Here is a 57,671-nt window from a genome sequence, read left to right on the forward strand (position 1 = left end):
ATCTCTATAACCAGATACTTTGCAATATCTATGCCAAGATGAAATAAAGGCGGAATAACCCGTGGGGAGCGGTTCTTTCTATTAGTCTCGTTAAACTTAGTGCCAACTTTTAGGCAGTTCAGGCAGTTAACTGCCTAAAAGTGAGCCTTTTTAATGCTGATTTTTCACCCAAACATTTAGATTTTCATAGGCCCCTTCCATAAAACAATTATTCGTTAGCCTTCCTTGATATTCGTAACCTAATTGATGGAGAGCGGAATTCATTCCAAAAGAGTTTGCCCGTGCAATTGAATAAGTCGATAAGATTCGGTCTGAATATAACTCCCTTTCAATTAATTTAATTAAATGTTTGATTAAACCGTATTGACGATGGGCGGGGTCAGTTGCACAATCGGTCATTTCAGCATTATGAAACACGGCATTAACATCAGCTGAAGCAGCACAAACAATTTCAGCTTCAAAAGTTGCAAGATAAAAAATCGCCCCAGCTGACATCAACTTTTGTAAATAAGCGGGTTCACTAATCGGAACCGGATAACTAGAAAAAATCCGAGCATAAAAGCTAGCTAATGCTTCAATGTCTGCTTGATTCGCCCGACGTAGTTGATAACCAGGTGGCAAATCTTTATTTCCTTTTGAAATCGGTTTATTCAACACACCTTCCATAATTTGATCTTCTGCGATCCAATCGCCACAATTTTTACGTTCATTCGTAAAAAAGCGGCACATTGCATAATTATCAACCCCATTAAAGTACCCTTTAAAAATCGCCTCCAATTCAAACCCTAATGGCAATAAGCGTTGCCATTGTGTTGGCTTCGCATAAATAATTAATTTAGTGAATGGTTTTTCTTGCCTCATTTGTTCAAGTTCAATAAGAAGTTTTTTTGGGTCTCCACGAAATTCATCGACCCGGATACGTTCATTGGCATGATCAATATACAGTTCTGCTTGAAAACATTCATTCCGTACCTTTTCTTTTGTTGCAACACTAATCATTCGGCCTTCCTCCTTTTTTCCGTTCGTCATTAGATTGATATTTTTTTAATTTGTATTGAAGTGTTTGTCGAGGAATACCTAAGTGATTGGCAGCCTGCTTAATATTTCCTCCAGTCGCCTTTAAAGCATCCTTAATATAACTCATTTCCTCCATCACCAATTTATCCTTAAGTGTTTGAGAGCTTTTCTTTTCTACTGATATTGAGCTGATTTTCTTTTGAAGATGATGTGGTAGGTGGTGAAGACTAATTGCATCTTCTTCTGACATCGTTAATGCATATTCAATCACATGGCGAAGTTCTCTTATATTTCCTGGCCAGTCATAAGATTGCAGTAAATGAAGCGTACTCACATCCAGTTTTGCTGTCGGACGATTGGCTTTTTTTAAAAAATAATCGACTAAAATCGGAATATCGTTCGTTCTTTCCTTTAAAGTCGGTAATTCAATTAAAAATAAGGAAAGTCGGTAATATAAATCTTGTCTTAATAATCCTAATTCCACACATTCTAGAGGGTGTTGATTCATAGCCACAATGATTCTTACATCAACCCGATAACTTTCTGTTCCACCAACTCTTCGAATAAAACCATCTTCAATCGTCCTTAAAATCTTCGCTTGAAAGTCTAATGGCATCGATTGGATTTCATCTAAAAAAAGAGTACCCTTATGAGCTAATTCAAATAGGCCTTTTCTATCGACCGCCCCTGTAAAGCTACCTTTGGTTGTACCAAATAATAAACTTTCTAGTAAACTACTCGGTAAGGAAGCACAGTTTTGAACGATAAAACGTTCATTTTTTCGCTTCGATTGCCGGTGTAACGCTTGCACAAAAAGCTCTTTACCTGTTCCAGTTTCACCGTAAACAATAATTGGATGATTGGTTTCAGCCGCTTTTTTCCCTATATGCATCTGAGCTTTCATGGTCGGATCATTGGTCATAATGTCGTTCCATTCTGATAACTTAAGTTCCTTTGTTTGTTTTCTCTTATCTCTTCGGTTATCATCCATTTGTTGCAATTGTAAAATTTTCTCAGAAAGTTGATTGATCTGTTTCATATCTTTTGCTATTTCTATCGCCCCGTATAATTGCTGCTCAATAAATAATGGAATAGTTGTGTTAATCGTATCTATCGTAAATCCTTTATTATTCTTAAAGGTTTGTGATTTTTGATAGATTGCTTTTTTCGTTTTCATTACTTTTAATAAAGTGCTCGAATCTTCCGATAACGAAGGGAAAACGTCTAGTAGATGCTTTCCAAGTACTTCTTCCCTTGTTAGTCCGTCATGACTCGCTGCCACTTGATTATAATAGACCGTCACACCATTTTGGTCAACAACATGAATGGCTTCATCAATCAATTCCAATATAGTCTCAAGCATTTGTCCCCAAACATTCATTTCTTTTTTCAAGGTCAACACCTCACTAACGGTCTAATAATAGTATATGGTCTTAATGCTTTTCCTTATGAATGCTAATTCATGTAGGTTAGAAAAGGTGGCTACCATACAAAATAGACGGAGTAGTCATTTATCGACTTAGGTCATCCGTCTTATTTTCTGTTTTTTTGTTTGTTTTCTATTATTGTTTATCTTAAGTTAATCGACGCTATACTCGATGTGATCGTCCTTAATAGTTCATCCCTTACATTGTCATTGGCAATACTTATAATGACATAGTGTAAATACAGTTGGTCGTTGATGTTTTCTTCTTTTAAGAGCATATACATGTTCTCATGCTCTCGATCAGCCATCGTGAAATAATCAAAATCAGCTATTTCAGGAAAATCACCGAAGTGCAAATCGGTTAATGAAACTCGGTAATTTGGTTCTGATTTTTGAATCGATTCTTCAAACGTTTGAATGATACTAGCCATTTCCATATAGTTAGATTCTATTAATTCATAAGCATAACTATACCCTTGGCCATTAATAATTAGCATATTATTGTCATCATTAGAAGATACAACTGCTTCTTGTGGCACAATAATAGATTCAACATTTTCAGTTAAATCATTACCTGAACCGGGTCCTTCTGTTGTCTCCTGAGAAATGAGCCTAGCCTCAACACGATATTCCATCTCATCATAAACATAAATTAGCTCTGAATCCAATTGATTTAAATAGAGTTGTTCCGAAGAATGTTCGATTGACTCTTGTTCTCCTGCTGGATACATTGGATGTTCCTCGACACTATCAACACAAGCCGTTAGTGTAACAAGAACTAACGCTCCTCCAATGATGTTAGCTCGCTTTTTCATTATTATTTACCCCCAAAAATTCAAACAAAGTTCCATTTATTTCAATCAAACTAAAAGACATCTATTATTCTAACAAATTAATCGCTGACTGTCTTAAAAAGATTCACTTTCCGAAAAGATAGAGAAACTAAATAAATTTAAAAATCACCTTTAGAAGTGGAGTTTTCGCTTCTTAAAGGTGATTGATTTGTTTTTAGAAATTTACTCTACTACAGGTTTTGCATAAATAATATACCGATCTGGTGCACTGCCAACAAAATTAAAAGGGTAGCAGGTTGACAATGTCAGAACTTCATCAGGGGCCATCGAACGAATGACGGTCGTATCGTCTGCGGGAACAATTTCAGATTCATACATTTCATACACAAACGTACCGTATGGCATTTCTACGATAAATTGATCACCAATCTCAAGTTCACCAAAGCCACGAAAAACAGAATCTCGATGTCCTGATAACAAAATTTGATCATTTTGCCCAGGTAACTTCGTCGTTTTATAATGACCAACACCTCGTTCTAACTCTTCCTCTTCTGTTCCAGAAATAATCGGCAAATCCTTTTCTAGTTTTGGAATCGTTAATAATCCAATCACATCACCATCATTGATGTCCATTGATTCTGCACTTGAGATAGGATTTTCAACATCCCGATCCATCGCTAATACTTCGTTCGCTTCAGCAAGGGATTGTTTTTGTTTTTGACTCGATTGAAAGATTTCATACCCACCATAAATAAGAAAAGCCAAACCGACAATCATAATTAGACTAGCAATGAACCTCATCCTAAATCCTCCCATATGTAACTGTAATCTCTTCTCTTTTTATTGTATTAAAACACTCAATAAATTTGGATAACTAGTAAATAAATTGTATCATAATTTTGAACAAAATTCTGAAAAAATATACATTTTAAACGTTTTATAGAAATAACTCAACTTTCGCATCGAGAAAACCCGTTCAACTAGTTGGCAGAGCGAAAGGGAAGCTCTTAAACAAATGCCCTTGACACATTTGAAAAGCGAGAACGTACTATCACACAAAACGGATAAACTGTGCATCAAGAAAAAAAAATAGGCCATGCTCTTCGGCTGTCGCTACCAAAACCATACTCCGCGTCCTGCGGGAACCTTGCGAGCCTCCTCGGCAAGCCTTGCGGGGTCTCGCTCCACGGTTTATTCCCCGCGGGAGTCTCCGTATGGTTTTGTCCGCTAAGTGTCGTGGAGAGGCTTGATGATATGGCCATGCTCAATCAGCTATTTCTAACGCAGAAGAACCTTCTTTTTCACTTTGTTGGTTATGGAACTAAATAGATCATTGCCACCTATTTTTTCCCAAGTCTGCCGTCATGAAAAGACAGGATTCCAATCGAAACAAGCTCGATCATCTAGCTAACGTACAGAGCATCAACACGGATTGGTTTACAACTGTAATGGAATTAGTCATGGAAGGAGAAAAATCATTCTCAAGCTCATGTACGTTGAAGTCATGACTATTTTTTTATTCCATGAGAAAACCGAACCTAGATTCGATTCCATGATCTAGCGGACAAACAGACACGGAGACTCCCGCAGGAATAAACCGTCCAATGAGACCCCGCAAGCGTGCTGAGGAGGCTCATGAGGTTCTCGGCAAGGAGCGGAGTGTCTGTTTGGGAGCGACAGCCGAAGCTCTTCATTTTAGTGAACAGTTTCCTTCAACAGCCTACGAAGAGATGTATTCAGACTGTTAACGATTGAACTGTTCATGTAAAGTCAATTTGAGTATTGTATCGCCCTAAAGTCAATCTCTATCAACAGTTAAGGGTCAATTATACGCTGCGAAAGTTGAGGAAATAATTATGTTTATAAAAAAAACCCTAGATGACCTCTACAATCTTCTAGGGAATTATATTCTATAATTGAGACTTAACTTTAGTCGGTAACACTTCCTCAATGATTGGCCATAAGTCATGATGCTCTTTATCCGTTAACCACATCTGAATCGTGCCTGAATCCGTCCCTGTACGAATTAAACGCCCGACACCTTGACGAAGACGTAAAAGCATATACGGTAAATCAACTTCTGAAAAAGGGTTACTTGTATGGTTTCGTTTCGCATCAAATACAGGATCTTTAGGTGGAAATGGTAAGGAAGACATGAGCACCTGCGAAAGGGACTCACCTGGTATATCAAGTCCCTCCCACAAATGATAGGAACAAAGCACGGTTTCTTTTTCCGTCTGGAATTGCTCGACTGTCACACTAATTTCTTTTTCTCCTTCATATAATAAAGCAAATGGCCAGCTTTCTTTGCTTGCCCAAGCTTTAAAAAGATTCATTTCTTCTTTACTCGCAAATAGAATTAATGACTGTCCTTTATTATCTAATAGAGCTTGTTTCATTTCTTGCCATTTCGTTTCCTCTATACAGGCTTTCTTCACTTCAATCTTCATTTTTTCATCATAATCAAAAGGTGAGTCAACAGCAAACGATTCATAGTTTTCAATTCCTAGACTTTGAGCAATAAAAGAAAAGTCTTTATTCCTTGATAATGTAGCGGATGAAAATACAATTGGAATGTTTGCTTGGAACACTTCTTCTTTTAAAATCGATTCTACTAGTCTTGGCATTATCACAAAAGTTCTTTCATATTCCGATTGCTCTAACCAAAAGATGCCATGATCTTCTTTAAGTAAAATCGATAGCCCATATGAAAGAAATTCTAGATATTCCTCAATCATTTTGACATGGTAGTCATCGATCGTAAACAATTCGGAATCAAAGACGAGCTGATCTAATAACTGTTCCACATAACCATTCATCTTCGCTGCTAATTGCAACATTTCGTTTGAACGTGGTACATAAGCCCGAATCGATCCCTCATGATGAATCGCCGATTGCTGCAATTCATCAAACCATTGATCATGAATCAATAATATTTCTTCAATTAAAAGGAGCGATTCTTCACGAACATTTTGTTGCATATAACCTGTTAGCACTTTCGTTAATGTCTGTGAATGAAAACGATACGTTAGTCCTTTTTGGGCAGCAAATTCAAGAAGATGACCTTCATCAAAAATTAAGCAACTCGCTTCAGGTAACAACGGCAATTGACCTTCACGCTTTCTCGATTCCTTCGTCCAAACATGTTCCATATAAAAATCTTGAGAGCAAATAATCAAGTCAGCCGATTTCTTATAAAAGTCGCGATTTAATGTTTGACCACAGCGATGGCGCAGATCACAGGTCGAACATTGTTGCAACGGATCCCAAGCAATTTCTGCCCACTTTTCATTTGATAACCATGGATATTCCTTCCGATCACCGAAACGTGTAAAGCGCTCAAGCGATTGGGTATGCTGGTAAACAAAAGAGGGAATTTGTTCGTGCACTCGATTAATATCCTCGTCATCTGTTGTCGTCACAATACTTTCCAACTTGCTCACACAAACATATTGATCACGTGCTTTGGCAAGCCTTGCATCAATTTTTAAACCAAGGGCCTTTTCTAATTTCTCAATATCTCCGTTTGGTTTGACGAGTTGCTCAATTAATGTTTCATCCGCACAGGCAATAATAGCTGGTTTCCTCATATAACGTGCATAACAGATCGCATATAAAAGATAGACGAGTGTTTTCCCCGTACCGACACCAGCTTCCGCAAAAATCGTTTTTTTATTTTTAAATGCTTGTTCTAATTGGAAGGCCATAAAAATTTGTTCATCTCGTAATTCAAAGCCTTTCTCTGGCAATAAATCATAAAAGACATCGCCTATATAATCAGATAATTTATCAAAAAACTGCTCATTTTTAGCTACTTGAAATGGTAATGTTGTTTTCATGTATAACTCCTTCAACCTTAATTAATCGATAACCACGTTATTATACATGAAATAAAGAAAGCTCGATAGCCTTTATTCTTTTTTATGCCTTGTTGCTTCTTCTGCACTCTGATTAAATTTCAATAAACCTGAATGTATGACCTCAACTTCCACGTTAATCTCTCCTAATAATTGCTCTTGCAACGGAAAATCCTCTTTTAAAGGTTCCCATTCGCGATAGTGGTTTACATACGTTTCAAATTCTAAACCATACAAATCAATTTCTTTTTCTACACCGGTCAGAAAAGTCTCTCTCACCTGCTTTTTCACAATTTTTTCGGCTATTTTTTGCACCTCATGATCTTCCATTTCCTTTAATAGTTCTAACAACTGTGCTTCAAGTTTAATATCCAAATGATAGATAGGCTGACCTGCCACAAACTCTGCCTTTTTCTTAACCTTGATTCCTTCAACTGTTAACACACCGACTCCTTCCCCATTTTCTTCTAAATAAATCGGATAACGTTCCGTTCTTTCATCTACCCAATGCATTCCTTGATAAGCTTTTAAAGGTAAAAAGCCTTTATAATCGTTATCCTTCACAAAGTAGATTCCATCGTATTCCATTTTATTAACGCTTTCTTCATTTTTTTTCCATTGAGTTGTATTAATCTTTAAAGATGGAAGTTGAACGGTTTTAGCTGGTTCTGTTAATTCAATGACCACATCCTTTAACCGCGTTGCTAACGAAAAGGTTCGCTGTTCTAAGATTTCATTTGGTTTGTGTAGCAATGTTAACAAAGTGGACAAATTAAAAAAGGCAGGGGTTGCAAATAATTGCTCGATTGGCTCATTCGTCGCAAAAGCCCATTGAGAAAGTCGTGTTTCTGAAAATCTTGTATAACCATCGATGACTTCTTCAACTCCAGACTCTAATAATCGCTCTGTAAAAACAACCGTCGTCACATGGCTCCATAATGTCTTCATTTGGGCTGTTTTATACAAATTAGTTAACGACATATTCACCGATTTCCCCTCCCCTCTACCGATATAAACGACAGGGTCTTGACCAGGGGGTTGCTCCTGTTTAGCAACAAAAGAAAAGTCAAGCATTTGAGCATAAGAAATATAAATTTCTCTTTCCGGATCATAATCAAGCCCGACAGCTACAACATAATTTATATCTTGAATGTCGACTAAATCCCAACACCCTGTAAGCAAAAGCATAATAAGTAAAACAAAAATAGATTTGCTTCTCATAATTCGTTTCATCGTTATCAATCCTTTTGTTCTGTTAACATCCTAGAAGGTTTTATATCAGAACTTTTTGGCCTATCCAATACCGCCGCCACCCATTCTTTTATAGTAATAGGAGCAAGTGGCTCTAAATAACCGACTCCAAATGAAGTTAAACCGGCTATATAAGTCAAAACAAAATAAAGGCTTATAAAAAACCAAACATTCCTAAAAAAGAAGAGCCTATTAAAACTAAAAGTCGAAAGATCGTAACTGTTCCTAATAATGATTGATTAATGAGAGTAAACTGTGCAACAGCTGAAACCGCCATAACAACAAGCAACGTAGGAGAGGTCAAACCAGCTCGAATCGCTGCGTCCCCAACTATCAGCCCACCGATAACGGCAATCGTTTGACCGACTGATTTTGGTAAGCGCACCCCTGCCTCACGAAAAATTTCAAACATCCAAATCATTAGAAAAGCTTCCATTGGTGCCGAAAAAGGAATACCAAAACGAGAGTTCGTAATCGTTGCCAACAAATAGAGAGGAATTTGTTCCACATTATAAGCTGATAAAGCGATATAGAATCCTGGTAAAAAAATCGACACAAAAAATCCAAAAATACGTAGTAATCGTTCAAGCGCCACAAAATAATAAGGATGGTAAAAATCTTCTGGAGATTTAATTTGCTCGGTTAAATTAGTTGGAGCAATTAACGCCATCGGAGAACCGTCAATAATAATCCCAAACCGTCCTCTTCTTAAACTTTGAGCTAGAAAATCCGCTCTCCCTCCATAATTGACTAATGGAAAAAAAGACAATCGATTATTTCCAAAATATTCTTCAAGCTGCTGACTACTTTCTAAATACTCCACTTGACATGATTGTAAACTCTCAATGACGGTATCTAATAACTTTGGACTAATTGTTTGATCTAAATACACTAAAGAGACATCCGTTTGACTTTTTGTCCCAAGAACAAATGTCCGGTTTTTTAACAAAGGCGTTTTTAAGCGTTTTCTTAACAAAGATATATTTGTATTCAGATCTTCTGTAAATCCATCACGTGGACCTTTAATGGAAATTTCTGTTGCTGATTCTTCCGTTTCACGTTTGGCGATATCTGACATCCGCCGATAAAATAACCATTGTTCATGCTCAATCAATATAATTAAATCACCATTTAATAAACGTTCAAACAACAAAAGATCGGTATCGATTTTAGTAAACACGAGCTCATTCATAAGGGACATTTGAGAAAAACGTTTCTCATATATCATTTCAGCTAGACTAGGAAAAACAAATTCATTTAATTGTTTTCTATCGATCATCGCTTCAGAGTAGATAAAACAAATTTCTATGTTTTCGTATTGATGTGACTCAACGATAAAGTCTTCTGCGTCCTTCAATTCTTTTTTAAATTTTTCAATCGACCAATCCGATAACGATTGCTCATTAAACATTTCCGCACTAACATCTAAAACCGACTCATCCTGACTACGAGAAGATTTGATTTTGTTTAGTTTTCTCACATCGACTCCCTTCCCTTCGATTTTGTTACAAAAGTTAATAAAGTAAACAAGATAATCATAACGATATAAATAATAAAAAGAGTCGGCATATAGACTTCATAAAAGGAAATAACATCCATCACAATAATGACTGGAAATGCCGTAAATCCAATCAAAATGAGCGTCATAACGAGATAAAAATAGATTAATTTCTTTACCTTAAACACATAAGCAAATATTTCTCCCATCAAATAAAGCTCAAAGGCTAGCCGGACAAATGCACCTGATAACCACTGATAAATCGATAAAAAATCAACATTAGATATATAATCACCTAATTGAACGAGTAACCATTGTTCAAACGCAGGATAGCGCATCGTTTGCGAAAAGAGTCCAAAAGCGGCAACTGATCCCATCAGTGGTCCGATCGTTAATGAGATGAGAAAAAAACTTAATAAGATTAAATGCTTTGTTTTTATACGATGGTTAGCTCTATGTTGAATAAATAGTACGGAAATTAACTCGATCGTGGAACTCAAAACATAAAGCGTTGTCCAACTAATCTCCGTAATAGATGTAGTCAAAAAGGGTCTTAAAAGTTGATAATCTTTAAATTGAAAGTTGGCCGTCATAACAAAGTAACCAGCTAATACAACAAATGGAAGCAAAACCCCAGCAACAATTCCTATCGTTCGTAACCCTTTTTGTACTAAATAAACAACTAAACCAAGTAATACGAGTGTCGTCACAAAAATCGGCGTTTTTTTGAGGTATGTCACTTGAGTCCATTCAATGACCCCTCTTGAAGTTAAATAGCTATTCAACAAAAAGATACACCAAAAGATGATCCCAACAACGCAAGCTACAAAACGGTTGGATTTCCGTTCTATCCAAACAAGGAAATGTAATTTATTCACCTTTTTCAAAAGAAAGCCGACAACACAGACAATTAATATACAAATAGGCAATGCTATCAGAACGGCCATCCATGAATCTTTTCTAGATGTATTCAATAATAAAGGAATCATCTGAACATGATTTACTAAACCGATGGAAAGAAGGAAAATGAAGATAATTTGATTAATCGTAATTTCATTTTTACTAATCATTTTCTTCCTCCAGATGTTTGTTTTTATTAAGTTCCCCCAAATACGACCATTTTTATGCATTTACTTTCCACAGAAGGTTAATCGTTCCACTAGGAAAAAATTTATATGTTTATAGATGAATTCGTCCCTTAAAGTTATCAAATTACGGTACGAATCCCAGAAAACTAAAAAGCTCCTAAAAGTTCAAAAGAGAACTTTTAGGAGCTTTTTAACATCATCCATCATTAAATTTTAACAATCGTTCTTCCTCTATGATTATTTGCTGTAATGGCGGTTAAGGTCTCGATCACTTCATCCAATCGAACCTCTGTGACGATTTTTTCTATTCTTTCATTTTCATGTAATTCCTCCGCTATAAACTGCCAAACCTCTCGCCGTTTTTCCATTGGGTATTGGGCTGAGTCAATGCCAACAAGGTTTACACCTCGAATGATAAATGGCATCACTGTTGTCGGAATCTTAACACCACCTGTTAGACCACTAACAGCAACCGTTCCACCATAGCGCAATTGAGCTAATACATTCGCTAATGATTGTCCACCAACCGGATCAATAGCCGCTTGCCATTTACCCGATTGAAGCGGTTTCATTCCCTGCTGTGAGAATTCACTTCTCTTCACAACCGAGCTTGCCCCTAAACTTTGTAAATAATTTGCTTCAGTAACTTTCCCCGTACTAGCGACAACTTCAAATCCTAAAGTATAAAGCATCATCACGGCCATACTGCCAACTCCACCAGTTGCCCCAGTTACTAAAATAGGGCCAGCTTCTTTGGTAACACCTTCTTCAAGCAATCGTTTTATCGACAAAGCTGCTGTAAAGCCTGCTGTGCCATATATCATAGCCGTTCTTAAAGAAAGCTGCTCTGGCAATGGAACGATCCAATCAGCTGGGACTCGTGCATATTCAGAATAACCACCAAAATGTCCGGTCCCAAGTTCATAACTTGTCACAATAACCTCTTGTCCTTTTGTGAACCTTGAGTCTTCTGATGCCGTGACCGTACCTGCTAAATCAATCCCTGGTATCATTGGATAACTTGTGACTACTTTATTGTTGTTTAAAAGTGCCATGCCATCCTTATAATTGACACTGGAATAATGAACTTTGATAAGCACTTCTCCTCTAGGTAAATCGTCTATCGTTAATTCGGTAAGCTTTTTATTCAATTCTTTTGTCTCTTCATCTACATCAATTAATAAAGCACGAAATCGTTCCATTTAACATTCCCCCTTTTTCAAATCTCTCCTCAAGTATAACGAATTCCTATCCTTTCGTACAAAAAAACACCTTCATTCATCTTGGAATAAAGGCGTCTGCTTATTATTTTACATTTGAAAGCTCTTTTATAAAATCGTTGTATTCTGAAACTGGTAACTTCACGGCTTCTTGCTCGATCGTTTCAATTAATAATTCCTTATTTTTATAAAAAGGCTCTTTGCCCACTGTGTAATAATACTTAATAACCTCTTGTTCTTTAAAGAACGCCTTGCCAAGCTTTAATAATTTAGTTACAGGTAACCCTGATACTGATACCGATTCGTTGCTTGCTTTTGGCGTAAACTCCTCTTCTTTTGGTAGGCTTTCTCCTTGATTCATTCCAAGTTGTCCATTTAAACGCTTGGCCACTTTGTTACGGATTCGCTTTTTTTTCGAGCGGACCAGCCTCGAAATTTCAATATTTTCGTTTTTATTTCCTAAAACTTTTTCCATAAAAATAATGACTCCTTATTCAAATATAAATTGATGATACACACGTACCCTATACAATCGTTTAGTGTAACAATGATAGACCGTTTTGACCATGTCATTAATTTCCATTTTCTATTTTCTCGAACTGATAAGGCTTTGTCGTTGTACCAATCCGCTTAATCGTTACATCTAACTGATATTCTACAGACAATTTCGATAATTGCTCTTGCCAATTTTGTTTATTTTCTTCCCAATAAGAAGGCTGCTGTCTTTTTAACAGATTACCTAATCCTAAAAAATCGGTTTGATAATGTTCAACGGCTGCAAAAGTTTGTCCTAGAGTATGACGGAGTTCTTTGATCATTAACTGCTCATATTTTTTTAACGATTCCTTATTAGTAGGATCAATTTGACAGGAAGTTTCTTTTAATTCAGCTGCCAGTGTGATATTAACTAAGAATACAGGCTTTCCGCTGACGATTTTACTTATTACATCTGCCTTTGCACTTGTCACTTCTGTTGTGAAATTCCGATTCTCTTCTTGACAATCAATCGGTCCAACAGTAGAAATAACATCGGCATTCAAATAATTTACTCCTTTACTTTCCTGTTCAGTTAACCAACCAATTAAACGATCTTGCCGAAACACACTAAACGGTGTCAGCTGTAAATCTTCATATTGATTCACATTTTTAACATTGGATTCAGAATCCCCCTCAGACTCGCCACTCTTATATAAGGTTATCCCTGTTAAAACAGGTTCCATTCCCTCCGATAAAATCGTGTTAATTAATTCATCAATTTGTACACCACGTGTCGGAGCCCAAATTCTTTCTGAAAGAATCATGGAAGTATACATTTTATTCGCTGGAATTTTTTCAAGCGGTGTTAAAACACTCATAATCTCCTCAGCTCGATAATCTTTAGCAATAACAAGATAAAAGTCAGGACGTAATTCATTATAACGAGTAAAAAAATCAAGAATATGGCTAATACCATTTACGGCTAATCCCTCTCCAATAATGACCATTCTTGTATGAGCAATATATATTTCTCGTGAAACGATCGTACTCATTTTTTTAATGGCCTCTAAAATGGAATTGGCTTTTATCGAATAAACATAAACCGGGATTTGATTAGAAGAAGCGATTTGGGCAATTTCAGACGGATTCAAAATTTGGACAGAAATGATGTACTCATCGTCTATTAAGTCTATTCCTATCGCAGTTACAATTCCAATTTCATTTAATTCTGTTTTGCTCCAACAACCCGACAGCAGACAAAGCAAACATAAATAAACAAGTGTACCTCTTGCGACCCTCATTCCAAATTGGCTCCTTTTGGTGGTGCAGGCTTTTTTGTATTGGCACGTTTTTGATTTTTTTCTGTTATATATAATGAGCGTTCCCGAAGAGACCATAATGGAAAACGAAATAACGCATCTTTTTGGTTTTTCCATATAAATGGAGCAAATGGTGTCATATATGGAACACCAAAAGAACGTAAACTTGTTAAATGAAGAACTAAAGCAATTAAACCTAAAATTATCCCATATAACCCTAAAACCCCAGCTAAAATAATAAATAGGAAACGTAAAAGTCGAACAGAGATTGCCATATTAAAAGAAGGCGAAACAAAGTTGCTTATAGCTGTAAGGGATACGACAATGACCATTGCCGATGAAACAATGCCGGCTTCAACAGCCGTTTGCCCAAGAACTAGTCCGCCGACAATTGATATCGCCGAGCCGACAGCACGAGGCAGACGCACACCCGCTTCCCTTAATATTTCAAATGTGATTTCCATCATAAACACTTCAATAATCGCCGGAAAAGGGACGCCTTCACGCTGAGCCGCCAAACTGATTAATAACGGTGTTGGCAACATTTCTTGATGATAAGTGGTAACGGCAATAAATGTTGCTGGGACAAGCAAAGAGAGAAAAAAAGAAAAATAACGTAAAAAGCGTAATGCAATGCTAATGTCGACCCGTTGGTAATAATCTTCATTCGTTTCAAAGAAATTAACAAATACTGCCGGTAATATAAGAACAAAAGGCGAGCCATCCACAATGACGACAATTTTACCATCTAAAATAGCAGAAGCCGCCGCATCAGGTCTTTCAGTATTTAATAGTGTTGGAAAAGGAGAATAAGTAGCATCTTGAATATATTCTTCTAACTGCCCTCCCTCAAGTAAACCATCAATATCAACTTTTTTTATCCGACTTCGTAATTCATCAACCATTGAATCTTTAACAACAGATTTTAAATAAATAACAGCAAGCTCTGTTTTCGTTTTTCTGCCCACATTTAGTGTTTCAACCCACAAGTCTGGTGATTTAATCCGTCTTCTAATCAGTGACTTATTGACATTAATACCTTCCGTAAAACCATCCTTAGGACCTCTTACTAATGTTTGCGATGTGGGCTCTTCTACCCCTCTGCCTTCTTTTTGTTCAGCACTAATAACTAAACAATGAGCAATTCCATCTACAAAAATAATTAAATCACCTGTTAGTAAAAAATCAAACATATCTTCTATATAATCAAGTTGTGTCAAATCATGTATCGGCAGAGCATAATGACGTAAATATTGAAAAAGTTTGTAATGAGAAGGATATTCCTCCTTTTCTAAATAGCTTTTAACATCCTTCATAATGACATTGCTAATAAATTGTTCAATAAACGTTTGATCACTTAGATCTGAAACATAACTAACTGCAACAACAAACTGATCTTTCTCTTGAATAGTAAAGGTTCGAAACAAGATATCTTCACTAAACCCTGTTTTTTCCTTAATATAACATTGGTTTTTATGGATATCTTTAAAAATAGAAAGTGAGGTTTGCTTCTCGTTAATAGACTTTTCCTTTTTTGAAATTGGATAGGAACGATGTTTTTTCAAAATTGATGTTAATTTTTTCATCCTTTTCCCTCTTTCCTGCTATGAAGAGACCGTCTCATTTTCTTGCTGTTTTTGCCTTGAACCATTCATTTTTGATTTAATCCAGTGAATCATTAACAGGAGCAAAGGAATGCCTACCATGTTAACGGGGAGAGCATATCGTATCCAATAAGTGGTTCGATACAAATACTCATCTGTGAGATAATTATTCGGAATGAGTGATAAAACCGTCACGACTAGCACAAAAACGAAAGCGATAAGCGAACGATTTTTCAAACGAAAAGCATCCTTCATTACATGACTAAAGCAGTAAGTATATAAAGTCATTTTAAAATAAACACTCATCAACCAAACAACGATCGCCAAGGCGTCTAACCGTTGTAAAATATTAAAGAGAGAAATTTTTCGAACCATCGTAAAGTAAGGGAAAATTTGATTCACCGCAAATGGAACCCCTAAAACAGAAATAACCAAAAAAGTAACAAGTGTTAATCCAAAAGCCGTTATGATAATGGCCCCCATAAATGCACCTTGGCTCATTTTAATGTCTTTTATAAAAGCGGTTAAGGCAATAATAATCACAGACTCCCCTAATAAAGAAACAGGGGTTAAAGCCCCTTCTAATAAAGGCTTTATTTGAATGTTTACAAAGACGGGCTGAATATGAGCCAATTCCACATTTTGAATATTAAAAATGATCGTGACGATGATACTCAACAAAACAAGTGGACCAAATATCGTCGCACTACGAGAAAGAACTTCAATCCCAAGATGCACCCCATAAAAAATTAACACACTTAAACAAGAAATAATGACAATGAGTGGTGTTCTATACAAAATAAATTCATAAATTAATTCACTTGCCATTCGCAAAATAATCGCCGTTACGCTTGTCCACATGATTAAGTAATTTAGAATGACGAGTTTGGCTAGCCATTTTCCAAGCAGCGATTCACAAAGTTGAACAAATGTTTTTCCTTGATAAGCTCTTGCTAATAATGTTGCTTGATATGTAATTAGGGTAGCAGCAACACCCGCAATTAAGACAGAAAGCCATGCATAATTTCCTGCAGACTGAATGGCAGGTTGAATCGTGATTAAGACAGTCATGCCGATTGACATAAGTGTTAACACCCAAAATAATTCATAGCTTGAAATTTTGTACAACCTATCCCCTCCAAAACCTCCATCCATTTTAACGGTAGTGTAACCAACCAAATTTATCCTATTCAATTTCAACTAGTATGGAAAATAAACCACACTCTCGATATTAATTGGCATACAAAAAAGCTGTCCTCATAAGATCTTTCAATCTCATGGGACAGCCCTTTCGTTTTTTATATTATGATTTAATTAGAAGTTGTCTCATCTAATGAATTCACTTGAATCGTCCAATTAAATGAATCTGCTTTTTTACCAGTTTGAATGCCTGTTAACGTATCATACAATCGTTTTGATACATTCCCAGTTTCTCCACCATTTATTTTCATTTTCTGATCACGCCAAATAAGTTCCCCGATTGGCGAAATAACAGCCGCTGTTCCAGTACCAAATGCTTCTTCCAATAAACCTTGATTGTATGCTTCTAACAGTTCATCCATAGAAAGTCTCTTTTCAACGACTGGCATATCCCATGATTTTAATAATTCAATCATTGATTTACGGGTAATTCCTTCTAAAATGCTGCCGTTTAAAGCTGGGGTGACAATCTCTCCGTTTATTTTAAAGAAAACATTCATACTGCCAACTTCTTCAATATATTTTTTCTCTACCCCATCTAACCATAGCACTTGAGAAAACCCTTGTTTTGTCGCCTCATTTTGGGCATTATAAGCTGCTGAATAATTGCCAGCTGTTTTCGCTGTTCCTGTTCCACCTTTTACAGCACGTGTAAAGTTTTCTTCCACATAAATCCGGACAGGATTAATACCTTCAGGATAATAAGCTGCTACAGGTGATAAAATGATCATAAATGTATAACAGGCTGAAGGATGCACACTTAAATTGTTTTCAGTCGCAATAATAAATGGACGAATATAAAGAGATGTGCCTTCCCCTTTTGGAACCCATTCTTTTTCTAAAGCAATGAGCTGTTTTAAATAATATAATACTTCCTCTTCATCAACATGCGGAATACTAAGCCGCTCACTTGAGCGATTTAAACGCTGGAAGTTTTGGTCAGGTCTAAAAAGTAAGATCTGATCATCCTCGGTGCGATATGCTTTTAACCCTTCAAAAACGGTTTGTCCATAATGAAAAATCATCGCCGCTGGATCTAATGTGACAGGCTGATACGGAATGATTTTAGGATCATGCCAACCTTTATTAACTGTATAGTTCATTTTGAACATATGATCAGTAAAAACAGAACCGAATTTCACTTTATTCACATCTGGCTTTTCTTTTGGATGCATTGTACGGATGATTTGTAATTTCTTTCCACTCAACTTCTTCATCTCCTTTTGACCACTAATCACATTTTAAAAGCTCATTCTGAAGATTTCAAGAATAAAAATGATTCACGTTATGCTCGAAACGGAAGACATATTTCTAAAAAATTGTCAAAGAAAACAGTAAGAATATTGCTACTATAAGAAAGAAAGCGTTTCATTTTTTTCGGTTTTTTCTGAAATTTATTCTAAAAAATTTTTTAGATTTTCTTTGTTCTAGTTTATTCAGCTCCACATAAAGAAAGACTGCTCGATTTAACTCAAGCAGCCGCTAATATTAATTACTGAGAAAATCCGTTCAACTAGTTGGCAGAGCGAAAGGGAAGCTCTTAAACAAATGCCCTTGACACGTTTGAAAAGCGAGAACGCACTATCACACCAAACGGATAAGCTGTGAAGTAAGAAAAAGATAATAGGCCCTCCGGCAGTCGCTCCCAAAACCATACTCCGCGTCCTGCGGGAACCTTGCGAGCCTCCTCGGCAAGCCTTGCGGGGTCTCGCTCCACGGTTTATTCCCGCGGGAGTCTCCGTATGGTTTTGTCCGCTAAGTGTGGTGGAGAGGTTTGATGATATCGCCATTCTCAATCAGCTATTTCTAACGCAGAAGGACCTTCTTCTTCACTTTGTTAGTTATGAAAAGACAGGATTCCAATCGAAATAAGCTCGCTAGTCTAGCTAACAGAGCATCAACACGGATTTATTTACAACTGTAACGGAATGAGTCATGGAAGGAGAAAAATCATTCTCAAGCTACTGTATTTTGAAGTATTGTCTGTTTTTTTATTCCATGAGAAAACCGAACCTAGATTCGATTCCATTATCTAGCGGACAAACAGACACGGAGACTCCCGCAGGAATAAACCGTCCAATGAGACCCCGCAAGCGTGCTGAGGAGGCTCATGAGGTTCTCGGCAAGGACGCGGAGTGTCTGTTTGGGAGCGACCGCCGGAGGGCCTATTATTTATTTCTTGATGCACAGATAACGTGAGATTGGTTTGTTCGTTTATGAACTTGACGTATTAAAGCAAAGGGTTGACTGTTTACATTTTTTTCAATAGGAAGGAAGAGTTAATCACATTGTTCGCGACAGCCGAAGTGCTTCATTTTAGTGAACCGTTTCCTTCAACAGCCTGCGAAGAGATGGGTTCAGACTGTCAGCGATTGAACCGTTCATGTAAAGTCAATTTGAGTCTTGTATCGCCCTTAAGTCAATCTCTATCAACGGTTAAGGGTCAATTATACGCTGCGAAAGTTGAGTTAATTATAATCGATATTGTATTGTTCTCTTAATAAGTTAACCCATGGTCCATACTCTACTTGAAACTTTTCATTAAATAGGATATCTTCAATCTCTTCTCTATGCTCTTCGAATTCTGCTTCTTTTGCTTCATTTTTCCCAGTCACTTTTATAATATGAAAACCAAATTCTGACTCGACCGGTTCACTAATTTGGTCCAATTCTAATTCAAAAGCAACTTCTTCAAATGGTTCGACCATATCCCCTTTTGAAAAATAACCTAATTGACCTCCTTCTTCTTTACTAGCTTCATCTGTTGAAAATTCGACGGCTAACGTAGAAAAATCTTCACCTGCCGCTAATTTTTCTTTCACCTCATTAGCGGTATCTTCATCTTCTACTAAAATATGACTTGCTTCAACTTGTTCTTCTTGATTAAATTGTTCTTGATTTTCTTCAAAATACGCCACAGTCTCTTCTTCTGTCACTTCTATAATGGAAGACATTAACTTTTTTGTTAATAAGTAATAGTGTATATCATTTTCTAACTCTTCAATGCTCATTCCATTTTGACTAAGCATTTCCTGAAATGCTTCTTCTCCGTTATACATTTCATAATAATTTTCCATTTCAGCTGCCATTTCATCCTCAGTCACAGTAATTCCTTGCTCTTTTGCCTCTAATTCAATCATTTTGTCGGTAATTAGCGTTTCTAGTGCCGTTGCCCCATGTTGCGCCATCACTAATTGTTCAACTTGATCTTGTTTTATTTTTTCACCGTTTACTGTTGCTAGCACATTCGTTGAATTGGATACGTACACTCCTAATGCAATAGCCCCAACTAAGACCATAGCACTACTGATTATTACTATCGTTTTTCTCATTTATGATTCCAACTTTCTTATAAGGATGTATTGGCTGTTAATGTTAAATTTACTTGGATTAGCTCACCATTTCGATATAAACTGATTTCCACATTTTGACCAAGCTCAAGCTCTCGATATAAAACTTTGCGTAATTCAGTTGCATCTTTTATTTCATTCTTATCAATAGATGTGACAATGTCACCAGCACGGAGACCTGCTCGATCAGCTGCAGACTGCGGCTCAACCGTTGTAATGACGACACCCTCTGTCACTTCATCTGGTAGCTCGCCTAAGTACCCCTGAGGAATCTCATGTAAATTCGCTAACCCTACACCTAAATAAGGTCGGCTAATTTCTCCTTTTTCAATAATTTCTTCCACCAAAGGTAGCAAATCATTACTCGGAATCGCAAAACCAATACCTTCAATTCCATTTTGAGCGATTTTTAAACTATTAATCCCAATGACTTCTCCATTGGTATTAATTAAAGCTCCACCACTATTTCCCGGATTAATAGCCGCATCTGTTTGAATAACATCTAAATCCCATTCACCGGCCGAAGTCGTAACAGGAATGGTACGATTAATCGCTGAAATAATGCCTTGAGTGACGGTTCTCGATAAATCAAGCCCAAGCGGATTTCCAATCGCCAATACTTGTTCCCCAGGGCGCAGTGCGTCCGAATCACCAAAGGTTATGACGGAATGAACGGATTGTGAATCGATCGCTAATACAGCTATATCTGTCAGTGCATCAGAGCCGACTAGTTGAGCTTGAACTGAATCACCTGATGGCAATGATACTTCTATTCCGTCAGCGCCTTCAATGACATGATGATTCGTAATCACAAAAGCTTTATCTCCTTCTTTTTTGAAGATGACACCTGAACCTGTCCCGGCTTCAACGGCTTCTTGTTCATTTCCTTGTTGATTTTGAAAAAAACCTCCGTAGCCTTGCTGACTTTGTAAATTAACTACCCCCACTATTGACTCTGATGCCTCTTCAATCATATCCATTAAATCCGTCGTTCCTGTCGATATATTTTGCACAGGAAGGGGATTTCCTTCATTATTTGACTGTTCATTCACTAGGGCCTCTTCATCAAGAGCAAGTGACAGTTGATTAGCGACGAGATTTTCATAATAGCCTGTTTGAGGGATAACCATTAATGTAATCGCCGAACCAAGCACACCAGCACTTACCGTTTTAATAAACGAACGTCCTTTCTTTTTAGTGTTTGCTCTACTTTCCTTTTTAGAAATTTGTTCTTGCTCAATTTCCACTCTACCCACCACCTATCACTTTATTGCTTAAGCTTTGATCCTACTTTAAAACAGAAATAAGTCAGTCAGATGTCAAAAGTAGCGACAGTTATCAAAAATTGTGAGAAATGGATGCAGACGAGACAGTTCAACTCTATTGGGCGGGGATTTTTTACAGATTAGGCGCTTCTCCCTTTTAATCAACGCCAAAAAAACCTCATTTTGTCGTCATAACAAAATGAGGTTCTTCTATTTACTTTTTTACGTTATCATTTCATTTTCGGTTGTTTTTTGATTCGACCAAGACCGAGTTCTTTTGCTTCTTTATGAAGAGCTTTTAATAAACTAATCATCATCAATAACATAATCAATGAGAATGGAAGGGCAGCAGAAATCATCGTATTTTGTAAAGCCGGCAAACCGCCAGAATAAAGCAAAACCAACGCAATCGCCGCAACCATAATTCCCCATATTAGCTTAATTTTTGTACTAGGCGTTTGTGAGCCATCAGTTGTCATCATACCTAATACATATGTACCAGAATCAGCTGATGTGATTAAAAAGATCGCAATCAAAACAAGGGCTAATAAGGACATAATTAAAGAAAGTGGAAAATTCGCTAAGACACCGAATAAACTTTCTTCTATTGCTAAATTGGAAAGCATCGCCACTCCCGTATGCTCGTACATCATCGCCGTACCACCAAATGTGGCAAACCAGAAAAAGCCAACTAAGGAAGGTAAAAATAAAACACCAAAAACAAATTCTCTAATGGAGCGCCCTCGAGAAACACGGGCAATAAATATCCCCACAAATGGAGCCCATGAAATCCACCATGCCCAATAAAAGATTGTCCAGCCATCAATCCATTCTCTTGCCTCTGTATTAAACGGAGCAATTCGAAAACTCATTTGGAAAAAGTTTTGAATATAACCGCCTAATGTATCCGTATATAGATTAAGAATCGCAACAGTAGGACCAAAGATAAAGACAAATAATAATAAAATTAACGCTAAAATCATATTCAGATTACTTAAAATCCGTATCCCTTTTTCAATCCCTGTTAATGCGGAAATCATAAATAATACTGTAACTACGACTAAAATAGCTAATTGAATCCAAAAATTTAAAGGCAATCCAAATAAATAACTCATTCCACCATTGACTTGAGAAACCCCAAATCCTAGAGTTGTGGCCACACCGATAACCGTAGCGAATACAGCAATTACATCAATTGCGACTCCCAAGCCACCGTCCACTCTATTGCCCAATAACGGCCTCAAACTCGCACTTATTAATGCTTTCTCACCACGCCTAAATGTAAAATAGGCAATAACTAATGCGACTAAACCATAAATAGCCCAAGCATGAATGCCCCAATGAAAGAACGTAAATCGCAAGGCATCTCGCATTCCTTGTGTTGCTCCTTCTTGACCAGTCGGCGAGCTAACCGCATAATGACTTAGTGGTTCTGCCGTTCCCCAGAACACAAGCCCAATTCCCATACCGGCACTAAATAAAAGAGCAAACCATGTCGGACGGTTAAATTGCGGTTTATCATCCTGCTTCCCTAATTTTATCATTCCAACCGGACTTATTAAAAAATAGAGACATACAAGAGCAATAACTGTCACTAAAATTAAATAATACCACCCAAAGGATGACGATATAAAAGCCGTTAATTGACCGGTCCATTCTTCTAAAAGTTTTGGAGCAAAAATTCCAAACAAAACAATGATCATTAATAAAGAAACAGATAAATAAAATACAAGTGACTTATTTTTCATGTAAAGTTCCTTTCCCTTCAATAACTTTGAAAATCTCCCTATATAGGAGACGTACCTCCCCAGAAACAGGAAAAAACACGCCGATTCAAACGACGTGTTTTTATAACATAACATAACATCCATGTTATTTCTAGCCCGCAATAAACGAAAAACCATTCGTTTGGGACCGACACGCTCATTTTATTTCGCGTGTTTATTTTGTCCGTAACCTCAGCTCTTCATTCAATGGCAATGAACTCTTAAACCTGATTACTGCAAGATATTTTAACCTTATAATCACTTGATAAACTCAGTTAGTGTTCGGTCAATTCTCTCTTTCGCTTGTTTGGTTAGGACTAATTCCTTACTATCATCCCAATTTACATCGCTTTCAACGGTATATAAACCTTTAGCAATCCATTTAGCCCCTAAAGCAGATAAGACAGGTTTTAAACTATAATCCACCATTAATAAATGAGCTAAACTTCCCCCAATAACAAAGGGCAATACAGATTTGTCTTTTAAGCCATCTTGCGGCAATAAATCTAAATACGTCTTTAGTACTCCAGTAAATGAGGCTTTATATACTTGCGAGGCGACAATGACTAAATCCGCTTTATCGACTTTTTTATTAAATTCTTTTACTTTTTCATGATTGAATTGAGCTTGAATAAGAGCCTCTGCTGGGATATCTGTCACATGCAAAACTTCCGCTTTAACGCCTTGACGAGCATAAAACTGTTGAGCATATGTGATTAATCCATTTAAACGAGACGATTTATATGGACTGCCCGAAATGATCACGATATGGAGCATTTAATTTTCCTCCTTCTCCTCTTGAAAAAGAGGCAAAGCTGTTTATTAACAACGATGCCTCTGGTCATCCAGTCGGTCGAATTATTTAATTTATTTTATGCCTTTAAATATAATAAGTGATTGGGATATGTTTTTTTAAAATCGAAAATAAATATTCTTTTATTTCATGCTCTGACTCTTTTCGTTCACATGGATAAGGTGATTTTTTCGTTTCGTCCATGACATAAATCGTTGGTATTAATTCTGTAGTCGCTAAACTAATAAGAACAGGTTTAAGACTAAATTCAATGACTGAAGCATGGACTCTCGTTCCACCAATAATGGCAGGTAAAATCATTTTCCCTTTAAAAATACTTTTATCAAGATCATTTAAAAAATCCTTCATTTCTTTATAAGGTCTTTCTTTAGCCTCAAATAAAAGAACAACTAAATTAGCTTTGTCGATAGCTTGTAATGCCTTCGTTTCTTTTCTAATATTCGAAAAATCTTTAACAGATACGGAAGAAATAATATCTCCAAATTTATCTAATTGGCTTTTTAAGGCGGTATGAATACAACCTAATGAAGGCTCCTTAGTGGGTACTTCAATAATCGTTATTTGATATGACATAGTCTCATCCCCACACTTCTTATTAATTCTTAATATTCCTACTTGTTTAATAAGAATTATAACAATAAAAGTGGTGAATAGCAATCCCTATACATTTATTTTTAGTCTATTTTCCAAGGTGTTAATCGCTTTTCTAAACGTAAGAGCGAATAATTGACAAGCATACCAATAACCGAAATCGTAATAATTCCCGCATACATATAAGGGATTTGGAAACTGTGCTGCGAATTAATAATTAAATAACCTAGACCAGCTTTTGCCCCAATCATTTCAGCAGCCATTAAGACGAGAATCGAACCTGCTGCTGCCAATCTTATTCCAACAAAAATAGTCGGAATAGCAGCTGGTAAAATCACTTTTATAAACAGCCGAAAGGGGCTTAATGCCATAGAACGTGCCGACTTAATAAATAAAGGATCAACATTTCGGACTGAACTTATCGTACTTAACAAAATCGGAAAAAAGCAAGCATATAAGACAACTGCTACTTTCGATGCTTCACCGATTCCAAGTAATAAAATAAAAACAGGGAGAATCGCAAGTGCTGCTGTGTTTCGAAACGCTTCTAAAATCGGATTAAATAAATCAGAAATCGGTTTAAACCAGCCTATCAATAAGCCAATTGGAATAGCAATGATTAGAGCAAGTGTAAATCCGACGACTGACCGTGTTAAACTGGCAACCAAATGTGTCGTTAACTGACCCGTTGCAATTAACTCCCATAATCCACTCAATACTACTGAAATGGGAGGAAAAAACGCTACTTCTACTAGCCCTAATCTCGGAATTACTTCCCACAAGGCAAGAAAGAGTATGATCACAATTGATTTTGAAACTATCGCTTTCCCTGTTTGATATAAACCGTTGAACGGTTTCATTCGGAGCGTTTGGTTTTTACGTAATCGAATAACCGTATCCGTGCGAGCCATTTTATTCTTCCTTTCTTATTATGAAATATTTATCTTTTCTTGTCTTTGTGCTTTACTCACTTCATCTTGCAACAATGTCCATAACCGGTGGCGATAAGCACCGAATTCAGGCAACGAACGAATATCCTCTTCGGATTGTAAAGCATGTAAATCAATTTCTACTATTTCTTTGATTTGTCCAGGACGTGAGGTCATCACCGCCACTCTTTCTCCTAAATAGACAGCTTCATCAATACCATGTGTAATAAAAACGATCGTCTTTTTAGTCTTTTTCCAAATTTTTAATAATTCTTCTTGTAACGTTTCGCGCGTTTGAGCATCGAGTGCCGCAAATGGTTCATCCATCATTAACACGTCTGGTTCATAAGCAAGGCTTCTCGCAATCGCCACTCTTTGTTTCATACCACCGGACAATTCATGTGGGTAACGATTTTCAAAACCTTCTAATCCAACAAGCTTTATATATTCTTTCGCTTTTTTAATCCGTTCTGGCTTTGAATAGCCTTTTTCTTCCAGTCCGAATGTGACATTTCCTAAAGTTGTTAACCACGGAAAGAGGGCATATTGTTGAAAGACAATGCCTCGATTTAATGATGGTCCAGTTATTTCTTTACCGTCTAGTGTAATGGTGCCACTAGTTGGTAAAGTTAAGCCTGCTAGTAAATCTAATAAGGTTGATTTGCCACAACCACTTGGACCAACAATTACAAGAAATTCTCCCTCTTTAATATCTAAAGATACATCGGTTATCGCCTGAAACGGCTCATCATGAACATGTTTTTTTTGCTTTGTTGAAAATTGCTTATTAATATTCAAAACTTGAATCTTGCTCATTTTTTATCCCCTCTTTTCCATCGCTATTCCCCGTATGGATTAAACTCATTTGTATAAATCCCTTTCGCTTCAATATCTCCTTTATTTAAAAAGCCATCATGCTCTAGCCATTCAATCCAAACTTGAAATTCAGATTCCAAAATCTGCCCTCCTGCTCCTTCGATCCCAACACTTTTCCAATATTGAACTAAATTAGTATCTTCATTTCGGTCTCGTTTTTCAATGATGGAAACCATTCTTTCCCTTACTTCTTCAACAGGAGTTTCACGAGCCCACTCAATCGCTTTTGCCATGCCTTCCACAAATTTTTTCACCGTATTCGGATTATCTTGAATAAAGTCATCTCGGAAAACGAGGCTGCCCGCTGTAAAGTTGCCGAATAAATCTCGGTCTGTAAATAAAGGTCTAACCCCGCCACGTTCTAAAGCAACATCTTGTAAAATCCCCGAAAGGGTTGCAACATCTAATTGTCCTGAGCGCAAGGATTGCTCTCCATTAACAGGTGGGATCACAACTAACGAAACTTGCTCAATCTCCTCTTCTGTTAACCCTTCTTGACGTAAATATTCAACAATCGCAAATTCATGATGAGCTCCTAGTGTATTTACTCCAATCTTTTTCCCGATTAAATCCTTCGCTTCTTGGATTGGGCTATCTTCTAACACGAAGTATCCCGTCCACGTTTCATCATCGACTCCGTAATAACCGATCACAGAAGTAATTGGAGCACCGGCTTCGACTAATTTAACAATCGCCCCGTTAAAAGCTCCACCAAAATCAATACTCCCTGTTACAGTTGCTTGAATGTTCTCAGGTCCACTTGTTGTATTCCCGACCCATTCTAATTGAAGTGGTTCTAAATAGCCTAAATCCTCGGCAAGCTCCCAATAGCTCACCGTTCCTGCTCCCCCTAAATATTTTAGCGTTTCTACTTCTAACTCTCCGTCATCACTTGTTGCACTAGTTGATGTTTCTTGGCATGCAACCAAAAACAAACTAAAAACAGTAAGTGCAAGAACCCATTTAAATCGAACAAACTCCATTTACATCTCCCCCTTGAATCGACAAATTACTGGACATTTTTCTTTTGCACTTTTGGCTTTGCATATTGGGAAATCGGTCGCTCTAACTCTAAATGCTCCCGTAATGTCGAGCCTGTATATTCCGTTCTAAAAAGACCTCTTTCTTGAAGTTCTGGAATGACTTGATCAACAAAATCTTCTAATCCATCTGGTAAAAAAGGTGGCATCACATTAAAGCCATCTGCTGCTCCGTTTTCAAACCATTCTTGCATTTGATCAGCAATTTGTGAGGCTGTACCAAATATTTCACGATGTCCTCTCGCCCCAGCGATCCGACCATATAATTGTTTAATCGTTAAATGCTCACGCTCCGCTAAATCTTTTATGAGCTGGAATCTGCTTTTCGCCCCGTTTATTTCCGTTACTTCAGGCAAGGAAGGTAGAGGACCATCAACCGAATATGGAGATAAATCGACATTAATTAAAGCGGATAATAAACCGACTCCTACTTTCTCTGGAATCAACTCACGTAAATATTGTTGTTTCTCCCGAGCTTCTTTTTCTGTCTTGCCAATAATCGGGAAGACACCTGGCATAATTTTTAATTGATTGGCCGAACGTCCGTACTTTGTCAGACGTTGTTTGATATCTCGATAAAAGCTTTGAGCCTCCTCAAGTGTTTGCCAAGCTGTAAAAATAACTTCAGCTGTTTTGGCTGCTAATTCTTTCCCTGATTCAGAAGAACCGGCTTGCACAACAACAGGATGACCTTGAACTGGCCTAGACACATTTAAAGGTCCTTGAACAGAGAAATGAGTCCCCTTATGATATATCGCATGCACTTTGGACGGGGCTGCAAATTCAGCACGTTCTTTATTTAAAATCAAGGCATCATCTTCCCAGCTATCCCATAATTTTTTGGCCACTTCAACAAATTCTTCCGCTCGTTCATACCGAAGAGTGTGTTGTAAATGTTCCTCTTGATTAAAGTTACGTGCCTCAGCAAGACGTGATGAAGTCACAACATTCCAAGCTGCTCTCCCTCCACTTATATGGTCCAGTGAAGCGAATTTCCTCGCAACATGAAAAGGTTCATTAAAAGTGGTCGAAACTGTGGCGGTTAAACCGATTTTTTCTGTTACAGCCGCTAAAGCCGATAGTAAAACTAGAGGATCTGGCCTGACCGCTACCGATTGAGATACGGCCGTATCAAGCTGCTCATTTAATGCGTATCCATCGGCAAAAAAGATCATATCGAACAGTCCTCGTTCAGCCGTTGTTGCTAATTTTTTATATAAAGAAAGCTGTTGTAAGCTATTTATCTCACTATTCGGGTGACGCCATGCCGCTACATGGTGTCCCGGCACCATAAAGAAGGCCCCTAATTTCATTTCACGTTGGTTCGTCATTTGAAAACACTCCTCCAAATTTTTTATTTTAAATTGACTAACCGGACTTTTCTAGCGATCATCTTGCCTTGTTTTAACCTGGTGAAGAACTCCCCCTTCACCAGGACAAAATATAACTATTCGTATTAATTTAGTCGGATTTATTCGTTTAAGAATATGGTTTACTCTCTTCTCCAACGATGTTATAAGGGATCGAGCCTTTCAGAGTGACACGACTCATAACCCGATGAGCACCCTCATAATCATTAATCGCATAATGTTGTGTTGCTCGGTTATCCCAAATCACAACATCTCCTTCTTGCCACTGCCAACGAACCGTATTTTCAAGTTTTGTAATGTATTCTTGAAATAAAGCAATTAAATGGGCAGATGCAGAACTTGATAACCCCGATATTCGTTTAACAAAACTCCCTAATAATAATGTTTGTTCTCCCGTTTCAGGATGTGTTCGAACGACCGGATGTTCTGTTTCAATGACTTTTGAGGCGAATACATTCTTATAGCGCTCAACCGCCTCTTTTTTCGCTGTTGGTCTCCTAGCTGCATAATCAAAATCATTCGAATGAACAGCCCATAGTTGTTGTGCTAATGTTTTTAATGATTCTGGTAAGTGCTCATACGCTTCAACCGTATTAGCCCAAACGGTATCGCCACCAAACTCTGGGACTTTCACTGAGCGCAAGATCGTAATTTTAGGGTAATCAATCGTGAAAGTCACATCCGTATGCCATGCATCTGCACGCCCACCTTTGTCTGAATCTAATTCTAAAATATGCTTTGTTCCTTCTTTAACTGGGACGGTAGGGTGTGAAATTGGCTCTCCAAGTAGTCTAGCAAAGGCTTCTTGTTCTGAATCTGTTAAATGCGTTTGATTACGGAAGAACAAAACTTTATGCTTCAGTAAAGCATTTTCGACAATTTTAGTCGTTTCCTCATCCAATGAACCTGTAAGTTTAATCCCTGTCACCACAGCACCAATTCGACCTGAAACTTGTTTTACCTCAACCTTTGTTTTGTTTTCTTTTTCATTTAAAATGCTCATTTCACACTCTCCCTTTCATTTTTTTAGGAAATCTCTTTAAAAAAAAGATAAGGTCCTAATGTCCATATTTGATAATTCAAATAAAGAAATTAAGACCTCTAGTAAACTAGTCGGTTATGCAGTTGTTTATCTCCATTCAGCTTAATAAAAGGGCCCATAAGGATAATGACTTAAATAAAACTGTTCCGCTTTTTCTCGCATATCTGTCCACGATTGAAAAGCAGTTTGATTCAGAACAAATTGTTCCCACGCTTTTGATTCTACTTGCAGGACGAGTGGCCAAATAATTGAAATTTCCTCTTGATAGTTCCTATTCATTTCTTTCCAACTCGTATATTTTGTATATTTCCTCATAAACTCTTCATTAAATAACAAAGCAGGTGGTGCGATAAAGTATGGGATAAACAAGAAAAACCTCAACCATAACCTTCCCCACTTCATATAAATCCCTCCTCCAAAATATTATCTACGAAAAAAAGCCTCTATTCATTATGAATAAAAGCTTTCGGTGAACCGATCAGTCTTTTTGTTTTATTAAATTAAATCGAAAATTCCTCAGGTGTGAACACTTTTATTTGTTTTGGTTTAACAAAAACAACTTGACCTTGTGTAATACCTAAATCAATAAACTTGCTCTTTTCTAATTCAATTTCAATTAAATCTCCTTGCTCTCGCTTTGCTTCAATAAAGACGATTGGACCTACTGCATGAATATATTGAATCGAAACAGGTAAATAACCTTCCCCTTGCTCAGTCGTTTGAATATCAAATTGATGAGGTCTTGTATAAGCAAATGTGTCCTTTTTTGTATTTTGCACCGTTGCCGCGATATCACGATGATAAATTTCATCCCCAGATGATTGAAAAATACCGTTGTGTACTCTCCCTTTAAAAATATTGACATTTCCTAAAAAATCAAAGACAAACGGGCTATTAGGGTTTTCATACACTTCGTCAGGTGTACCAATTTGTTTAATTTGACCATCATTCATCACAACGACTCGGTCTGAAACATCTAAAGCCTCTTCTTGGTCGTGAGTGACAAAAACACTTGTTATATGAAACTCATCATGAAGTTTTCTTAACCATCTTCTTAAATCTTTTCGTACTTTCGCATCTAATGCCCCAAATGGTTCATCAAGCAACAGCACTTTTGGTTGAACAGCTAGCGCTCTTGCTAAAGCGACCCTTTGCCTTTGACCTCCAGATAATTGACTTGGATAGCGATTTTCTAAGCCATCAAGCTTGACTAATTCAAGTAATTCTTTAACTTTATCTTTGATTTCCTTTTTTGAAGGTCTTTCTTTTCTCGGTTTGACTCGTAACCCATAAGAAATATTTTCAGCGACACTCATATGAGAAAAGAGAGCATAATGCTGAAAAACAAAACCGACTTGTCTTTTAATTGCTTCAACATCCGTCATATTCTGTTCACCAAAATAAATATTTCCTTGATCCGGCTGCTCAAGCCCCGCAATAATTCGTAAGAGCGATGTTTTCCCTGAACCTGAAGGACCTAATAGGGCAACTAATTCTCCTGATTCAATGTTTAAATCGACATCTGTTAATGCAGCAAATGAGCCAAAGTTTTTTGAGATATTCTCTATTTTAATTGACATAACTACGATGACACCGCCTTTTGTTGATTCGCTTTCCATTCAATTGTATTTTTAATAATAATCGTGACAATCGCCAATAATGACATAAGTGATGCAACGGCAAAAGCAGCTGTAAATTGATATTCGTTATAAAGAATTTCTACATGAAGTGGCATCGTATTCGTCATTCCACGAATTTTTCCTGATACGACCGAAACAGCTCCGAATTCGCCAATCGCTCTCGCATTACATAAAATCATTCCATACAGAAGCCCCCACTTAATATTCGGTAAAGTAACGTGTAAGAAGGTTCTCCATCCATTTGCCCCTAATGATACCGACGCTTCCTCTTCTGAAGTCCCTTGCGCTTGCATGAGTGGAATTAATTCTCGTGCAACAAATGGAACTGTCACAAACAACGTCGCTAAAATAATACCTGGTACAGAGAATATAATTCTCCAGCCTTGCTCCATTAAAAAGGGACCAAAAAGACCATGGGCACTAAATAATAAAATAAAAACTAAACCAGCAATGACAGGCGACACAGAAAATGGCAAATCAATTAAAGTAACTAAAAAGCTTTTACCCCGAAAGCGGTATTTCGAAATAAGCCAAGCGGCTGCCACTCCAAAAATCGTATTTAAGGGGACGACAATGACCGCTACTAATAACGTCAATTTGATGGCCGACATCGCATCTGGTTCCGTAATCGCCGCCATATAAGTCGCAATTCCTTGTTCAAATGCTTTAAAGAAGATTGCAATTAACGGTAATAATAAAAAGAGAATAAGAAAGACGAGAGCGATAGAAATGAGCAGCCATTTTACCCAATTTGGCTCTTTTAATGCCTTTGCTTGAATTGTTTGTTGATTTGTTTGAGTTTGTAAACCAGCCATCATTTTAACTCCTTTTTACGCATATCTTCTTTGACTCCACCATTGAATTGCATTAATGACTAACAGCATAATAAACGAGAAGACAAGCATCACTGCGGCGATCGCTGTTGCTCCGATGTAGTCAAATTGTTCAAGTTTTGTCATAATTAACAATGGCGTAATTTCCGTTCGCATTGGCATATTCCCTGATATAAAGACAACGGAACCATATTCCCCTAATGCTCTAGCAAATGCTAAGGCAAAACCTGATAATAATGCCGGAAAGATCACAGGTAATATTACTTTAAAAAACGTATGAAAACGAGTGGCTCCAAGGCTTGCTGAAGCTTCCTCGACTTCTTTTTCAATGCCTTCTAACACAGGTTGAACCATTCGTACGACAAATGGCAAACCGATAAATGTTAAAGCGACGATAACGCCAAGTGGTGTGAAAGCAACTCGAATCCCAAAAATATCTAAATATTGACCAACCCAGCCTGTTGTGGCGTATAAAGAAGTCAGTGCGATACCAGCAACCGCCGTTGGTAACGCAAAGGGTAAATCAATTAGTCCGTCAATAAACCTTTTGCCTGGGAAGTTATAACGAACGAGTACCCATGCGATTAATAAACCAAATACGGCATTAATGGATGCTGCCGCAAAAGCCGCTCCAATACTTAATTTATAAGAAGCGACAACTCTTGGTTCCGTCACAACTGCCCAGAAGTTCCCCCAGCCCATTGTTGCTGTATTAAGAAAAATCATCGTAAGGGGAATAAAAATAAGCAAAGTCACATACATCATCGTAAAACCCATTGATAGTCCAAATCCTGGTAGAACACTATACTGTTTCCATTTTCTTTTTCTTGCCAAAATCGTTACACCTCTCCGTCTAGCTAGAATTCTTTAATTAATAAGAGGATGGGACAAAAACCTCCTCTGATACGAATAACAGGTAACATTTATTGGAATCGTAGTGGATGGCGTTCTATTCACCGTTTCCGAAAATCATGCTCCGCGTCCTGTAGGCTACTGATTAAGTCCAGTTAGTTAGATTAGGCTGAATCATTTAGCTTACTCCATTCGCTGCATGACTCGCCCACTAGGAGAGAGGATGAATCTTCTCATTCCTTTTGTAATAAAAAACAAGAAATTTCCAATAAAAAAGTTAGATGGCCATCATTTAGTCATTCAACTCTTTTTTAAATGGTTTTGTCCCTACCTCGTTTCTATGGTTGGTAAATTCGGTCAAAAACGCCACCATCATTAAAATGTATTTCTTGAGCTTCTTGCCAGCCACCAAACACATCATCAATCGTAAATAATTGAATATTTGGGAAGATATCATATTGTGCTAAAATTTCTTCATTTCTTGGACGATAATAATGCTCTGCTGCTAGTTCCTGGCCAATGTCCGTATATAAAAACTCTAAATACGCTTCTGCCACTTCTCTTGTTCCTTTTTTATCAACATTTGCATCAACAACAGATACTGGCGGTTCTGCTAAAATACTAATAGATGGATTAACAATTTCAAATTCATCTTCGCCAAGCTCATTAATTGCTAAGTACGCTTCATTTTCCCATGAAAGGAAAACATCACCGATTTTTCGTTCCACAAAAGTCGTTGTTGATCCCCTTGCTCCTGAATCTAGCACTTCCACATTTTGATACAGCTTTGAGACAAATTCTTCGGCCGCTTCCTCTGTTCCATATTCTTCAAGTGCATAGCCCCATGCCGCTAAATAATTCCATCTTGCCCCTCCTGATGTTTTCGGATTTGGCGTAATAACAGAAACATCCTCTTGAACGAGGTCATCCCAATCTTGGATATTCAATGGATTTCCTTTCCTTACTAAAAAGACAATCGTTGACGTATATGGCGTTGAATTATCATCGAGTCTCGTTTGCCAATCAGCAGGAATTAATTCTCGATTTTCATGTAAAACATCAATATCATAAGCTAGCGCAAGTGTTACAACATCAGCTTCTAATCCATCAATGACCGCTCTTGCTTGGCTTCCTGAACCACCATGTGAAGAGTTGATTCTGACTGTTTGACCTGTTTCTTCTTTCCAATAGTCCGCAAACTCCTTATCAAAATCTTGGTATAGCTCCCTTGTTGGATCATAAGAAACATTTAAGATTTCTACTCTGTCTCCATCACCCGAATTAGCTCCATCTGAAGAACATGCCGCTAAAATCCCTGTCAAAACAAATGCCGTCAATAAAACTAGCCGTTTCGTTCTTTTCATCTGCCATTCCGCCTCCTAATTGAACCTGTTAGGACGACCAACTATATCTTGCAAGCTGGTAGTCCTAGATGTTCTTTCCATTTATTGTTTGAATTTATTTTTCTTTTGTTGGGTAAACCTTACTTTTTCAGTAGCATCAATTTGCGTAATTTGATTATCATGAATCGTTATTAGTACCGTTCCAAATTCAATTTTTTCGATTGCTTTTTTAATCTCCTCTTCCTTTTGTTTATCGTAAAAACCCATCTGTCTTTTCCCCTTTCATTTGGATATTTTGATCAAGTAAATCTTGCAATGTTGTCGCATCAAGAACATCCGCAACCGTATCTCGTACTAGCCCCCACAACGGTTGTAATAAACAAGTAGGTTCAAGTGAACAAGCTTCATAAGAAGTGACACTGACACACCCCATCGGTGCTAGTGGACCTTCAAGCTTTCGAATCACCTCTCCGATAAAAATCTCAGAACTTTCTTTTTTTAATTGAAAACCACCATCCATGCCTCTTTTGCTCGTTATATAATCCAACGTTTTTAATTGTGCTAAAAGTTTTTCAAGGTATGGTGTCGGAACTAATATTTCTTCACTAATCTCCTTCACTTTCAATCTCTTTTCAGAATACTTAGCTAGAACAATTAAGGCTCTTAACGAATATTCCCCTTTACTAGATACTCTCATTTGAGTCACCTCTTTAATTATAAGTAATATGACAGGTTAAGTCGGGTTTATTCTAAAAAAAAAGCCTTAACTAGACATAATTAGTTCTAGCTAAGGCCTTCGGTTGTCCGATCAGCTTTAAATATTGAATTTGTATTTATATTATTATTCAGATTAATCATATGTGTCAAGTATGTTTTGAAAAATAATAAAAATTCTAATTTTTTATCGCAAGCCATGGTCGTCCCTTTTGCCATTGAATGTTTACAGGTAATTGAAAACAATCGCTTAAGTAAGGCTCTGTTAAGATACCCTTTTTTGGGCCTTGGGCGATGATTTTACCAGAGCGTAAGAGTAGGGCATTCGTTACGCTTGGCAACACTTCTTCCAAATGATGAGTTACATATAAAATAGTCGGACCATCCTCTAATTTCATAATTCCTTCAATTGTCTCTAATAATTGCTCTCTTATGTAGACATCTAATCCATTGCACGGTTCATCTAAAATTAAAATCTTTGGCTCAGACATTAAGGCTCTGGCAATCATCGTCCTTCTTTTTTCCCCTTGTGAAAGCGTATGGAATGCAGAGTCTTTGTAATTCTCCATCTTAAGTAAACGTAAAAATTGAAGTGCAGCTTCCTTATCTTCGTCTGTCATGTCTTCATAGAGACCAACAGAGGCGTGTCTGCCACTTAAAACGACTTCTAATGTCGTATCACTCGCCCTCGCCGCAAAACGCTCGTCTAACGAAGAACTAACCCAGCCAATAGTCTTTCGTAATTCGTGAATATTCGTTTGTCCAAACCGTTCATTTAAGACCGTTATTTCCCCTCCAGAAGCCCATTCATAACCTGTAATCAATTTTAATAAGGACGTTTTGCCAGAACCATTTAAACCTAACAAGACCCAATGCTCACCTTTTTGAACATGCCAATTAATTTTATTAAGAATAAGTCTATTCCATCTTCTGAAACTGACATCTTTAAGTTGCACAACTTTCATCAGATTCTCCTCCAAAATATTCGAAATATTCATATAATACCTCCATTATAGCAAAAATAGCCAAAAACGAAAATAATAAATAAAAGCTTATAAAAAAGCAGAAGAAAGGGATAACCCTCTCTTCTGCTTTTAATTAATTAATCATTTTGTGAAAGAACTTCTTCTTGTTCATGATCTTTATATCTTAATAAATCTCCATATAAGATTTTATCAGAGTAACCTAAATCCAGATTTACACTTTCAAAAAACGGCTCACAAAATTCAATTTCTATTTCTTCTTCTGTCTCTTTATCGTAGCAAACGCCTCTAGTGAAAAGGTAATCATCACTTATAAAGCTTCCATCACGTAAAATCGTAAATGATTCACGGTCTGGTGCTGTTAAATCTGTACCAAAGTGGAACATACCCTTTGTCTCGATTCCTAACAGATGAAGAATCGTTGGTTTTAAATCAATCTGACCTGAGACAGTATCCATTACTTTATTACCATCATAACCAGGTATATGAATAAACTTTGGCACCCGCTGTAATTGTACTGTATCAAACGGTGTAATCTCTTCTTTATCTAAATACATCGCCATTGAACGGTTATGATTTTCAGAAATACCATAATGATCCCCATACATAATAAAGATGGAATCCTCATACATTCCTTCTTCTTTTAGACGATCAAAAAAGTATTCCAAAGCATAGTCCATATAACGTACAGTTGGGAAATATCGACTTAACGTTCGGCTAGGATAGTCCCCTTCTTCTATAAACTTGTCTTCCTCATCTAACTCAAAAGGAAAATGATTCGTTAACGTAATAAACTTCGTATAATAAGGCTCTGGCTGTGATTTTAATAGGTCAATAGATTGCTCAAAGAAATCAACATCCTTTAAGCCCCAACCTACTGAATTTTCTTCATGAACATCATAGCTCATTATATCAAAATAACGGTCATAACCGAGAGATTGATACATCATATCACGATTCCAAAAGCTTTTATTATTCGCATGCATAACAGAAGCATAATAGCCATTTTCACTTACATTACTCGGTAGAGCATCAAAGGCATTACCCGCATGTGTAAAGAAGACAGAACCACTGTCACGGCCATACATCGAATTCGCTAGTAAATACTCTGAGTCAGAAGTTTTCCCTTGACCCGTTTGATGATAGAAATTTTCAAAGTAAATACTTTCATCAATTAAAGAGTTCAAAAATGGCGTAATCACTTCTCCACCTTCACCATTTTCATCCTCATTTACTGTTTCATTAATCACAAATGTTTGTAGAGACTCCATTGAAATGACAATAACATTTTTGCCTTCTGCAATCCCAAATAATTCAGGATCTGGCTCTTCATGTTTCGCTTTTACATGTCGCTGGACTTCGATAATATCAGAACTATCGGCAAAGACACGCTGCGCTCGCGTTTGCGACTGAAGAAACCCATCATAAACATGATAATTAAAGATCCCAATATTTTTAACAATCAAATCACGGTCAAACGAACGTGTTAATAATTGTGGGCGCTCTGCTTGGGCAAGTGTTAAATTTGTTACAAATAAAACGACAGCCACTAACATAATGAGTAATGGCTCTCTTTTTAACGGACGTAATGCAGGGCTGTTACGCTTTTGAGCTAAGTAAATCAGAATTGCGATGTCAATAAAAATAAAGGCATCATACCAATGAATTAGTTCAAATACACTTGAACCTAAATCGCCCATATTACTCGTTTGAAATAAAACAGGTATCGTAATATAGTCCGTAAAAAAGCGGTAATACAGTAAATTAAAATATAAAACGAATGATGCAATCGTTGCTAATATAATAACAGCTTTCTTTCGCCATTTAGCTGCAAAAAAGAAACTAATTCCTAATATAAATATGGCTGAACTTAATGGATTAATAAATAGCAAAAACTCCTGTAATGGATTATCAGAAGGAATTCCGAAGCCAACTTTATAAATGATATACGTTTTTATCCATAAGAAAAATACAGCTAACGCAAAAAACCTTACTCGATATAATAGATTCTTTATCCTTTCCATAATCTTTCCCCTTCCTAATTCCCTTCTTGCAGACAAACCATTCCTTTTATCTCTATCTTTTTTTGAATGATTGCCCTTGGTAAACTTTTCTCTTTTAATTCATTTCATTTTTTGTGAACATTTACTATCTTAGCTGAATGGAATTATAAGTCAATAGATATAATGTGTAAGATCATGAGATATTAACACAACAAAAATCGACAATAACTCAACTGAGCCCAGTATTTATATGACGATTTGAAACCATTATTGGTTTCATCTTTTTCGACATTTCCCAGAAAAAAACAAAAAATCATTCAAAAGACCTTACACCACTCTATTACCTTCATTTTTTTCCAACTATTGAAACAAGACAAAAAACCTACCACTTTTATTAAAAAGGATAGGTTTTTTGTCGCCTTCTTACAAATCCTTTAATGCCCACCATTTAAATCCATCATTTGATAACAATTGTTCAGACGATTTCGGTCCCATCGTACCTGATACATATTGTTCAATTTCTTCATTCGACTCTGCCCATGCTTTTGAAATTGGGTCAATTAATGCCCAAGATAAATTCACTTCATCCCAGTGAGCAAAATTTGTCGCATCTCCTAACATACAATCATAAATCAAGCGTTCGTACGCCTCTGGTGTATTAACACCATCAATACTGTTATTTTTAAATTCTAAATCAACCGGTATCGTTTCACCTAATAACCCAACTTTTTTTCCATTTAAAATAAGGGTAATTCCTTCATCCGGTTGAATATGAATAACGAGTAAATTCGGATGAATCGTCATATCTTCACTTTTTTGTGTATAAACATTTAGTGGCAAGTCCTTAAACTGTACGACGATTTTAGTTGACTTTACTGCCATACGCTTTCCTGTTCGGACGTAAAAAGGTACCCCCGCCCAGCGATGATTGTCGATTAATAGCTTTCCAGCGACAAATGTTTCTGTTGTCGAATCTTCTTTAACATTTTTCTCTTGACGATATCCTGGTACTTCTGAACCGGAAATTTCACCAGCTGCATACTGTCCGCGAATAAAATAATCAGACGCCTCATCGGTCGAAATCGGACGGATCGCACGAAGCACTTTAATTTTTTCACTTCTTACTTCATTAGTTGCCAGACGAATTGGTGGGTCCATCGATAATAAAAGAACCATTTGTAATAAATGATTTTGCACCATATCCCTCAATGCTCCAGATGTCTCATAATAACCACCACGATCTTCTACACCAAGCACTTCACTTGAGGTAATTTGGATATTCGAAATATGTCGATTATTCCACAAAGGTTCAAATATCGCATTAGCAAACCGGATCACTTCGATATTTTGAACCATTTCTTTTCCTAAATAATGATCAATACGATAAATTTGATCTTCAGAAAAAGCTTCACGAATTTCATTATTTAATTTCTGAGCAGAAGGAAGGTCATGGCCAAATGGCTTCTCAATGACTAAACGGTTCCAACCTTCTGATTGAGTAACGCCTTCTTTTTTCAATTGAATCGCAATCGTTCCAAAAAACTGTGGAGCCATTGCCATATAATAGATACGATTACCAGGAATTTCGAATTTAGCTTCTAACTCTTCAAGTTTATGTTTTAATTTTAAGTAAGACTCCGTATTAGTTACATCAAATGGTAAATAGAAAAAATGTTGACAAAATTCATCAATTCTTTCATTCGATAAATGGGTTTCTTCAATCGCCTTTTTGACATTCTCACGTAGCTCAGCATCAGACCATGGTCTTCTCGCCGCACCAATGACCACAAAATTGTCTGATAGTTTTCCTGATAAAAATAAGCTGTATATTGAAGGATATAATTTCCTTTTAGCTAAATCACCTGTTGCCCCAAATAAAATGATACTTGTTTTTGGCTGTACAATTTTGTTCGTCATTTATTCAATTCCTCTCTATCCCGGTCAGTCTACCTGCCATTATATGTATATCTAATCTCCCTATCCAAAATACTCCTAATTCTCTCTATCACATTAAAGCAACATTGTGTTTAGTATATCGTAATTTAAAAAGAAGTAAATATAAAAAGCGGTAAAAAAACAATGATTTCTCCAATATTTGATAGAAAAACGCTTGCATTTATTATCTATCACTTTTTTACTTTTCCCTGTTAGAAAAAAAACGACAAAGTTCTTTACTAGGCTTTGTCGACACCCTCACTTTAATTCTTTTTATCATCCTCTATTATAAGGAATTTTATCCGAAAATGATACTTAACTATTTTATTTAAATAGAAACAATCAAATACAGATTATAATCGAACAGAGTAAGAAAAACAAGCGTGAAATGCCATCATAAATAGGATAAGTAACATACAATTCACCTTGAACCGAAACATCCTTAATTGAAATTATTCCCATTTCATAAAAATACTTCTGAGGTTTTGTTCCTCAGAAGCATTTTAACTACAGTGTTAAGCCAATTAGAGATTCTAGCTAGCTTGTTTTAAATTTATTCTTCTTCATTTAATGTGTACTGTCTAAAAAATTGCTCATATTCTTCCGTTGAGGCAGCCCCTCGAATGCCTTGATAAAATTCTCCGTCTTTATATTGAATTAACGTTGGCGTTGCTTCGATTCTATATTTGTTCCAGCCTTCATTAAATTCAAGTAAATTAAACTGTACCATATCAACATTTAAATCTTCTGCAAGTGGAGCGAGTCTTGGTGTTACTTCTTTACAATACCCACAGTCAGGACTGTAAAAGTAGACAGTAACATCCTCGCCATTTTCAAGCTTTTCGTCTAACTCATCTGGAAGAATCAAATTTTGATAGTTTGGATCATCTAACTGAGCTATCGTTGAAGGATTTAAGTTTGCTTTCCCATAAGGATTCCCTTCTGCTTTTTGTTTGTTTTGGCTCGTAGTGACGAAAGCCAATGCTGCAAAAATAAGGACAATCACACCACCAAAAATAAGGATCTTTTTCATTTTTAATACCCCTTTCGACTTCTTAACACAATGACATTACAAATAATAATGATAATAAAGGCAGTTCCAGCTAAAAATGGTATCGTTACAAACCCAAACCAATTAATGTATTGACCCGTACATGGTACTTGACCACACGATGGAGCTACACCTTGAAGAAAACTGATTTTTTGAAGCGAATAATGGTAAACGGACATACATAAGCCGATACCTGCAAATACAAGTGAATAAATCGCTGCATTTTTATCTTTACGAATAATGCCAATTAACAAAATGAGAACAATTGGATACATCATAATCCGTTGATACCAACATAAAGTACAAGGAACAAATTGTTTAATTTGCGAGAAATACAAGGAACCTAACATTGCAATTAAGGAGGTAACCCAACTTAAAAGCATGATATTCTCAGTTTTCTTATTCATTTACCTACCCCACATTTCCATAGACTAGATTTTTATAATCAATTTCACATCCCCCATTATACGTTAAAATGATCATTGGCGCTTGTCAATCTCGTGAACATTTTAAATAAAAGTTAATATATTTTAGTAAGTGATTTTTCAGAGGCCGTTTCACGTCTTCTCCATGAAAAAACAAAAGACTCCCCTCATAAGCTCATTATTATGACCTTATCGGGCAATCTTTTTAAAACTATTTTATTGGAGTTATTTTTTGGGCTAAATGCGGAATTCGCTCGATTAAACGTCGGATTGATTTATCTGCTTCTATTAATACATTGCCTTTATCAATTGTTTTCATGACTCGATTTTTCATAACGATTTCCCCATTAATAATCGTCGTTTCAACATCGGCCCGTGTAGACGAATAAACAAGCCTTGATATCGGATCAACATCATAACGCGGGAACGTATGAAATTGGTTTAAATCAAGTATCACAAGATCGGCTTTTTTGCCGACTTCAATACTTCCAATTTGCGAGTCCATCCCTAACGCCTTCGCCCCCCCAATTGTCGCCATTTTAAATACTTCATGAGCATTCATACTCGTTGGACCATGAGCGGGTTTATGGATTAAAGCAGCGAGTCTCATTTCGTTAAACATATCGAGATTATTATTACAAGGGGCTCCGTCTGCACCAAGTGAAACGGACATCTCACGCTCCAACATTTCGGGAACGTCGGCATAGCCAGAAGCTAACTTTAAATTAGAGCCAGGGCAATGACTGACATGAATCCCTTTATTTTTAATAATTCGTTTTTCTTCCTCATTTAACCAAACACAATGGGCCAGCAATAATCTTTCATTGGCTAAGCCTAAATGGTCGAGATACACGATGTTTCTCATACCTGTTTCTTCTTCAACAATCCGAATCTCCTCTTGATTTTCAGAGGCATGCGTGTGGACTCTCACCCCATATTGTTTCGATAGTTGACTTACTTCTTTTAACAAATGTTCTGTACAAGAAATGACAAAACGAGGGGCAAAGGAATACTGAATTCGACCTTCATCATACATATGCCATTTTTCTAATAAATCAACACTTTCTTGAAGCGATTGCTCCGTTTTTTCTTGCAAAGCTTTTGGAACGTCCTTCCCTTTATCCATCATTACTTTCCCAGATAAAGCACGGATTCCACTTTGGGCAATCGCTTGAAAAGCATACTCACTATGATGAACAGTTTCCATATCAGCTATCGTTGTTGTCCCACTTTGAATTAATTCACCTATTCCTAATAAAGCAGAATAATAAAGCGATTCCTTGTCATGAGCCGCCTCCAGTGGCCAGATGCGTTTACGTAACCAATCCATCAATTCTAAGTCATCGCCTTTTCCGCGGAAAACGGTTTGGCAAAGATGGATATGAGTTTGAACAAATCCGGGGATAACCGTTTTATTCGTCCCATTAATGAATTCATCTACTTGTTCCACTTCTATATGTTGAGCGATTTTTTTTATACGGTTCCCTTCTATTAAAATATCTCCTCTTAAAATCTCATTCTTTTGGTTCATCGTAATGATTTCAATATTTTGAATCAGAATTCGCTTCATTCTCATGCTCCATTCTCTCGTATTTTAGACACAACAAATAGCCACAATTAAAGACATCTTTTGCCTTTAACGTAGCTAGGAATTATCGGTTCCTTGTAGAGACCCTCAACCCATATTATTGAGGTTATACGTTACGATCGTTGCGATTATTTACTTTTCATTTGAGCAGCCTTTTCAACGGCACGAATTATCCCAGCATACCCCGTACATCGACACAAGTTTCCTGACAAACCTTGTTTAATTTCCTCTTTTGTTGGGTTCGGCTTTTCATTTAACAAAGCTTTTGTCGCCATCACCATTCCTGGAGTGCAATACCCACATTGAAATCCACCTTCTTCCATAAAAGCTTGTTGGATCGGATCAAGCCTCTCTTTTGAGAGACTAACGATCGTTTCTACCTTTGCTCCCTCTAAATGATAAGCCAGTGTTAAACATGCATTGACTAACCTTCCATTAACTAAAACGGAACAAGCTCCACATCGACCAATTTCACAGGATATTTTTGTACTCACTAATTGTAAATCTTCTCTTAATATATCAATTAATCGTCTGGTTGCTTCGACTTCTAAACGATAGGGCATCTGATCAATTTCTAGCTCTAAAGCTATATATGGAGCAATTACATCGTTTTTATCCAAGTTAATTCCTCCTCCACACCCATTGATGAAATTAACCGCTCACGCGAGATTGGCAATTGATTTAACCAAACTCCTGTTGCTTGCTCAACCGCTTTTATGATAGCTGGTGCGACTGCGACTGTTCCAATTTCTCCAACACCTCTTGGACCAAACTGATCGTCCTTGTCTAATTTCTCAATAGCTTCAACAGTTAATTCGTCTGGAATATCACAAATCGTCGGAATTAAATACGTATCAAAATTATCGGTTAAATAATGACCATCGACAATCGCCGCCTCCTCCATTAATGAATAACCGAGGGCCATCATCCCTCCCCCTTCAATTTGACCTAAATACCCTAATTCATTAACGACAGGACCAGCTGAAATCGTTTGGTGAAGTTGCAAAACTTTTACTTTTCCTGTCCGTGTATCTACTTCGACCTCTGCTTTTACGCCCGCAAAAGTAAAGAGGAAATGACCAGAATCAATCGGGTCTGGTGTCGTTGGAAAATCAAATTTAGTTGTTGCCGACATTTCTCGATTTATTTTTGTTAATTGTAAAAAAGACAATTGCCTTTGTTTCGGACTATCTAATCGATATACCCCGCCCGCACCAATTGTAAGCATTTCTTTTTGAACCTTCAGTTGTTTGGCCGCCGTTTCCAAAAGCGCCTGCACAAATGGTCGTTTTAATCGTTGCACAGTATGCCAGACCATACTTGTCGCTCTAGATGCAGTCGATGAACCAGATGAAGGAACCTTTGACGTATCACCAATCGTAATCGTTAAATCCTCAACATGACAGCCAATTTCTTCTGTTACAATCGTCTCAATCACTGCTAATACCCCTTGACCAAATTCCTCAAAACCAAACGAAATTTCAATTTTCCCTTGCTTATTTAATGCGATTCGTCCTCCGGCTGGATCAAGGCGGCCATATCCTAAACCACCACCATGCATAGTAATCGCATACCCAGCTCCATACTTTAACCATGGTTTATCTTTCCTTTGCTGCTTCCTCTCTTTCCTCAGGTTGGCCTCATTTATGAGCACGGCTAACACGTCCTCTGCCCCGGTTGTTTTCGCAATCCGTTGCCCTAAGGAACCGCGATCTTCCGCTTGGCGAATATTAAGTCTGCGCAACTCAAGAGGACATAGGTTTAATTGTTCAGCTAAGCGCTCGATTTGTCCTTCCAAGGCAAAAGTGACTTGGTTCCCACCAAAACCGCGAAATTCACCCGATACACCGTTGTTCGTAAACACCGACTTTCCCTTCACTTGAACGTTCTGAATCACATAAGGGCCTGTCGCATGTTCAACGGCAAAGTCTAAAACAGCAGGTCCTAATGAAGAATAAGCACCTGTGTCAGCCATTATTTCAACTTGGTGGGCAATAATCCGTCCGCTATCATCGGCTCCTGTTTTCATTTTTATTTTCATTGGATGCCTTTTTAAGCCAGCTTTTACGGACTCTGTTCGTTTATTATGCATTTTAACCGGCAAATTTGTTTTCAAAGCAAGAAGGGCTGCATATGGTTGAACATTTAACTCATCCTTGCCTCCAAATGAACCACCCATTGGACTTGAAACAATGCGAATTTTTGTTTCTTCCATATTTAATATTCTCGATAATTGAAACCGATCTTTGTAACCATGTTGTGTCCCTATATAAACCGTAAGCGAACCGTCTTCCTCTGGTACGACCATCCCTCCCTCAGTCTCCATATAAGCATGCATTTGTCTAGGGAGTTGATACATTTCCTCCACAATATAACGGCATTTTTGAAAACCTTTATCTAACTGTCCATAAGAAAAGCCTGTTTCATGAAGCAGATTGCCATTCTTATGAAGGGAAGGAGCTCCTTCTTTTAAAGCTTCTTCAGGTGAGGTAATCACAGGTAAAACTACATATTCGACTTGAATTAAGTCTAGTGCCTTTTCCGCTACCTCAAGTGAAGTCGCAGCAACTGCTGCAATCGCATCTCCAACATAACGAACTACTTGATCACAAAAGACAGGCTGGTCGGGTGTGACAATTCCAAACCCATTTAACCCTGGAACATCTTTTGCTGTTAAAATCGCTTTAACACCGGGTAATTCTTCAGCTTCACTTACATCAACCGAAATAATTTTAGCATGTGGATAAGTACTTCTTAGAACTTTCCCATATAACATTTCTGCTGAATATAAATCGGTTAAATAAGTCAACTTTCCTGTCACTTTCTCTCGCCCATCAGGTCTTAGACGTTTTCTCGATTCAGAAATCTCAGAGCGAAGACGCATCTCTTTCCCCTTCTTTCTCCATAGTGATTCGGCGAACGATTTCCGAACAAAACAAATTCGCTACCACCCTCGTTTTGTAAGTGCTATCTACAAACGGGTCATCAATTGGTCGGTACTCTTGTAAAATCGATTGATACACTTTTTGTAATAGCTCTGGTGTCACTTCATTGCCTAAAAGAACTTGTTCTGTTTGAAAAAGCCTTTTAGGATGATGGTTACTTCCCGATAGTGCAAGCCGGACGGAATCAACGACCTGGTTCGAATCTAGCTCAAGCATTGCTGCCACACTAACGATTGCCGGAACAAAACTTTCGCGTCGCCCTAATTTTTCAAAATAGTAATTCTCATCCTCATAAACCGAATATTCAGGTAATAAAATTTCCATAATGAGAATGTTTTCAAAAGCTGCTGGTGCAACCTGTTTGCTCTGAATAAAATCTACTAATGGTTTTGTTTGTTTATCCATTCCATTAAACCAAGTTAACTGGGCATCGATCGTCAATAAGCTCGGAAATAAATCACCAAATCCATGTGCCAAATTACCACCAATCGTGGCTAAATTTCGAATCGCTGGAGCCGCAATCTGAAGGAGTGTTTTGATAATACTAGATTGATAAGGTAAAAGCAGTGATGAATTAAGGAGATTACTTAATGGAACATTCGCACCGATCACAACTGATTTTTCTTCAGTCTGACAAAAATCAAGCAAATGTAATTCAGGAATTTTTTTCAAACTAATTAAATGAGGAGGGAGAACCATCCCTTTTTCCCGTTGAAGTTGTAAAAACGTTCCCCCTGCGATATAAGACGCTTCTTTATTATACTTTTGTTTAATCGCCCAAGCTTCTTCTACGGTTGTTGGAAACCACATTTTCGGTGGTTTTTGAATGAAGTTTGCTGCTCCCATTACTTTTTACCACTCCTATTTATAAACCATTCAAATTGTTCTTTTGTGTCTATATCGAAAAATAATTCTTCCTGATCATATTTGAGTTTAGCAACTTTATGATCATCCGTTTGTTCAATTAACTTTTTGGCTCCTTGATCTCCTGATAATAAAAGCAGTTGCTCAAATGTTGATTTTAGACATAAAATCGGTGGTTGAATGATATTCTGACATTCTGAGATGATGTAATCGACTGACTGACCATTTTGAAGGACTGATGTATATTTGTTTATTAATAAATCGATCATTTGTTTTGTCAGCATAGGCTGATCGGCAAGTACTATCATAACTCCGTCAATATCATCCTCAATTGCCCTTTTTAAACCACACTTTAAAGACTGTGATTGACCTAAATTAGGATTTTTATTAAAAACAAAGCTTATTTTGTCCCTTTCCCTTTTTGTTAACGCTAACTCTACTTCTTCTTTTTGTTGAAACTCTGAAATCACAACAAAAATTTGATCGAGTGAACATTTTAATACTTTCTTTAAAGCAATAACTCCTAATGGCTCATCATTAACACGTAAAAGGAATTTAGACGTGCCCATTCTCGTTGATAGGCCCGCCGCTAAATAAAGGCCAGCAATTCGATGTGTCTTCATTGATAAAACGTCACCTTTTTTAGTTCAGTATTTTTAAACTTAATCAGCTGTGCCACGATACTAATCGCGATCTCATCTGGTCCTTCTGCTTTTATCATTTCCCCAATTGGACTATAGACAAAACCTGGAACAGATGCTCCTTCTAATAAACGAGCAGTCCGATTTTTTGACCCTAATACCCCAATATAGCCAAGTTGTTTCTTTAATAGTCCTTTTAAAATCAATTGATCTTGCTGAAATTGATGGGTCATAATGATCACAAAATCGTCATCTTGGACATCTAAGTTAGCAAAAAGGTCATCTTTCTTGATGAGCATTTTTTCATTCGCTTCACTAAATCGAGTATCCGTAAGCAATGCTTCCCGCCAATCAACGACTAGAATATAAAAATCCAATTTCGCTACCAATTGTACAAGGGGAATCACGTCATCTCCTGCACCAAAAATCACTAATCTTTTTAATGGTCTAAACGTTTGAACATAAAGTGTTTCATTTAATTCAACATTTATAAAGCGTCCATTTTTTAAGGGAGGCTCACTGTTGTATGCTGTCACAAACGACGGAATCTCGCCTTGCCAATTGTTCAAGATTAAACGATCACCTGAGTGTAAAATGTGTTTCAATGGTGCTTTACCTGCTGTTATCCTTTTAAAAAGAGTGACTTCCTTCCCTAATTTGAGCTCACTTAAGATTTGTTCATACCCTTTTCGTACTTGTTTACAACAGCGTTCAATTAACACATAAATAATTCCATTACACCCTGAATTCATGCCCCAACCTAAATCATCCTCTGCTCTCATATCAAAGGGGAGCACTTCGGCATCCTCTAGTTGCTCGCTTTCAATCCGTGTAGAAATATCTTCTTCTAAACAGCCGACACTCAAAATACCATGTCTATTTCCATTTGATTGAAAAAGCATCATCGCTCCTTCTTTTCGATAACTCGAACCTTCCACATGAACAATTGTAGCTACATAGTCTTCAGAATTAGCTTGAACAATTTTAGCTAAGAGGGAGTTCATTAGTTTAGCCAATCTTACCTCCTCCTATCTGGAAAAACAGTCGGGTTACTTAAAATGAATATTCGTTTAGTTTTGAAAATAATATCGAAAATGAACGATATATTCCATAACTTTGTAAGATATCGTCACAAAGTCTTTTAGCTACCATGCTCAAAAAAACAACTTATATTTGTTTATCTAAAAATAAGGATAAAAGGGAAAAAAGGGAGAGGGCTATCCCCTTAAAGGTCATTTTCATAACCGTTTGAGCCAGCCCCCTAAAATGAATGGAATGAGAAGATGCATTTAGTTGATTTTTTAGTGTATCGTGGGATTATTCTGTTTTTTTATATAGCGAGCCAGCTCAATAATCATCGCTCCCATCCGTTCTAATGTTGGCACAACAATGCGCTCAACTCCTGAGACTGTCAGCTCTTCTTTTGTTACTTTACCGACCGCTACGGCAACAACATGCTTTTCAAACGCTTCTAATAAAAGACGATGTTTATCATGACGTTTTGCATAATCAAATAAACTTCTCACTTGTAAAAAGGTCGTAAAACAGACAGCATCCACTTGTGAAGTTAAAATCTCATTTAGTAATAGCTCAACAGTTTCCGCTTCTGGTGCGATATGTTGATAAGGCAATACTTGAGCAACCGTTGCTCCTTTATTTTCAAGGAACTCAATTAAAGTCGGCGAACTTAAACCATGTAATTGAACCCACGCATTTTGATTTAAAAATGACGTGTCCCTTAAAGCTGAAATAAGTCCTGAGGTTGTCCCATCATCATCAACAACCTCCGCTTTTATACCTAACTTATGAAGGGCCGCAATCGTTTTATACCCTCTTGCCGCTATTTTTACCTTTTTCATCTTTTGTAAAAACAATTCCTTTTGTCCAAGCTTTTCTGCGACCTCAACAAGAGCATTTGTCCCAATTCCAGTCGTCAAAATAAGCCAATCAACGTCTTGTTGAATAAAAGCGGACAAATCTTTCTCTAATTGATCAACCGCAAAAAAGACCGTACCTTGTAGGGAACGTACCGAAGCTTCTCCCCCTTGTTTCTTTACTAATGCCTTCATTTCTTCTGTTTTTCGTGAAGCTGTTAGTATAACCTTTTTCCCCGCTAATGGTTTGCTCATAAAATACTCCTCCACCTATTTTATTTATAAATCGGTAATGTTAATAAAAAGCTTGTCCCTTTTTCCGATGATTCTTTTAAAATTAAATCGCCATCCATAGCTTGAGCAATTAATTTACTAAAGGGCAAACCTAATCCCAGACCACGTACTTTATATTTCTTTTCCTCGCCCCGGAAAAAACGTTCAAAGATGTTTTTTTGTTCGTCTTCTCGTATTCCTGCCCCGTTATCTTTAACTTCGATTTCGAGCTGATTTCCTTTATGCCTTAACAAGATCTCGATTCGAGCCTCCACCTTATCAAATGAATGCTTAGCATTATTTAATAGATTTACGATAATTTGCTGTAATCTTGCTGAATCTATTTGAATAAATAAATCATTATCTAAAGGTTTCATTACACAATCAACCGGTTCTTCTTGTGTGATTTGCCATTGTTTTACTTGTTCGTTAATGAGTTGGTTGATCTCCATTTTAGCATTGCGGATCGGAAATTGTTTCGCATGAAGCGAATTAAACTCAACCAAATCACCAATCATATGTTGGAGACGATTTGTTTCTTTTAGGGAAATTTCAAGGAATTCCTTTGCTTCTTCACCTGTCACCACTTCATCTTTCACTGCTTGTAGCAAGCCACTTATTGACGTAACGGGCGTTTTTAATTCATGAGTGACACCTGCTAGTAATTCTTTTCTTAAAGATTCTAGTTGTTCAAGTCGGTCCGTCATATTTTTAAAGGAATCCACTAATTCATAGAGTTCCTGTTCGCCTAGTTCATCAGGTAATCGGACATCATATTGTCCTTGCTCGACCTGTTTGGCTGCAAAAGCAACTTGCTCAATCGGTTTTACAAACTTTTTCGAAAGGAAATAAATTGCAGCCCATCCTAATAACCCTAAACTAATGACAATTATTAAAAGCAATTGATACTCTTGATTGACTTTCGTTAACACCTCTTTTGATTCGATTAAGACAACCCAGCCGACAAGTTGTTCATAAAAAAGAATCGGTGTTTTGACCATATAATAACTACCTACAGTTGATTCATCAAAATTCAATTGTTGAACTGTGTTTTCTGAATGAATCAGCTTAGATGGGATGTAAAATCTAAATAATCGCTTTTGATTATCACTGACTGAGACAATCGTTCCATCAGGTGCCGTTATATAAATCGTCGGATCACTTTCTAAATTTAACAATTCATTACGCTCTGTTACATAACCAGGAACATCCCCATATTGCTCGGGCTCTCCACCATTCACCTCAACAAAACGGGAAGCAATTTCCTCTCCAAGCAGCACGGTCATATTTAAACGATGTTCTAAAGTGGTGTGACGAATCCACATAACAGATATAATCGAGATAACGATCAACCCAATCACAAGCGTTATCACATAATTTCTCGTCCATAAGTGAAGCAATGTTTTACGTTTTTTCATTTGATTATTCAACACGGAATTGATATCCCAAACCTCTTAATGTTCGGATTTCCCCTTGTTCAATTGGCCAGCTTTTTAATTCTTTACGGATTCGTTTAATCGCCAGATCAACGGCCCGATCACTGCCATCATAATCTAAACCCCAAACACGATTTAATAATTGCTCACGTGTAAACGTCTGATTTGGATGTTTTGTTAAAAATAAAAATAAAGAACGATCTCGTGGCGTTAAATCAACTTCCTCATCAAATAGATAAATACGATGTGCTTTATAATCAATCGCCAAATCACCAAAATCGATTTCTTCATTTTCCCGAAAAGATGGCGACCTTCTTAACACAGCTTGAATTCTCGCAATCACTTCATCCCCGATAAATGGTTTCGTAATGTAATCATCAGCCCCTTCATGTAAGCCTAACAATTTATCTTGAACATCATCTAATGCCGTCAGCATAATAACTGGGCACATAGAACACTCTCTAATTTCCTTTAACAATTCCCAACCATTTTTATAAGGCAGCATGACATCAAGGAGCACTAAATCAGGTCTAAACGATAAAAAAACGTCTAACGCTTCCTTCCCATCATAAACTTGTTCGACTTGATAGCCCGCTTTTTTTGTATAAGCTTTTAACACTTGGCTTATCGCTTTTTCGTCTTCTATAATTAAAATCCGTTCCATCCTTACGCCACTTCCTTGGTTTATTCTCATTGCATTTATTTCAGTATAAACCTTGTATAAGTCAATGAAATGTCAACTTGTTGATTGGATTGCTTCCTTCGCTAATAATTGAATCGTCATATCATCCATTGGTGGGTTATGCAATCCCGCTCGGACATCACGATAATAGCGTTGTAAGGGCGAATCCATTTTTAAACTTTGGGCACCAACAACACGCATTGCTAAATCAACCACTTGAATCGCTTGATTGACGACGACATGTTTTACTGCTCCTAAATCAGCTTGTAAATGCTCCCGACTTTCTTTGACTGTTTGATCCCATTTATTCGATACTGAGAAAAGAAAAGCTTCTGACTGACGAATGAGTAATTCGGCTTCCCCAATTTTTGCTTGTACATTCGGCAATTCACTGATCGTTTGCTGAATACTATTGGGGGAATAGTTTTTCGCAAACTCAATCGCATATCGATGAGCGGCTTTCGCAATTCCTAAATAACAAGCCGGAATATGTAAAAGCCACCCCGCTGCTTTTTTTCGTTCAATATATTCAACCATCCTATGTAAATCAAGTTTTACGTCCGTTAAATGTAAATCATGACTTGCTGTCGCTCTCATCGCTAGCATATTCCACGTTTCCTCAATTTTTAGTCCAGCAGTATCTTTTGAAATGAGAAAATTCGCGACTTTATCTTCGTCTTCAATCGTTGCCGAAACAAGGAAATAATCCAATGCAGGAGCCATCGTTGTAAATGTTTTTTGTCCATTAATCAACCATTTACCAGCTTCTTTTCGTGCGGTTGTTGTTGGTTTTCCACCCCTAGTTGGACTGCCTGTAGCCGCTTCTGTTGCTGCCGCATTAATTAAAGCTCCCTTTTCCACCACGTCTTTGATTAACGAGTGGTAAGTATTTGAATCCCATCTCCGATAATCTCGTAATTGCAACATGAGCCCCATATGCCATCCAATTGCAAGTGACGTGGCCCCATCCTTTTCAGCTATTAACATTTGATACTGAAGCCACTCGCTTAAAGAAACCCCATAACCTCCATCTTCCTTGGCAACATTATACTTCGGATAACCAATCTCTTTAAGCTTTTTAATATTTTCAAAAGGGAATCGAGCTTGTTCGTCATTTTTTTTAGAATAAAGAGGGAAATCAGCTATCGCCTTACTTAAAAGCTCATGACGTTCTTCTTTTGTCGGGATTAATGCTTCTGTATTCATCTGTCCACTCCCTTTTAAAATCAACTTTCTTATTTTGATATTTGTTCTAATTGTTCGATTCGATTAAAGATGGCTTCCATTGGCACTGCTAACCCGACTGATTCACTATTATTGTCGAAAGTCGGAATCGTTCTCGCATAAACAACACCAACGACCTCTCCACCTTCGTTAATAACCGGACTCCCGCTGTGACCAGGATAAATAGGATTCGAAATTCTTAATACATCATAGCCATCTCTTTCCTCCATCATTGTCCCTTTATTCGCAATTTGGGCTTGCAACAATGGATTCCCAATCACATAAATCACATCTTCCTGTTCACTTTTCTCCGTACTTAACGTTAAATATGGCAATTCTTCGCCTTCTATTTTAAGTAGTGCAACGTCTAAATCTTGATCACGCGTTACCCTTTCTGCCATATAGGATTGTCCATCTGGTAAATGAACCGCAACTCCACCTCTATTATCAACGACATGATCATTTGTTAAGATATAACCATCTGCTGAAATAACAAAACCTGTTCCTCTGCTAGCTCCATTTTGAATAAGCACCACCGCATCCTGACTTTGGTTCACAATTTCATCCTCTGATAATTGTTCAGAAGCTTGCCTTAACCTCAAACTATCGATATTAAATAAATCAAACCAAACCGCAAAAACTTGAAAAAGTAGCCCAAAACTAAGTAGCACAGCAACACTAGTATATATAAACCTCTTTTTTTTCCTTCGTTTTTCTTTGTCTTTTGGGTCTTCCTCTTCCTCCAAAAAAGCTTCTAACGGCGGCTCTTCATATTCAACCTGTTCTACTTCCTTTTTATTTATATTTGATCCATCATCTTTTGTCACAAAAACGCTCCTTTTATTCGGTATTATATACTTATTCTCTCAACTTTCGCATCTAGAAAACCCGTTCAACTAGTTGGCAGAGCGAATAGAAGTTCTTAAACAAATACCCTTAACACGTTTGAAAAGCGAGAACGTACTATCACACCAAACGGATAAACTGTGCAGTAAGAAAAAATTATAGACCCTCCGGCTGTCGCTCCCAAAACCATACTCCGCGTCCTGCGGGAACCTTGCGAGCCTCCTCGGCAAGCCTTGCGGGGTCTCACTCCACGGTTTATTCCCGCGGGAGTCTCCGTATGGTTTTGTCCGCTAAGTGTGGTGGAGAGGTTTGATGATATCGCCATTCTCAATTAGCTATTTCTAACGCAGAAGGACCTTCTTCTTCACTTTGTTAGTTATGAAAAGACAGGATTCCAATCGAAATAAGCTCGCTAGTCTAGCTAACGTACAGAGCATCAACACGGATTTATTTACAACTGTAACGGAATGAGTCATGGAAGGAGAAAAATCATTCTCAAGCTACTGTATTTTGAAGTATTGTCTGTTTTTTATTCCATGAGAAAACGAACCTAGATTCGATTCCATTATCTAGCGGACAAATAGACACGGAGACTCCCGCAGGAATAAACCGTCCAATGAGACCCCGCAAGCGTGCTGAGGAGGCTCATGAGGTTCTCGGCAAGGACGCGGAGTGTCTGTTTGGGAGCGACCGCCGAAGCGCTTCATTTTAGTGAACAGTTTCCTTCAACAGCCTACGAAGAGATGTGTTCAGACTGTCAACGATTGAACCAAATCAATCTCTATCAACGGTTAAGGGTCAATCATACGCTGCGAAAGTTGAGTTATTCTTATATTACCACTTCTAAAAAGCAGACGAATAGCGAATCGCTTGAAAAGTTCTGAAAGTTGAAATGATTGCTCTAAAGAATCGAGAGCGATACAATAATTAATAAATGATTGATGATTTTTTTTAGGAGGTTAAACGATGGAACCGATCGTCCATAAAACAGAAGTTCAAAGCTTACTTAATTCATTTGCTAACAGACCCCAATACCTTCATTTAGAAACAACAAACGGAGCTTATGCCACCCATAATGATCAAAACTTCTTCTCTGCCAGTGCTTATATTCGTAATGCTCAGATTACATATGAACATGGAAAAATAGCCGGTGATGGTCCCTATCGCGTTGGCTTAAAATTAGCAGGAATTGGTTGGGTATATGCAGAAGGCTTAACTCACTTTGAAAAAGATGAAAACGGGCGCTTATTAATGGCTGGCCACGGCTCTGATGGAAAACTAGCCGTTTCCTTACAAATTAGCGAAACCCCTTTTGAGTGAAAGGAGAAGAAATAAAATGGAAAATGAAAGACATGTGCTCGTAGTTTTCCCCCATCCTGATGATGAGGCGTTCGGTGTTTCTGGTACCATTTCTGCTTATCGTGCCAAACAAATCCCCGTAACCTATGCTTGCCTTACCCTTGGTGAAATGGGGAGAAATTTAGGAAATCCACCATTTGCTACAAGAGAATCATTACCAGCGATTCGAAAAAAAGAACTGGAACAAGCAGCTGCTGCGATGAAGATTGATGATTTACGAATGCTTGGTTTCCGTGATAAAACAATCGAATTTGAAGATGATGAAAAAATGGTACAGGTTGTCACTGACTTAATTGCAGAGTTAAATCCATCTTTAGTGATTACTTTCTATCCAGAGTATGCTGTCCACCCCGACCACGATGCGACAGGTCGAGCAGTTATCGAAGCAATAAGACGTCTAGACAAATCAGCACGACCAAAAGTATATTGTCTCGCTTTTTCAAACGGACATGAAGAAGAAATCGGCCCACCTAATCTTTTAAACGATGTCTCGGCGTTTGCCGAACAAAAACTAAATACGATGCGCGCTCATATTTCACAAACCGCTTGGATGTTAGCAGAGCTTGAGCCGAAAATTATCGCCAAGGAAGCAGCAGCGTTAGAGTGGTTACATTATGAACGGTTTTGGGTTTATCCTTTTAACGATTAATAAAAAAAGCTCCTCAAAAGTCATTTTAAACTTTGAGGAGCCTTAATTTTTTTATAAGCGAAATTTCGCCATTTGTTGTTTTAATTGATCAATCGAATCTTTCAGTAAGGTCGTATTTTCAACGACAATTTCTGTTGAATCATTTTGTTGACTGACTGAACGTGAAGCGACTTCAATACTAGCTGTCGTTTGTTCAGTTGCAGCAGCTAATTGATTGACCGCCTCTTGAATACCGAAGCTCTCGGTTGCCATCGCCGAAATTTGTTCGGTAATAACCTTAATTTCTTCACCCATTGAGTGGATCGAACGTTCAATATTTTGAATATCTTGACCAGTACGCTCCACCATCTCCATCCCATCCTGTGTTTCATGATTCACCGCCAACAACACATTACTTACTCGGTCAGTCTCATTTTGAACACTTGAAGTAATCGTGACGATTTTTTCAATCGAATTACTCACTTCATTTGAAAGCTTGCGGATTTCATTCGCCACTACCGCAAAACCTTTCCCCACATCTCCAGCTCTTGCTGCTTCAATAGAGGCATTTAAAGCTAATAGATTTGTTTGGTCTGCTACGCCACGAATCACATCAACAATTTGATTAATTTCGGAAGAACGTTTCGCAAGAAGTTTGATATTATCAGTTGCTTCCTCGATCGTTTGGTGAATATGGTTCATCTTTTTAATCGAATTTTGCATTTTGGTGTTCCCGTTATTTGTAAGCTCGATAATACCTTCTGATGAAGTACGAATGTTTTTCCCTGATGAATCAATCGTATTAATTTGGTTATTAAACGTCGTCGCTGATTGTGAAATATCAAAAGTCGTCGAAGTTTGTTCTTCAGAAACGGCTAATAACTGATTAAGAGTATCGGTTATTTGCATACTTTCTTCATTTAAACTGACCGCTGATTGATCTAAACTTTGACCTTGGTTATTAACATCATTGGAAACTTCCCTTAATTGATTAACTACCTCTACTAAACTTATTTGCATTTGATTCAGAGAAGCACCTATCACAGCAAACTCATCTTTGCCACGAATTTGTAAAGGTTGTACGGTTAAGTCACCGTCAGCAATTTTCTGACTAAAGTGTAATGTTTCTTTTAAGGAACGTTTAACCATTCGATTAATAGAGAAAATTAAAGCGACTCCAACAATTAAAGATAAAATAAAAGCAGCAACCGTAAGCGTAATCGTAAAATCAATTTGTGCTCTTGCGTTGGCCGCATCAGCAACCCTTTTATCATCTACAATTTCTTTTAATTCTGATAACGCACCAACCGTTTGGTCTCTTAACCGTTCAATTCGTGTGTATGTATAGCTTTGAAAAGCTTGATTATTCAACATCCGTTCATCAAGAACATCATTTTGAAAAATCGAAGTAATTTGTTCCTGATTTCCTTGAGCATAATTTAACTTGTTTAACATTTCTCGCTCATCCAAAAATGGCTCGATTTCAGCAACTAAATGTGATAAATGCTCTGAATTTTCCTCAAAAGTCTGAATCGTTAATTCATCGCTTCGATTAATATAACTTAATGTAAGCATAATCAAATCTTGATACACATCACTCATTTCTGAAATCATCGCAGACCTATCTGCACTTCTTTCAAATTGAGTCATTTCACCTTTAATTTGATTAAGACTTATGACAACTAGAATACAAGTTACACAAAAGAGCATGATGGTAATCATAAAAGCAAAACCATAC

The 57,671-nt window shown here is 37.3% G+C and carries 50 protein-coding genes and 1 riboswitch (1 of these 51 running past the window's edge); of the genes, 2 read left to right on the forward strand and 48 right to left on the reverse strand.

Annotation, left to right across the window (positions count from 1 at the left end; translation table 11 throughout):
- Window positions 1-150 precede the first annotated feature (150 nt).
- The 47 genes from ablB to BALCAV_RS02735 all read right to left on the reverse strand — a co-directional run bounded on the left by ablB (window position 151) and on the right by BALCAV_RS02735 (window position 53,927).
- Entirely contained in the window at window positions 151-999 is an 849-nt protein-coding gene (gene ablB, locus BALCAV_RS02510) for a putative beta-lysine N-acetyltransferase (protein WP_003323863.1), read from the reverse strand.
- On the reverse strand, window positions 992-2,398 hold the full coding sequence (locus tag BALCAV_RS02515) for a sigma-54 interaction domain-containing protein (protein WP_040323432.1): 1,407 nt from the start codon (window positions 2,396-2,398) through the stop codon (window positions 992-994). Before BALCAV_RS02515 ends, ablB begins: the two co-directional genes overlap by 8 nt.
- A gap of 188 nt (window positions 2,399-2,586) precedes the next feature.
- Window positions 2,587-3,258, reverse strand: a complete 672-nt coding sequence (locus BALCAV_RS02520) for a hypothetical protein (RefSeq protein ID WP_003323865.1) — start codon at window positions 3,256-3,258, stop codon at window positions 2,587-2,589.
- Window positions 3,259-3,459: 201 nt separating this feature from the next.
- On the reverse strand, window positions 3,460-4,038 hold the full coding sequence (locus BALCAV_RS02525) for a class D sortase (RefSeq protein ID WP_003323866.1): 579 nt from the start codon (window positions 4,036-4,038) through the stop codon (window positions 3,460-3,462).
- Window positions 4,039-5,147: 1,109 nt separating this feature from the next.
- Complete coding sequence (locus BALCAV_RS02530; RefSeq protein WP_003324264.1) at window positions 5,148-7,076, reverse strand: ATP-dependent DNA helicase; 1,929 nt, start codon at window positions 7,074-7,076, stop codon at window positions 5,148-5,150.
- Between the two features lie 72 nt (window positions 7,077-7,148).
- A complete protein-coding gene (locus tag BALCAV_RS02535; protein WP_003324263.1) occupies window positions 7,149-8,327 on the reverse strand; it encodes a Ger(x)C family spore germination protein in 1,179 nt (392 codons plus the stop codon).
- 172 nt (window positions 8,328-8,499) lie between these two features.
- Window positions 8,500-9,825 (reverse strand): spore germination protein, encoded by a 1,326-nt coding sequence (locus BALCAV_RS02540; protein ID WP_052044328.1) that lies wholly within the window; start codon window positions 9,823-9,825, stop codon window positions 8,500-8,502.
- Complete coding sequence (locus BALCAV_RS02545) at window positions 9,822-10,913, reverse strand: endospore germination permease (protein ID WP_003324260.1); 1,092 nt, start codon at window positions 10,911-10,913, stop codon at window positions 9,822-9,824. The genes BALCAV_RS02540 and BALCAV_RS02545 overlap by 4 nt, the downstream gene beginning before the upstream one ends.
- A 224-nt stretch (window positions 10,914-11,137) precedes the next feature.
- Entirely contained in the window at window positions 11,138-12,133 is a 996-nt protein-coding gene (locus tag BALCAV_RS02550) for an oxidoreductase (protein ID WP_003324259.1), read from the reverse strand.
- Window positions 12,134-12,236: 103 nt separating this feature from the next.
- A complete protein-coding gene (locus BALCAV_RS02555) occupies window positions 12,237-12,626 on the reverse strand; it encodes a hypothetical protein (protein WP_040323422.1) in 390 nt (129 codons plus the stop codon).
- A 97-nt stretch (window positions 12,627-12,723) separates the two neighbouring features.
- Entirely contained in the window at window positions 12,724-13,929 is a 1,206-nt protein-coding gene (locus BALCAV_RS02560) for a Ger(x)C family spore germination protein (RefSeq protein WP_003324760.1), read from the reverse strand.
- Entirely contained in the window at window positions 13,926-15,533 is a 1,608-nt protein-coding gene (locus BALCAV_RS02565) for a spore germination protein (protein ID WP_003324761.1), read from the reverse strand. Before BALCAV_RS02565 ends, BALCAV_RS02560 begins: the two co-directional genes overlap by 4 nt.
- Before the next feature lie 18 nt (window positions 15,534-15,551).
- On the reverse strand, window positions 15,552-16,679 hold the full coding sequence (locus tag BALCAV_RS02570) for a GerAB/ArcD/ProY family transporter (RefSeq protein WP_003324763.1): 1,128 nt from the start codon (window positions 16,677-16,679) through the stop codon (window positions 15,552-15,554).
- 182 nt (window positions 16,680-16,861) lie between these two features.
- Window positions 16,862-17,959, reverse strand: a complete 1,098-nt coding sequence (locus BALCAV_RS02575) for a branched-chain amino acid aminotransferase (RefSeq protein WP_003324764.1) — start codon at window positions 17,957-17,959, stop codon at window positions 16,862-16,864.
- Between the two features lie 1,260 nt (window positions 17,960-19,219).
- Window positions 19,220-20,083, reverse strand: a complete 864-nt coding sequence (locus tag BALCAV_RS02580; protein ID WP_003323384.1) for a peptidylprolyl isomerase — start codon at window positions 20,081-20,083, stop codon at window positions 19,220-19,222.
- A gap of 17 nt (window positions 20,084-20,100) precedes the next feature.
- A complete protein-coding gene (locus BALCAV_RS02585) occupies window positions 20,101-21,348 on the reverse strand; it encodes a S1C family serine protease (protein ID WP_003323383.1) in 1,248 nt (415 codons plus the stop codon).
- A 248-nt stretch (window positions 21,349-21,596) separates the two neighbouring features.
- Window positions 21,597-23,114, reverse strand: coding sequence for a BCCT family transporter (locus BALCAV_RS02590; protein WP_003323382.1), 1,518 nt, complete (start codon window positions 23,112-23,114; stop codon window positions 21,597-21,599).
- Between the two features lie 276 nt (window positions 23,115-23,390).
- A complete protein-coding gene (gene ssuE / locus BALCAV_RS02595; RefSeq protein WP_003323380.1) occupies window positions 23,391-23,909 on the reverse strand; it encodes an NADPH-dependent FMN reductase in 519 nt (172 codons plus the stop codon).
- A gap of 103 nt (window positions 23,910-24,012) precedes the next feature.
- The gene (locus BALCAV_RS02600) at window positions 24,013-24,519 is read right to left on the reverse strand and encodes a hypothetical protein (RefSeq protein WP_003323379.1); all 507 of its coding nucleotides are present in this window, start codon (window positions 24,517-24,519) and stop codon (window positions 24,013-24,015) included.
- A gap of 101 nt (window positions 24,520-24,620) precedes the next feature.
- Complete coding sequence (locus BALCAV_RS02605; RefSeq protein WP_003323378.1) at window positions 24,621-25,448, reverse strand: ABC transporter permease; 828 nt, start codon at window positions 25,446-25,448, stop codon at window positions 24,621-24,623.
- Between the two features lie 18 nt (window positions 25,449-25,466).
- The gene (locus BALCAV_RS02610; RefSeq protein ID WP_003323377.1) at window positions 25,467-26,282 is read right to left on the reverse strand and encodes an ABC transporter ATP-binding protein; all 816 of its coding nucleotides are present in this window, start codon (window positions 26,280-26,282) and stop codon (window positions 25,467-25,469) included.
- A 23-nt stretch (window positions 26,283-26,305) separates the two neighbouring features.
- The gene (locus tag BALCAV_RS02615; protein ID WP_003323376.1) at window positions 26,306-27,325 is read right to left on the reverse strand and encodes an ABC transporter substrate-binding protein; all 1,020 of its coding nucleotides are present in this window, start codon (window positions 27,323-27,325) and stop codon (window positions 26,306-26,308) included.
- Between the two features lie 26 nt (window positions 27,326-27,351).
- Window positions 27,352-28,713, reverse strand: a complete 1,362-nt coding sequence (locus tag BALCAV_RS02620) for an LLM class flavin-dependent oxidoreductase (protein WP_003323375.1) — start codon at window positions 28,711-28,713, stop codon at window positions 27,352-27,354.
- Window positions 28,714-28,861: 148 nt separating this feature from the next.
- Entirely contained in the window at window positions 28,862-29,755 is an 894-nt protein-coding gene (locus BALCAV_RS02625; RefSeq protein WP_003323374.1) for a TauD/TfdA dioxygenase family protein, read from the reverse strand.
- Between the two features lie 141 nt (window positions 29,756-29,896).
- Entirely contained in the window at window positions 29,897-30,196 is a 300-nt protein-coding gene (locus BALCAV_RS02630) for a hypothetical protein (protein WP_003323373.1), read from the reverse strand.
- Between the two features lie 98 nt (window positions 30,197-30,294).
- Complete coding sequence (locus BALCAV_RS02635; RefSeq protein WP_003323371.1) at window positions 30,295-31,374, reverse strand: sulfate/molybdate ABC transporter ATP-binding protein; 1,080 nt, start codon at window positions 31,372-31,374, stop codon at window positions 30,295-30,297.
- Between the two features lie 2 nt (window positions 31,375-31,376).
- Entirely contained in the window at window positions 31,377-32,249 is an 873-nt protein-coding gene (gene cysW, locus BALCAV_RS02640; protein ID WP_003323370.1) for a sulfate ABC transporter permease subunit CysW, read from the reverse strand.
- A gap of 15 nt (window positions 32,250-32,264) precedes the next feature.
- Window positions 32,265-33,101, reverse strand: a complete 837-nt coding sequence (gene cysT, locus BALCAV_RS02645) for a sulfate ABC transporter permease subunit CysT (RefSeq protein WP_003323369.1) — start codon at window positions 33,099-33,101, stop codon at window positions 32,265-32,267.
- Between the two features lie 356 nt (window positions 33,102-33,457).
- A complete protein-coding gene (locus BALCAV_RS02650; protein WP_003323675.1) occupies window positions 33,458-34,483 on the reverse strand; it encodes a sulfate ABC transporter substrate-binding protein in 1,026 nt (341 codons plus the stop codon).
- Between the two features lie 81 nt (window positions 34,484-34,564).
- On the reverse strand, window positions 34,565-34,729 hold the full coding sequence (locus BALCAV_RS21435; RefSeq protein WP_003323676.1) for a YezD family protein: 165 nt from the start codon (window positions 34,727-34,729) through the stop codon (window positions 34,565-34,567).
- The gene (locus BALCAV_RS02655) at window positions 34,713-35,159 is read right to left on the reverse strand and encodes an RrF2 family transcriptional regulator (RefSeq protein ID WP_003323677.1); all 447 of its coding nucleotides are present in this window, start codon (window positions 35,157-35,159) and stop codon (window positions 34,713-34,715) included. Before BALCAV_RS02655 ends, BALCAV_RS21435 begins: the two co-directional genes overlap by 17 nt.
- A gap of 196 nt (window positions 35,160-35,355) precedes the next feature.
- Window positions 35,356-36,141 (reverse strand): ABC transporter ATP-binding protein, encoded by a 786-nt coding sequence (locus BALCAV_RS02660; protein ID WP_040323436.1) that lies wholly within the window; start codon window positions 36,139-36,141, stop codon window positions 35,356-35,358.
- Between the two features lie 137 nt (window positions 36,142-36,278).
- Entirely contained in the window at window positions 36,279-38,183 is a 1,905-nt protein-coding gene (locus tag BALCAV_RS02665) for an LTA synthase family protein (RefSeq protein ID WP_004427523.1), read from the reverse strand.
- Between the two features lie 402 nt (window positions 38,184-38,585).
- The gene (gene zwf / locus BALCAV_RS02670) at window positions 38,586-40,079 is read right to left on the reverse strand and encodes a glucose-6-phosphate dehydrogenase (protein ID WP_004427519.1); all 1,494 of its coding nucleotides are present in this window, start codon (window positions 40,077-40,079) and stop codon (window positions 38,586-38,588) included.
- 571 nt (window positions 40,080-40,650) lie between these two features.
- Window positions 40,651-41,130: a thioredoxin family protein gene (locus BALCAV_RS02675; RefSeq protein ID WP_004427518.1), complete on the reverse strand. Its 480-nt coding sequence runs from the start codon at window positions 41,128-41,130 to the stop codon at window positions 40,651-40,653.
- Between the two features lie 2 nt (window positions 41,131-41,132).
- The gene (locus BALCAV_RS02680; RefSeq protein ID WP_004427516.1) at window positions 41,133-41,555 is read right to left on the reverse strand and encodes a disulfide oxidoreductase; all 423 of its coding nucleotides are present in this window, start codon (window positions 41,553-41,555) and stop codon (window positions 41,133-41,135) included.
- A gap of 229 nt (window positions 41,556-41,784) precedes the next feature.
- Entirely contained in the window at window positions 41,785-43,143 is a 1,359-nt protein-coding gene (locus BALCAV_RS02685; protein WP_004427514.1) for a 5'-deoxyadenosine deaminase, read from the reverse strand.
- A gap of 52 nt (window positions 43,144-43,195) precedes the next feature.
- Window positions 43,196-43,295: riboswitch (purine riboswitch) on the reverse strand.
- Window positions 43,290-43,781 (reverse strand): (2Fe-2S)-binding protein, encoded by a 492-nt coding sequence (locus BALCAV_RS02690; RefSeq protein ID WP_004427511.1) that lies wholly within the window; start codon window positions 43,779-43,781, stop codon window positions 43,290-43,292. (Overlaps the previous riboswitch by 6 nt.)
- Window positions 43,763-46,045 carry a xanthine dehydrogenase subunit D gene (gene pucD, locus BALCAV_RS02695; RefSeq protein ID WP_004427510.1) on the reverse strand — a complete coding sequence of 761 codons (2,283 nt, stop codon included), beginning with the start codon at window positions 46,043-46,045 and terminating at the stop codon, window positions 43,763-43,765. The genes BALCAV_RS02690 and pucD overlap by 19 nt, the downstream gene beginning before the upstream one ends.
- Window positions 46,029-46,952, reverse strand: coding sequence for an FAD binding domain-containing protein (locus BALCAV_RS02700; RefSeq protein ID WP_004427508.1), 924 nt, complete (start codon window positions 46,950-46,952; stop codon window positions 46,029-46,031). Before BALCAV_RS02700 ends, pucD begins: the two co-directional genes overlap by 17 nt.
- Entirely contained in the window at window positions 46,952-47,593 is a 642-nt protein-coding gene (locus BALCAV_RS02705; protein WP_004427506.1) for a nucleotidyltransferase family protein, read from the reverse strand. Before BALCAV_RS02705 ends, BALCAV_RS02700 begins: the two co-directional genes overlap by 1 nt.
- On the reverse strand, window positions 47,590-48,627 hold the full coding sequence (locus BALCAV_RS02710; protein ID WP_004427504.1) for an XdhC family protein: 1,038 nt from the start codon (window positions 48,625-48,627) through the stop codon (window positions 47,590-47,592). The genes BALCAV_RS02705 and BALCAV_RS02710 overlap by 4 nt, the downstream gene beginning before the upstream one ends.
- A 285-nt stretch (window positions 48,628-48,912) precedes the next feature.
- Window positions 48,913-49,740: a uroporphyrinogen-III synthase gene (locus tag BALCAV_RS02715; RefSeq protein ID WP_004427502.1), complete on the reverse strand. Its 828-nt coding sequence runs from the start codon at window positions 49,738-49,740 to the stop codon at window positions 48,913-48,915.
- A gap of 20 nt (window positions 49,741-49,760) precedes the next feature.
- Window positions 49,761-51,191, reverse strand: coding sequence for a HAMP domain-containing sensor histidine kinase (locus BALCAV_RS02720; RefSeq protein WP_235213064.1), 1,431 nt, complete (start codon window positions 51,189-51,191; stop codon window positions 49,761-49,763).
- Window positions 51,181-51,858 carry a response regulator transcription factor gene (locus BALCAV_RS02725; protein WP_004427497.1) on the reverse strand — a complete coding sequence of 226 codons (678 nt, stop codon included), beginning with the start codon at window positions 51,856-51,858 and terminating at the stop codon, window positions 51,181-51,183. The genes BALCAV_RS02720 and BALCAV_RS02725 overlap by 11 nt, the downstream gene beginning before the upstream one ends.
- Before the next feature lie 72 nt (window positions 51,859-51,930).
- Window positions 51,931-53,082 (reverse strand): acyl-CoA dehydrogenase family protein, encoded by a 1,152-nt coding sequence (locus BALCAV_RS02730; protein WP_004427494.1) that lies wholly within the window; start codon window positions 53,080-53,082, stop codon window positions 51,931-51,933.
- 29 nt (window positions 53,083-53,111) lie between these two features.
- Window positions 53,112-53,927 (reverse strand): S1C family serine protease, encoded by an 816-nt coding sequence (locus tag BALCAV_RS02735; RefSeq protein ID WP_004427491.1) that lies wholly within the window; start codon window positions 53,925-53,927, stop codon window positions 53,112-53,114.
- Window positions 53,928-54,912: 985 nt separating this feature from the next.
- Between BALCAV_RS02735 and BALCAV_RS02740 the strand changes: the two genes are divergently transcribed.
- Both BALCAV_RS02740 and bshB2 read left to right on the forward strand, forming a co-directional pair.
- Window positions 54,913-55,266, forward strand: coding sequence for a YojF family protein (locus BALCAV_RS02740; protein ID WP_004428663.1), 354 nt, complete (start codon window positions 54,913-54,915; stop codon window positions 55,264-55,266).
- A 16-nt stretch (window positions 55,267-55,282) separates the two neighbouring features.
- The gene (bshB2, locus tag BALCAV_RS02745) at window positions 55,283-55,954 is read left to right on the forward strand and encodes a bacillithiol biosynthesis deacetylase BshB2 (RefSeq protein WP_004428660.1); all 672 of its coding nucleotides are present in this window, start codon (window positions 55,283-55,285) and stop codon (window positions 55,952-55,954) included.
- A 51-nt stretch (window positions 55,955-56,005) separates the two neighbouring features.
- Here the strand turns inward: bshB2 and BALCAV_RS02750 are convergent, their stop codons facing one another.
- Window positions 56,006-57,671, reverse strand: partial view of a methyl-accepting chemotaxis protein gene (locus tag BALCAV_RS02750; RefSeq protein WP_004428657.1) — the 3' portion only. The gene runs 83 nt beyond the window's last position; 1,666 of the gene's 1,749 nt are visible here — the last part of the coding sequence; the start codon falls outside the window, past its right edge; the stop codon is at window positions 56,006-56,008.

This window comes from Alkalihalobacillus alcalophilus ATCC 27647 = CGMCC 1.3604 (genome assembly GCF_000292245.2).
Classification (GTDB): domain Bacteria; phylum Bacillota; class Bacilli; order Bacillales; family Bacillaceae_D; genus Alkalihalobacillus; species Alkalihalobacillus alcalophilus.

Bases quoted from the DNA above. Each gene is read 5' to 3' on its own strand.
- pucD (WP_004427510.1), bottom strand. From the start codon at position 46,045: ATGCGTCTTCGCTCTGAGATTTCTGAATCGAGAAAACGTCTAAGACCT.
- ablB (WP_003323863.1), bottom strand. From the start codon at position 999: ATGATTAGTGTTGCAACAAAAGAAAAGGTACGGAATGAATGTTTTCAA.
- BALCAV_RS02630 (WP_003323373.1), bottom strand. From the start codon at position 30,196: ATGAAGTGGGGAAGGTTATGGTTGAGGTTTTTCTTGTTTATCCCATAC.
- BALCAV_RS02545 (WP_003324260.1), bottom strand. From the start codon at position 10,913: ATGATTAGTAAAAATGAAATTACGATTAATCAAATTATCTTCATTTTC.
- BALCAV_RS02600 (WP_003323379.1), bottom strand. From the start codon at position 24,519: ATGTCATATCAAATAACGATTATTGAAGTACCCACTAAGGAGCCTTCA.
- BALCAV_RS02560 (WP_003324760.1), bottom strand. From the start codon at position 13,929: ATGAGGGTCGCAAGAGGTACACTTGTTTATTTATGTTTGCTTTGTCTG.
- BALCAV_RS02550 (WP_003324259.1), bottom strand. From the start codon at position 12,133: ATGGAACGATTTCGTGCTTTATTAATTGATGTAGATGAAGAGACAAAA.
- BALCAV_RS02555 (WP_040323422.1), bottom strand. From the start codon at position 12,626: ATGGAAAAAGTTTTAGGAAATAAAAACGAAAATATTGAAATTTCGAGG.
- BALCAV_RS02740 (WP_004428663.1), top strand. From the start codon at position 54,913: ATGGAACCGATCGTCCATAAAACAGAAGTTCAAAGCTTACTTAATTCA.
- BALCAV_RS02530 (WP_003324264.1), bottom strand. From the start codon at position 7,076: ATGAAAACAACATTACCATTTCAAGTAGCTAAAAATGAGCAGTTTTTT.
- BALCAV_RS02590 (WP_003323382.1), bottom strand. From the start codon at position 23,114: ATGAAAAATAAGTCACTTGTATTTTATTTATCTGTTTCTTTATTAATG.
- zwf (WP_004427519.1), bottom strand. From the start codon at position 40,079: ATGACGAACAAAATTGTACAGCCAAAAACAAGTATCATTTTATTTGGG.
- BALCAV_RS02620 (WP_003323375.1), bottom strand. From the start codon at position 28,713: ATGACGAACCAACGTGAAATGAAATTAGGGGCCTTCTTTATGGTGCCG.
- BALCAV_RS02605 (WP_003323378.1), bottom strand. From the start codon at position 25,448: ATGGCTCGCACGGATACGGTTATTCGATTACGTAAAAACCAAACGCTC.
- BALCAV_RS02700 (WP_004427508.1), bottom strand. From the start codon at position 46,952: ATGGGAGCAGCAAACTTCATTCAAAAACCACCGAAAATGTGGTTTCCA.
- BALCAV_RS02525 (WP_003323866.1), bottom strand. From the start codon at position 4,038: ATGAGGTTCATTGCTAGTCTAATTATGATTGTCGGTTTGGCTTTTCTT.
- BALCAV_RS02665 (WP_004427523.1), bottom strand. From the start codon at position 38,183: ATGGAAAGGATAAAGAATCTATTATATCGAGTAAGGTTTTTTGCGTTA.
- BALCAV_RS02680 (WP_004427516.1), bottom strand. From the start codon at position 41,555: ATGAATAAGAAAACTGAGAATATCATGCTTTTAAGTTGGGTTACCTCC.
- ssuE (WP_003323380.1), bottom strand. From the start codon at position 23,909: ATGCTCCATATCGTGATCATTTCGGGCAGTCCATATAAATCGTCTCGT.
- BALCAV_RS02675 (WP_004427518.1), bottom strand. From the start codon at position 41,130: ATGAAAAAGATCCTTATTTTTGGTGGTGTGATTGTCCTTATTTTTGCA.
- BALCAV_RS02635 (WP_003323371.1), bottom strand. From the start codon at position 31,374: ATGTCAATTAAAATAGAGAATATCTCAAAAAACTTTGGCTCATTTGCT.
- BALCAV_RS02660 (WP_040323436.1), bottom strand. From the start codon at position 36,141: ATGAAAGTTGTGCAACTTAAAGATGTCAGTTTCAGAAGATGGAATAGA.
- BALCAV_RS02610 (WP_003323377.1), bottom strand. From the start codon at position 26,282: ATGAGCAAGATTCAAGTTTTGAATATTAATAAGCAATTTTCAACAAAG.
- BALCAV_RS02515 (WP_040323432.1), bottom strand. From the start codon at position 2,398: ATGAATGTTTGGGGACAAATGCTTGAGACTATATTGGAATTGATTGAT.
- BALCAV_RS02715 (WP_004427502.1), bottom strand. From the start codon at position 49,740: ATGAGCAAACCATTAGCGGGGAAAAAGGTTATACTAACAGCTTCACGA.
- BALCAV_RS02725 (WP_004427497.1), bottom strand. From the start codon at position 51,858: ATGGAACGGATTTTAATTATAGAAGACGAAAAAGCGATAAGCCAAGTG.
- BALCAV_RS02625 (WP_003323374.1), bottom strand. From the start codon at position 29,755: ATGAGCATTTTAAATGAAAAAGAAAACAAAACAAAGGTTGAGGTAAAA.
- BALCAV_RS02650 (WP_003323675.1), bottom strand. From the start codon at position 34,483: ATGAAAAGAACGAAACGGCTAGTTTTATTGACGGCATTTGTTTTGACA.
- BALCAV_RS02615 (WP_003323376.1), bottom strand. From the start codon at position 27,325: ATGGAGTTTGTTCGATTTAAATGGGTTCTTGCACTTACTGTTTTTAGT.
- BALCAV_RS02520 (WP_003323865.1), bottom strand. From the start codon at position 3,258: ATGAAAAAGCGAGCTAACATCATTGGAGGAGCGTTAGTTCTTGTTACA.
- cysW (WP_003323370.1), bottom strand. From the start codon at position 32,249: ATGGCTGGTTTACAAACTCAAACAAATCAACAAACAATTCAAGCAAAG.
- BALCAV_RS02705 (WP_004427506.1), bottom strand. From the start codon at position 47,593: ATGAAGACACATCGAATTGCTGGCCTTTATTTAGCGGCGGGCCTATCA.
- BALCAV_RS02730 (WP_004427494.1), bottom strand. From the start codon at position 53,082: ATGAATACAGAAGCATTAATCCCGACAAAAGAAGAACGTCATGAGCTT.
- BALCAV_RS02580 (WP_003323384.1), bottom strand. From the start codon at position 20,083: ATGAGAAAAACGATAGTAATAATCAGTAGTGCTATGGTCTTAGTTGGG.
- BALCAV_RS02655 (WP_003323677.1), bottom strand. From the start codon at position 35,159: ATGAGAGTATCTAGTAAAGGGGAATATTCGTTAAGAGCCTTAATTGTT.
- bshB2 (WP_004428660.1), top strand. From the start codon at position 55,283: ATGGAAAATGAAAGACATGTGCTCGTAGTTTTCCCCCATCCTGATGAT.
- BALCAV_RS02535 (WP_003324263.1), bottom strand. From the start codon at position 8,327: ATGAAACGAATTATGAGAAGCAAATCTATTTTTGTTTTACTTATTATG.
- BALCAV_RS02685 (WP_004427514.1), bottom strand. From the start codon at position 43,143: ATGAAGCGAATTCTGATTCAAAATATTGAAATCATTACGATGAACCAA.
- BALCAV_RS02565 (WP_003324761.1), bottom strand. From the start codon at position 15,533: ATGAAAAAATTAACATCAATTTTGAAAAAACATCGTTCCTATCCAATT.
- BALCAV_RS21435 (WP_003323676.1), bottom strand. From the start codon at position 34,729: ATGGGTTTTTACGATAAACAAAAGGAAGAGGAGATTAAAAAAGCAATC.